Below are 48,792 nucleotides of genomic sequence, written 5' to 3'. Positions count from 1 at the left end.
GTTCAACGTTGAGCTGATCGCACCGATCGCAATGGAAGCCGGCCTGCGCTTCGCGATCCGTGAAGGCGGCCGCACCGTTGGTTCCGGTGTTGTGTCCAAAATCGTCGAATAATCAGACCTTCTGATTTTTGACACGGAAGGGGGTGCCATTTGGCGCCCCCTTTTGCTTTGGCGCGTGCATGACCGGCCTGATTTTGCCCGCTGCCTCCTGTTTGCGCGCCTGCGCGGATTGCGGGTTTTTCTCGATTTAACAAGTTCATAAATTTCGCTGCCCTCTTGCTTTCACCCCCCCTCTGGGGTGAGACTTCCAAACAGGCTCGCTGGTGTAAGGCGAGAGGAAAAACAGGGGACTATTATGAAACGCGTCTTTTCAGCGGCTTTGGCTGCGGCGGTCTGCGCTGCGCCTGCTATGGCCGAGACTTTTAAATGGGCGGGCACAACCGACCCGCAGACCATGGACCCGCATGCGGTGAACTCCGCGCCGGTTCTGGGCTTTCTGAACAACGTTTATGAAGGGCTAGTGCGACGCGACAAAGATATGTCCGTGCAACCTGCGCTGGCCACCAGCTGGGAGCCGATTGGCGAGGGCGCAGGCTGGCGCTTCCATCTGCGTGAAGGGGTGACCTTCCATGATGGTGCAAGCTTTGACGCTGAGGATGTGCTGTTCTCCTATCAGCGCGCCTCCAATGAGGCGTCTGACACCCGCAGCTGGTTTGCACCGGTGTCCGAAGTCAAAGTGGTGGATGACTACACCGTCGACATCCTCACCAGCGCGCCCAATCCGATCTTCCCGGACAGCATCGCCAACTGGATGATCATGGACAAAGGCTGGGCGGAGGCCAACAGCGCCGCGCTGCCTGATAAGGAAAACGGCAACTACGCCACGCTCAACGCCAATGGCACCGGGGCCTTCAAGGTCACCGCGCGTGAGCCCGGTCTGCGCACCGAGCTGGCGCCGCATGACGGCTGGTGGGACGAAGCCACCCACAACATCACCAAAGCGGAATTCACCCCGATCCAGAACGCCGCCACCGCTGTGGCTGCGCTGCTGTCTGGCGAGGTCGACATGATCAACCCTGTGCCAATCCAAGACGCCGCGCGTCTGCAGGGCCAGGACGGCGTTCAGATCATTCAGGGCATCGAAGCCCGCGTGATCATGCTGGGCTTTGCGCAGGATGCGGACGAGCTGAAATACGGTGCGGATGCGGGCAAGCCTAACCCGTTCAAAGATGCGCGCGTGCGCGAAGCCGTGGCCAAGGCGGTGAATGTGGACGCGATCCTGCAAACCATCATGCGCGGCAATGCCGAGCCTGCCAGCCAGTTGGTGAGCCCGGCCATGCGCGGCTTCTCCGGCGCCAACTCGGAACGTCCGGCCTTTGACGTGGACGGTGCCAAGGCGCTGCTCGCGGAAGCCGGCTATGCAGACGGCTTTGAGTTTGGCCTGAAATGCCCCAACAACCGCTATCTGAACGATGAGGCGGTCTGTCAGGCGGTGACCTCGATGCTGGCCAAAGTTGGCGTGACGGCGCAACTTGACGCCATGCCGGTGCAGAACTACTGGCCGGAGCTGCGCGCCGATAACTTTGACATGTACCTGCTGGGCTGGTCCCCGGGCACCTTTGACGCAGAGCACCCGATCCGCTTCCTGGCCTCCACGCCAAATGCGGAGAAGAAGCTCGGCAGCTGGAACTTCGGCGGCTACTCCAATGCCCGCATTGATGAGCTTCTGCCGATGATCCAATCGGAGATTGATGACGGCAAACGCCAGATGATGCTCGATGAATCAGCCAAGATTCTGCAGGATGAAACCGCCTATGTGCCGATGTATGTGCAACCTCTGGTTTGGGGCGCAGGCGACAACGTCACGCTGACCCAACGGCCGGATAACTTCTTTATTCTGCGCTGGGTAAACGTGCAATAAAACTGCTGAAAAATGAGGCGTCGGGCAACACTCCGACGCCTCATTTGCTCTGCTTGACCCCATCTGAAGAAGGGCGCAAGGAACCCCCATAAAAACAAAGGGACGCAGTGATGCTGACGTATGTCATTAAACGAGTGTTACAGTCCGCGCTTGTGCTTCTGATCGTGGGGCTTGTTGCTTTCAGCATGTTCCGATTTGTCGGTGATCCCATCGACAACATGCTGGGTCAGGAACGCACGGACGCCGACATCTCCCGCCTGCGGGCGGAACTGGGGTTGGATGAGCCATTCCCCGTGCAATATTACAAATTCCTCGAAGGGGCCGTGCAGGGCGATTTTGGCGTGAGCTATCGTCAGGGCCGTCCGGTGGGGGAGATCCTGTTGGAGCGCGCGCCTGCCACGCTGGAGCTGGCGGCTGTGAGCGGCTTTCTGGCGATCTCCATCGGCATTGGGTTGGGCGTGTTCACCGCCATCCGGCGCGACGGGTTCATGGCCAATGCGATCATGTCGGTCTCGCTGATCGGGGTTTCTCTGCCCACCTTCTTGATCGGTATTCTGCTGATCTATCTGTTCTCGGTGGAGCTCGGCTGGCTGCCGTCCTTCGGGCGTGGGGATGTGGTGAAGATAGGGTTGTGGAGCACCGGCCTTTTGACCGCCACAGGCCTGAAAGCCATCATTCTGCCCGCGATCACGCTGGGGCTTTACCAGATGACGCTGATCATGCGTCTGGTGCGCTCTGAGATGCTTGAGGTGCTGCGTCAGGACTATGTGCGCTTTGCCCGTGCCCGTGGGCTTAAGGCCCGCACGGTGAATTTCCGCCATGCGCTGAAAAACACGCTGGTGCCGGTGATCACCGTCACAGGTCTGCAGCTTGGCTCGATCATCGCCTTTGCGATCATCACCGAAACGGTCTTCCAGTGGCCCGGTGTTGGCCTGCTGTTCATCAACGCGATCCAGTTTGTCGACATCCCTGTGATGGCGGCCTACCTCATGCTGATCTCGGTGATGTTTGTGGCCATCAACCTGATCGTTGACCTTCTTTATTTTGCAATTGATCCGCGCCTGCGCACGGATGGTAAGGGGGCGCACTGATGTCTGACCAAACCTCAACCGCGCCGCAGTCCCGTCTGGCCAAAGCCTGGGACAGCGACTTCGCTTACAACTTCCGCCGCTCGCCGGTGGCTGTGGTGTCTTTCCTTGTGGTGCTGCTCTTGGTGCTGAGCGCCATCTTTGCCCCGCTGATTGCGCCTTATGACCCGTTTGATCCGGCCTCGCTGGATCTGATGAACGGTTTCACCGCGCCGATGGCGCCCAATGATTTCACCGGGGACACCTTCTGGTTGGGCACCGACGATCAGGGCCGCGATGTGTTCTCAACCATCCTCTACGGCATGCGGATTTCGCTGTTTGTGGGCTTCTCTGCTGTGCTCTTTGCCATGGTGCTGGGCATCACGCTGGGGCTGATTGCCGGCTATGTTGGCGGCTGGGTGGAAACCATCATCATGCGCGCCGCTGACGTGCAGCTCACTTTCCCCGCCATTCTGGTGGCTATGCTGATCTTTGGCATCGCCAAGGGCATTACTCCGATTGAGCATCAGGACACGATGGCGATCTGGGTGCTGATCCTCGCGATTGGCCTGTCAGATTGGGTGCAGTTTGCCCGTGTTGTGCGCGGCGCAACGCTGGTGGAGAAAGACAAGGAATATGTGCAGGCCGCACGTATGATTGGCCGGGGCCGTGGCATCATCATGCTGCGTCACATCCTGCCAAACGTGCTGTCTCCTGTGTTGGTGATCGCAACCATCTCTCTGGCATTGGCCATCATCGCAGAAGCGACGCTGTCGTTCCTGGGGGTGGGCGCACCGCCGACCCAACCGTCGCTGGGTACGCTGATCCGCATCGGGCAACAGTTCCTGTTCTCCGGCGAATGGTGGATCATCCTCTTCCCCTCCGCCACGCTTCTGGCGCTGGCGCTGTCTGTAAACCTGCTGGGCGACTGGCTGCGTGATGCATTGAACCCGAGGCTGCAGTGATGAGCGAGACACTTCTAGATATCGAGGGCCTGTCGGTCCACTTCCCGACCCGCCGCAAGCTTTTTGTGGCGGTAAACAAAGCCAATCTCGCGGTGGAGCCCGGCGAAATCCACGGTCTTGTGGGCGAATCCGGTGCTGGTAAATCCACCATCGGTGCGGCTGTGATGGGCCTGCTGGAACGTCCCGGTCATATCGCGGGCGGCACGGTCAGCTTCAAAGGGGAAGCGATCAGCGGGCGGGATGCCGAAGGCATGCGTGCGCTGCGCGGGGCCAAGATCTCCATGATCTTCCAGGATCCGCTGACCTCGCTGAACCCGCTTCTGACCGTTGGCCAGCAATTGGTGGAAACCATCCAGTTCCACCTCAAGCTTTCCGACGCCGACAGCAAGGCGCGTGCGATTGAGCTCTTGGATCGGGTGGGCATCCCCAACCCGAGCGAGCGCATCAATCAATATCCGCACCAGTTCTCCGGCGGCATGCGCCAGCGGGTGGTGATTGCGCTTGCACTGTGTTCAGAGCCGGATGTGATCATCGCGGATGAGCCGACCACGGCGCTCGACGTTTCCATTCAGGCGCAGATCCTTGAGCTGATCAAGGAACTCGCGCGGGAACGTCAAACCGGCGTGATTCTGATCACCCACGACATGGGTGTGATCGCGGACACCACCGACAAGGTGACCGTGATGTATCAGGGTGAGGTTGTGGAAAGCGGCACCACCGAGCAGGTGCTGGGTGCGCCCCAGCATGCGTACACCAAGTCGCTCATTGCCGCCGTGCCACGCCCGACACTCAAGGTGCATCGCTTCCCGCAGCTCTCGTACGGGGGCCGTCAGATCACCTTTGAGATCGAAGATCTGGCGCGCAACTGGAAGCGCCCGGAGCCGACCAAATCCGGCACGCTGCTGAAGGTCGAAGGGCTGACCAAGACCTTCCTGCAAAGCGGGTCGATCATCCCATCTCGTCGCAAATACTTCACCGCCGTGGACAAGGTCAGCTTTGACATCCGCGAAGGGGAGGTCTTTGGCATCGTGGGCGAAAGCGGCTCGGGCAAATCCACCGTCGCGCGGATGATTGCCACGCTCTATCAGACCAATGGCGGCAAGATCTTCTTTGACGATCAGGAGGTCACCAGCCTCAAGACCGCCAAGGATCTGGAGAGCTATCGCCGTCAGATCCAGATGATCTTTCAGGATCCCTTCTCAAGCCTCAACCCGCGCATGCGGGTGGATGAGATCATTGCGGAGCCGGTGCGTCACCACAAGCTGCTGGAAGGCGACGCCATTCAGCACCGCGTGGATGAGCTGCTGGAGCGTGTCGGGCTTGGCTCTGAGGCGGGGCGCAAATACCCGCATGAGTTCTCCGGCGGTCAGCGCCAGCGGATTTCGATTGCGCGTGCGCTGGCTACCCAGCCACGCTTCCTGATCTGTGACGAGCCGACCTCGGCGCTCGATGTCTCCATTCAGGCGCAGATTCTGAACATCCTCAAGGATCTTCAAGAGCATCTGGGCCTGACCATGCTCTTCATCAGCCACGACCTGCCGGTGGTGCGTCAGATGTGTGACCGTGTGGGCGTGATGCGTCAGGGGCAGATGGTTGAGGTGGCTGACACCGAAACCCTCTTTGCCAGCCCAAAGCAGGCCTACACGCAGGAGCTTCTGAGCCTCATGCCAAGGCTTGAGGGGCTCTCCACCGAAGGGCTTGAAGGCGAGATCGTCTAAACGCCAGAAAGAACCGCAGAAAGCGCCGCCATCGAGCGGCGCTTTTTTATGGCACCTCTCTGAGGTCTTGGGCAGGATGAGCGCCAAGATCCAAGGAGAGCGTCATGTCTGAAACCCTGCCTGAACTGCGTGATGGAGAAAGCCAGCTGGGATTCGATCCGCTGGAGCGCGTGGATGTAGAGCTGCGCTTCATTGGGCGCATCCACACCCCTTGGCAGCGCGGCAATTGCCCCAAGAATGTCACCCGCGCTCGTGAGAGTGGGCAGGGGGCGTCGCTCACGCTGGAGCCGGGATTTGCCGAAGGTCTCACAGGGCTGTCTGTGGGGGATGGGATTTTGCTGTTTTACTGGATGCATCAGGCGCGGCGCGATCTGATCACCCAGCGGCCCCGTCACAAAACCGAAGCACAAGGCACTTTTGCGCTGCGCTCTCCCAATCGCCCGAATCCCATATCGTTGGCGGCGGTGCGGATCACATCACTGGATCTCGCGGCGGGCAGGATTGGTATTGATGCCATCGACTGTTTTGACGGCACACCGCTGTTGGACATCAAACCCAGCGCACCAGCGGTGGATGTGCCGCCAGCGCTGCCCTAGGGCGCACAGAAGCGTAGGGGAGGCGCACGGGGTGTCGAGAGAGCAGCTGAGGCTCTCTGCGGCGCTGTCAGGCGCGGATCTTCAGGGTTGGGCCGTTGGGCGACGTATGCGGCCAGATACGGCGGTTCAGATTGCCGGACGGCGGCGGGATCAACGCGAGGTCCGCATCTTTGCAGGAGGCGAGGATGAAGGCCCCGGCACGCGCCTTGATACGCTCGGACCGCGAGGTGGCCGGGCGTGCGCTTCTGGGAAGCACCCAAACTGACAGATGTGTCTTACTCATTTTACCCCCACATGTGGTTTTCGGAGACGAGCCATGGCTGCGGCGAATCCGATTCCGTTAAAAGACCTTCGTTGAGACCCAGATTTAGCGGGGATTGGTTAACGAAGAGTCTGCGCCCGAAAGATGTGGGGATGAATAGTTCACATCTTAAGCGTGCGCTGGGTGCGCAGAAAGGCGCACAGGCAAAGCGGCTTGCGGTGTGGGACTTATCTAATTTTCGGAAGGAAGTGGCAGCCCGTAGGGGAATCGAACCCCTCTTTCCAGGTTGAAAACCTGGCGTCCTAACCGATAGACGAACGGGCCACTGTGGCGATTTTCATGAAGATGTCTTCTCAAAAATCTCGCTTCGACTGGCAGCCCGTAGGGGAATCGAACCCCTCTTTCCAGGTTGAAAACCTGGCGTCCTAACCGATAGACGAACGGGCCGTGCCGAAGCGTGAGGCGTATCTAGTGAATGGCGCGGGTGGGCGCAAGCGGAAATTTGAGCCTTTGTGACGATTTTTTTCAGAAAGCTGTTTTGGCGGGTTTGGGGCGTGATGCGGGGGCTTTGCCCCCATCGCGTCAGAGCCGCGATTCCCCCAGGATATTGAGGGAATGAGAAGGCTCTGGTGCGGCTCAGGCGGCTTTGGCCGCATCCTCCAGACGCAGCTGCACAGATTGGCGGCCGCCCCAGGTGTTGATCTCCAGGCGGCCCGCCAGATGGAATCGCGCACCGCCATGCGATTCCAAGGCCGTCCCCAGCGCGGTGTCATAGGCGCCAAAGGCAATCGCATCGATGCGCGCTCCGAATCCATCGCCAAAGGTGAGTTTGAGGTGGCTTTCACCGACCCGTTTGGTGAAGCGAATCTCCACATCCGGAAAGGCAAAGCGCGGGGCAGGGGCGCCTGCTCCAAAGGGGCCAGCCTTTTCGATGTCGGTGATCAGCTCAACGGTGGCCGCAGTGGGCATCAGCAGGCTGTCTAGTTTCAGATCCGCCGGCCCCATGTCGCCCGCGCCCTGTTTGGCCATCAGCTCGGTGAGCCGCGCCATCGCAGGCTCCAGCTGATCACGGGCCACGGTCAGGCCAGCGGCCATCTTATGCCCGCCCCCTTTGATCAGCAGCTCTTCTGCGGCGAGTTTCTGGATCGAGGCCCCCAGATCCACGCCAGAGACAGAGCGGCCGGAGCCTTTGCCCTCGTCGCCGTCAAGGCCGATCACAATGGCGGGGCGGTTGGTGGCCTCTTTCAGGCGCGAGGCGACAATGCCGACCACACCCGGGTGCCAGCCTTCGCCAGCGGCCCAGACCAGCGGTGCATCCAGCCCGCGCTCTTCGGCCTGTGCCATGGCGGCGGCGCGCACCGCCGATTCAATGTCGCGCCGTTCGGTGTTGAGCTCATCCAGTCGCTCCGCAAGCGCCTTAGCTTCTTGTTCGTTGTCGGTCGAGAGCAGGCGCGCGCCAAGGTCTGCCTGTCCGATGCGCCCGCCTGCGTTCACACGTGGGCCCAGCAGAAAGCCGAGGTGATAGCTGTTGGGGGCGCTGTCCATGCGGCTCACATCCGAGAGCGCCACAATCCCGGTGCGGTCCCGCCGCGCCATGACCTTGAGCCCCTGACGTACCAATGCGCGGTTCACCCCCACCAGCGGGGCGACATCGGCCACCGTGCCAAGCGCCACCAGATCAAGCATCGCCATCAGATCGGGCCCGCGCGTGCCATCGGCCTCGCGCATCTGGCGGTTGGCCTCCACCAGCATGAGAAACACCACCGCAGCCGCACAGAGATGCGCCAGATCGCCGCTTTCATCCTGTCGGTTTGGGTTCACCACGGCCACGCAGTTGGGCAGGGTTTCGCCGCCCAGGTGGTGGTCGAGCACAATCACATCTGCTGCCTTGGCGGCGGCAATCGGGCCATGGCTGAGCGTGCCGCAATCCACACAGATGATCAGGTCATGGTTGGCGGCCAGCTGCGCCATGGCGGCCTCATTGGGGCCATAGCCCTCATCAATGCGGTCGGGCACATAAAGCGTCGCCTTCAGCCCCATATGGCGCAGCCATGTGATCAGCAGCGCCGCAGAGGTGCCGCCATCCACGTCATAATCGGCAAACACCGCGATGCGCTCACGTTTGCGCACGGCCTGCAGAAACCGCGCGGCGGCGGTCTGCATGTCTTTGACGGTGCGGGGATCGGGCAGCAGCTCGGCGAGCCGCGGCTCAAGGAAACTCTCCGCCTCCGCCGCATTCACCCCGCGCCGCGCCAGCACCGCACAGAGTGCGGGGGGCAAGGTGGTCTCCTGCGCCAGCAGTTCGGCGGCGCGGGTGGCCTCCACATCCGGCCCCAGCCAGCGTCGTCCGGTCAGGCTTTCGGATACACCAAGGAAGTCGGTCATGGGCAGGGCTTTCATCTTATCAAAAGGCCCGCCAAAGAGGCGGGCCGTAAGGGGCGCATTGGCCCAGTCAATCAGTGCAGCGTGCCGCGATCAAGAGGTCTGATCAACAGGCGCGCGGTAGGTCATGCGACGCACGGAACCGGACTTGGAGCGCATCAGCAGGGTCTCGGTTTCGATCCAGCCCGGGGTACGCTTGATGCGCGGCAACAGAGAGCCGCCGGTCACGCCGGTTGCGGCAAAGATCACATCCTGTGTGACCATCTCGTCGCGGGAGTAGATGCGGTCCAGATCGGTGATGCCGGTCTTGGCAGCACGGGCGCGCTCGTCATCATTGCGGAACACCAGACGGCCCCACATCTGACCACCCATGCATTTCAGCGCTGCTGCTGCCAGAACACCCTCAGGTGCGCCGCCGCGGCCCATATACATGTCGATGCCGGTTTCTTCGGCTTCGGCGCAGTGCATCACGCCAGCCACGTCACCATCGGTGATCAGACGGATGGAGGCGCCGGTGGCGCGCACTTCGGCGATCATGTCTTCGTGGCGCGGACGCTCCAGAATGCAGACGGTGATGTCAGAGGTGTCACAGCCTTTGGCTTTGGCCAGCGCTTCCACACGCTCTTTCGGGCTCATTTCCAGTGAGACGACGTTTTCCGCGTAGCCCGGGCCGATGGCCAGCTTGTCCATATAGGTGTCCGGCGCGTGCAGCATGGAGCCGCGTGGGCCCATGGCGATCACGGTCAGCGCGTTTGGCATGTCTTTTGCGGTCAGCGTGGTGCCTTCCAGCGGGTCCAGCGCGATGTCCACGCCGGGGCCGTTGCCGGTGCCCACTTCTTCGCCGATGAACAGCATGGGCGCCTCGTCGCGCTCTCCTTCGCCAATCACCACAACACCGGCGATGTCCAGAAGGTTGAGCTGCTCGCGCATGGCGTTCACAGCGGCTTGGTCTGCGGCTTTCTCATCGCCGTTGCCAATCAGCGCTGCGGAGGCAATCGCTGCCTGTTCGGCCACACGGGCCAAACCGAGAGACAGCATACGGTCGTGAAATTCCGGCGTTTGGGACATGGGGTGATCCTTATGTGCTTGCTTAAATATCGGTTATCGCAGCGGCGGCGCGCTCACAAGAGGGGCGCGCCATTGAAATCTCAAACCTGCTCTATGCGCAACGCCACAGGGGCGCTTGCGACCACGCCGGTGCTCTGCATGGCGGCAATGGCTTCATCCAGAGCGGCGCGCTGGGTTTTGTGGGTCACGATCAACACAGGGGCGAGCTCATCATTGTGGCGGGTCTGTCGCATGCGGTCGATGCTGATCCCGTTGTCGCCAAGCGCGGTGGCAATCTTGGCCATGGCACCGGGGCGGTCTTCCAGCGTCAGGCGAAGATAGTAGGGCGCCGGAGAGTTGGAGCGCGCCGCCTTGGCAGCGGTCAGCTGCTCGGCGGGCATGCCGAAGGTGGCAAGGCGGAAGCCGCGCGCGATGTCACAGACATCGCCCATCACCGCGCTGGCGGTCGGGCCTTCACCGGCACCGGGGCCGCGCAGCACAACCTGCTCCACCGCGTCGCCTTCGATCACCACCATATTGGTGCCGCCCTTGAGCTGGCCCAGCGGGCTGTCAGCAGGCACAAGGCAGGGCGACATGCGCTGCTCCAGCCCTCGGCCGGTCATCTGGGTCACGCCCAGCAGCTTGATCTTGAAGCCAAGCTCGGCAGCCTGATGAATGTCTTCAATGGAGATGCGCTGAATGCCTTCCAGCTCCACTCCTGCGAAATCCACCTTGGTGCCAAAGGCGATGGAGGAGAGCAGCGACAGCTTGTGGCCTGCGTCAATCCCGCCCACGTCCAGATTTGGGTCCGCTTCCAGATAGCCAAGCGCGTCGGCTTCGGCAAAAACCTCTTCATAAGGCAGGCCCGCGTCCTGCATCCGGGTGAGGATATAGTTACAGGTGCCGTTCATCACCCCCATGATGCGGGTGATCTCATTGCCCGCCAGCCCCTCGGTGAGGGATTTGATCACCGGAATGCCGCCTGCCACAGCCGCTTCAAAGCGGATCACCGCGCCTTTAGCCTCTGCGGTCTCGGCCAGCGCCTGACCGTGATGGGCCAGCAGCGCCTTGTTGGCGGTGACCACATCTTTGCCTAGCGCCAATGCAGCCTCGATTGCGTCTTTGGCGGGGCCGTCTTCGCCGCCCATCAGCTCGACAAACACATCCACGTCGTCGCGCTTGGCCAGGGCCACCGGATCCTCTTCCCAGGCGTAATTCGCCAGCGACACGCCGCGATCCTTATCCTTGGAGCGCGCGCTCACGGCGGTGATCACCACCGGACGCCCGGTGCGGGCCGCCAGCAGGTTGGCCTTCTGGCGCACGATCTTCACCACACCCACGCCCACGGTGCCCAAGCCGGCAATCCCAAGACGGAGCGGTGTTGTGTTGGGGTTGCTCATCTGCGCATCGGTCATGAAGCACTACCTCGAATATGTGTTGGTATGGTCTGCTGTGTTGCTTTGCCGTGTAGCGGCTCTTGCAGGGGGGTGCAACGCGTCTGCATGGTGCAGGGCTTACTGCAGCTCACGCGCACGGCGGTTGAGGCGGGCGCCACGGGCGGCAAGCTCTTCTTCGCTGCTCTCCGTCAGGCGCTGCTCCGGCGCGGCAGGCAGCGCGTGCGCAGGCAGAAGCTCAGGGTAGGGCGCAGCCTCCACCTCTTTGGAAACAGCGGCATCCAGTCCCGGCACATCGCCACAGCTGGCCAGCACGCCCGTGCATAAGATCATCAAGAGGCTTGCTTTGGTCTGTCGTGTCACGCGAATGGCCCTTTTGTTGCCCGGCTTTCTTATGGCCCAGTCGGGGCTGGCGACACAAGCCAACTTGCACGCCTCAGCCCTGCTTATGCGGGGTTTTAAAGGAACATACGTTCAGTTAAATTGCGCCTATGGCACGAACTCAAGGCTCACATTCCGGCATCACCGGCCCGCGCGTGCGCGCCGCCGCGCTCTCGCTCTTTGCCCAACACGGCTATGCCGCTGTTTCCATGCGCCAAATTGCGCGTGAGGTCGGCGTGCAGGCAGGGGCGCTTTATAACTACACGCCGGACAAGCAGTCGCTGCTGTTTGATCTGATGAAAACCCATATGGACGAGCTTCTGGCCACCCGCGCCTCGCTTGAGACCCCTACCTCGCCGGTGGCGGCACTGGAGACCTTCACCCGTCTGCACCTGCGCTTTCACTCAGAGCGCCCCGATGAGGTGTTCATCGCCTATATGGAGCTGCGCAATCTCAGCCCGGACAATTTCTCCGAAGTCGAAGCTTTGCGCCGCGCTTATGAAGACCAGCTCGAAGCGATCCTGCGCGCTGGCGTTGAAAGCGGTGATTTCACCGTGGCGGACCCCAAGATCACCACCATGGCCGTGATTGCCATGCTGACCGGCGTGAACACATGGTTCCGCGAAGGCGGCCGCCTGTCGCTTTCCGAGGTGGAGCAGATCTACTGGGATATGGTGCGCCAAGCCGTAGGCATCGCCGCCTAACAGCTCTGCCTTCCTCCCCCCCTAAGCGCTTCTCATTCAAAAAGTATCCCGGGGGTGAGCCGCGTCTCGGAATGTGTCCAGTGGACACATTCAGCGGCGAACGGGCGGAGCCCTTACACCGCTTGCGGTGACAGGGGCAGCGCCCCTAAAAAACGGAGGGGTCTCCCCCTCCGCTTACTTGTTCGGGCGTATTGATCAATGCGCCGGTTTGATAAATGTGCCGTTGCGCAGCTCGGCAAAGGCCTGCTGCAGCTCTGCCTGCGTGTTCATCACAATCGGCCCATGCCAGGCCACCGGCTCCTGAATGGGCTGACCTGAAATCAGCAGAAAGCGCACGCCTTGTTCGCCAGCCTGCACCGTGACCTCATCGCCATTGCCAAAGCGCACCAGCGTGCGGTCGCCGCTCATATCGCGGATATTGACCTCTTCTCCGGCCACCTCTTTCTCCAGCAGAATGCCGGTGGGCTGGCTGGCATCGGCAAAGGCCGCATCCCCTTCAAACACATAGGCAAAAGCGCGCCGCCGTGTGTCGATCGGGAAGGTCTTTTTTACGCCCGCAGGCACGGTCACATCCAGAAACATCGGATCAGCGGCAATGCCATCCACCGGGCCGGTCTGGCCCCAAAAGCTGCCGATGATCACCCGCACTTTGGTGCCGTCATCCTCAAAGATCTCCGGGATCTCCTTGGCAGTCACATCCTGATAGCGCGGATCGGTCATCTTCAGATCGCGGGGCAGATTGGCCCAGAGCTGAAAGCCGTGGTTCACCCCATTGGCACCGGGGGTGGGCATCTCCTGATGCAAAATTCCGCGCCCTGCCGTCATCCACTGCACATCCCCCGCGCCCAGATTGCCGGTGTTGCCAAGGCTGTCCTGATGTTCCACCGCGCCGTCAATCACATAGGTGATGGTCTCAATGCCGCGATGCGGATGCCACGGAAAGCCCGCCTCATAAAGCCGGGGATCATCGTTGCGGAAGTGATCCATCATCAGGAAGGGATCAAGCTCCTCAGGATCCTGAAACCCAAAGGCGCGGTGCAGATGCACGCCAGCCCCTTCCCGGACAGGAATGGCTTTGCGCGTTTCCAAAACAGGTCTGATCGACATGATGTCTCTCCTTTCCTCCCCAAGGTAGGGCAGGCGGTGTGCCCTGAAAATCGCCAGCACCGCGCGCTCATTGTGCGGATCTGCACAGAAATAAACTTAACAAGTGCAACAGCTTAGGTTGAGCGACGTAGCGGCATATTTCAACCGCCCTTTCCTCTACCTTGGCCTTGCGCGTATGGTCGCGCGCGACAATACATTCACAGGCAGGGAGGCCTAAATGCTAGGGTCTATGATGATGCGTCCGCTCAACATCGCGGATATTCTCAAATTTGCAGCCGAAATCCACCCAACCGGAGAAGTCGTCTCTGTGCGCACCGAGGGGGATATCCACCGCCAGACATATGCTGAGATGGCCCCCCGTGTGGCGCGTCTTGCCAATGCGCTCACAACACAGGGCCTGAAGGTCGGTGACCGCATCGCAACGCTGGCGTGGAACGGCTACCGCCACCTTGAGCTCTACTACGCGATCTCCGGTGCTGGCGGCGTCTGTCACACCATCAACCCGCGCCTGTCTGCCGAGCAGATGAGCTACATCGTGAACCACGCCAAGGACACGATGCTGTTTGTGGACACCACCTTTGTGCCGCTGGTCAACGCCCTGCGCGCGCAATGGCCAGAAGGTCTCAAAGTGGTGGTCATGACCGACCGCGCACATATGCCAGAGGGCGATTTCCTCTGCTATGAAGAGCTGCTTGAGGCGGAATCTGAGGAATTTGACTGGCCAGAGCTGCCCGAGGACACCGCCGCAGGTCTCTGCTACACCTCCGGCACCACCGGCAACCCCAAAGGCACGCTTTATACCCACCGCTCCACGGTGCTGCATGCCATGACTGTGGGCCTGTCGCTGCCCAAAGTCTGCCAGCCGGGCCGCCGCATCCTGCCGGTAGTGCCGCTCTTCCACGTCAACGCCTGGGGCCTGCCCTATATCGCGCTGCTCACCGGCGCCTCGCTGGTCTTCCCGGGCGGCGCGCTTGACGGGGAAAGCCTGTTTAAGCTGATGGAAGGCGAAAACGTTTACTCCGCATGGGGCGTGCCCACCGTATGGCTCGGCCTGCAGGGTGAGATGGAGAAACAGGGCCGCATGCCCAAAGGTCTCGAAGATCTGGTGATCGGCGGCTCCGCCGCACCGGCCAGCATGATCACCTATTTTGAGGAAAACAACGTCAACGTCTGCCACGCCTGGGGCATGACCGAGATGAGCCCGGTCGGGACCATGGGCAACCTGCCTGTGCATCTGGAAGACCACATCCTCGAAGAGCGCGTGGCGATCAAATCCAAGCAGGGCCGCCGCATCTTTGGCGTGGATCTGAAAATCGTGGACGAAGACGGCAAGCGTCTGCCCCATGACGGCGAAGCCGCAGGCGAACTGTTTGTGCGCGGCAACAACATCACCGCTGGCTACTTTGAAAACGAAGAGGCCAACGCAGGCGCCTTTGATGCGGATGGCTGGTTTGGCACCGGCGATGTGGCCACGATTGACGGCCACGGCTACCTCACCATCACCGACCGCGCCAAAGACCTGATCAAATCCGGCGGCGAATGGATCAGCTCGCTTGATCTGGAAAACACCGTGATGGCGCACCCAAATGTGGCCAACTGCGCGGTGATCGCCGTGGCCCACCCCAAATGGGACGAGCGCCCGCTGATGGTTGTGGTGCCCTCTGCCGAAGGCAAGCCCGAGATCAGCGAGCTGATGGCCCTGTTAGAGGAGCACTTCGCCAAGTGGCAGCTGCCCGATGATGTGGTCTTTGTGGACGAGCTGCCAATGACCGCCACCGGCAAAGTCTCCAAGCTCACCCTGCGCAAGCAGTTTGCCGATTACAAACTGCCCGACATGGTGTGATTTGGCGCAAAGCCAGTTCATAACACTCAACGGTCACGCGTATCATGTGCGCGTGGCCGGCGACCCTCAGGCCCCCGTGCTCCTGTGCCTGCACGGCTTTCCCGAATATTCCGGCGCCTTTGACGATCTGATCCCCCATCTGGAGGAGCATTTCTTCCTCGTCGCCCCGGATCAGCGCGGTTACGCCCAAAGCTGGCGACCGGCAGAGGTGGAACACTACGCGCCTGCTGCGCTTGTCGCCGATGCAGCGGCCATCCTGAAGCACTACTGTTCTGACCGGCCTGCCGTCGCGGTGCTCGGCCATGACTGGGGCGCGGCCATCGCCTATGGTCTGGCCTTCCGCCATGGCGATCTGTTTGAGCGCCTGATCATCGCCAATGGGGTGCATCCGATCCCGTTTCAGCGCGCTTTGGCGGCGGGCGGCGCACAATCTGCGGCCAGCCAATACATCAACTGGCTGCGCGCCGAAGGCTCCGAGGACCGGCTCGCAGAAAACGATCACGCCCGCATGATGGGCATCTTTTCCAAACATATGGACATGTCCTGGATGGACGAGAGCAAACTGGCCGCCTACCGCGCCGCCTGGGGCACAGCCGAAGAGGTGCGCGGCATGGTCAACTGGTATCGCGCCTCAAACCTTCAGGTCGCAGACCCCGGCGCGCCGCTGCCAACCGAAGCGCTGCCCAAACTGCCGCCCCAAGCCCTGCGCGTGCCCATGCCGCATCTGCTCTTGTGGGGGGAAGAGGACACCGCGCTCCTGCCGGAATGCCATGCGGGCCTTGAGGATCTCTGCGACGATCTCACCCGCGTCACCCTGCCGGGGGCAGATCATTGGCTCCTGCATCAAAAGCCCACTGAGGTGGCCCGCCACATCCTGCAGTTTCTGTGTTAAGCCCCGGCTTCTCATTCCCCAAATATCCCCGCCGGAGGCATCCGGACATGGCCGCGCATCCCCGCCTTCCGCGAAGGCAAGCCCATTGTGACGTCATGTTACTTTGCCATCCTCTTGTTTGAGCCGCCCGCACGCGGCCTTATCCTGCCACCAAGGCGTCGTGCAGTTTTGCGCGGCATCCGGAGGAGAGGGAGTGGCACACAGCCCGCATAGGCTGCTTTGCCTCGCGTCGTGCTCCGGTGTCCGCAGAGATTGGCAAGGCGCTGAGAAAACAGGAGTTTTTTATGTCTGGTGACCGCCACCTTCCCAAAGCGCTTCAGGGCCTGCGCATCCCCGCAGTGGCCTCTCCGCTTTTCATCATTTCCGTACCCGCACTGGTCATTGCCCAGTGTAAGGCAGGCATCATAGGCAGTTTCCCCGCACTCAACGCCCGTGAGGCGGCGGGAGACCACCCCCTTCTGGACACCTGGCTCACGCAGATCCGCGAAGAGCTGGACCGTCACAATCAGGAAAATCCCGATCAACCGGCCGCGCCTTTTGCGGTCAATCAGATCGTGCACCGCTCCAACGAACGTCTGGAGCGCGACATTGCGCTTTGCCACAAACATGAGGTGCCGGTCTGGATCACCTCGCTGGGCGCGCGCAAAGAGGTCAATGACGCCGCCCATGATTGCGGCGGCATCGCGCTGCACGACATCATCAACAACAAATTCGCCAAGAAGGCGATCGAGAAAGGCGCGGACGGCCTCATCGCTGTGGCCGCCGGTGCCGGTGGCCATGCAGGTTCCCAATCCCCGCTCGCGCTAATCAGTGAAATCCGTGAGTGGTTTGACGGCCCGGTGCTGCTTTCCGGTGCCATTGCCACCGGCTCTTCGCTGCTGGCCGCACAGGCCATGGGCGCAGACCTTGGCTATATCGGATCGCCTTTCATCGCCACCAAAGAGGCCAATGCGGAGCAGGGCTACAAAGACATGATTGTCGAGAGCGGCGCGGATGACATTGTCTATTCCTCGCTCTTCACCGGCGTCTGGGGCAACTACCTCAAAGGCTCCGTTGAGGCGGCGGGCATGGATCCGGATCGCCTGCCGGTGGGCGATGTCTCCACCATGGATTTTGGCACCGACCGCGACAAACCCAAAGCGTGGAAAACCATCTGGGGCTCCGGTCAGGGCATTGGCGCGGTGAAAGAGGTGGGCACTGTGGCCAGCCTCGTGGACCGGCTGGAGCGCGAATATAAAACCGCCTACCAGCGTCTGCAGGACCGCATGGCATGAGCCAGATGTTCCACCTGATCCGCCACGCCCAGGCCAGCTTTGGCGCGGCGGATTACGACAATCTCTCGGAGCTGGGCCACCGCCAGTCCGCCGCCCTTGGCGCGGCGCTCAAACGTCAGGGTGTGGTGCCGGATGCGGTGTTCATCGGCGGGCAGAAACGCCACCGCCAGACCTGGGAAGGCATCGAAAGCGCGCTGGGCACGGGGCTGACCCCGATTGTTGTGCCGGGCTGGAACGAATTTGATTTCGCAGGGCTTCTGGAGGCGCGCTTTGCAGGGCGCGCCGACAAGCCTGCGGATCTGCACACAGACCGCAAAACCCACTTCCGCATCCTCCGCGACACGGTGCTGGAGTGGCAGCGCGACGAGATCGCAAACCCGCCCGAAAGTTTTGCCGCTTTCACGAGCCGCGTGCGCGAAGCCCGCGCCATTGTGGCCGCCTCCGGGGCCAAGACCCCGCTGGCGGTCAGCTCCGGTGGTGCCATCGGGCGCACGGTGGCCGATGTGCTCGATGCCCCTGCCGAACAGATGATTCTGCTGCAACTGCAGGTCAAAAATTGCGCCGTGGCGCGCATCGTGATGGCCAAGGGGCAGGAGTGGCTCAACGGATTTAACGAAACCCCGCATATTGACGGGTGCAACGAGAAAGAGATGCTGACCTACAGCTGAGAGAGAACATGGGGGAGGTCGGGCGCGGCCGGTTTGCTGCGCACCCCGGCCATTCTGAAGCGCCGCCGCGCGTTTCGAGATCGGGCACCGCGCCGTGTCTGATGCAAAGGGAGGAAACTATGGACGCAACCCAACTGGACACCGCCGCCGTTGCGCGCTGGTTGTCTGACAATCTGGATGGCTTTGCGGGGCCCATTGAGGCCACCAAATTCAACATCGGCCAGTCCAATCCGACCTTCCGGCTGGATGCGCCATCAGGCCAATATGTGCTGCGCCGCAAACCGCCCGGGGTGCTTTTGAAATCCGCCCATGCGGTGGACCGCGAATTCCGCGTGCAAAAGGCCTTGGCCGACACCGATGTGCCGGTCGCCAAAATGCATCTGCTTTGCGAAGACGATGATGTGATCGGCTCAGCCTTTTACGTGATGGACTATGTGGAGGGGCGCAATTTTGACGATCCCCGCCTCAAAGACCTCAGCAACGCAGACCGCGCCGCCGTGATCGACGAAATGGGCCGTGTGCTGGCCGCCATCCATTCGGTCGATATCACCGCTGTGGGCCTGTCGGACTATGGCCCAGAAGGCAATTATTTTGAGCGTCAGGTGGGCCGCTGGACCAAGCAGTACCGCGCCTCAGAAACTGAAACCCTTCCGCAAATGGATGAGTTGATCGACTGGCTTGCGGCCAATATACCAGCCGATGACGGCAAGCGCACGTTGGTGCATGGCGACTACCGGATCGACAATATGCTCTTTGCTAAGGACCGCCCCGAAGTGGTGGCCGTACTGGATTGGGAACTCTCCACCATTGGCCATCCCTACGCCGATCTGGCGGCGGTGATCATGCAGTGGCAGATGCCGCCGGGCCATGAGGGTCGCGGGCTCGCCGGTGTGGACCGCGCAGCCCTTGGTCTGCCCAGCGATGAAGAGTTCATCGCCCAGTATTGCGCCCGCATGGGCCTGCCGGGGATTGAGAAATTCGGCTTCTACCTGGCGTTTTGTTTCTTCCGCATGGGCGCGATCATCCAAGGCGTGAAGAAGCGCGCGCTCGATGGCAACGCCTCTGATCCCGAACGCGCGGCCAAGCTTGGCAGCTTTGTGCCGATGTTCGCCATGGCAGGGCTGGAGGCCGCAAAACGTGGATAAGATGTTTCAGGACAAAGTGGTGATGATCACCGGCGCGGCCAGCGGCTTTGGGGCCATGGCGGCAGAACGCTTCGCCGCACAGGGCGCAAAACTCGGCCTGTCTGACATCCACGGTGATCAACTGGCCAATGTCGCAGAAACCCTGCGCGCAAAAGGGGTTGAGCTGGTCTCTGCCGCGGTGGATGTGTCAGATGAGGCGCAGGTGGCCGCCCATGTCAGCCATATTGCAGAGACCTTTGGCACCATCGACGTGGGGCTCAACAACGCCGGGATCGGCCATGATGTGCGCCCGCTTCAGTTCCTCACCACCGAGGATTTTGATCTGATGATGAATGTGAATGCCAAAGGGGTGTTCCTCTGCATGAAGCATCAGATCCCGCTGATGCAGAAGGCCGGTAGCGGCGCGATCCTGAATGTGGCCTCGGCAGCTGGTCTGGTGGGTTCGGGCCATCTGTCGCTTTATGCGGCGGCCAAACATGCTGTGGTGGGGCTGACCAAGGCGGCGGCAGATGAGAACGCCACCCGCGGCATTCGCGTGAATGCGCTTTGCCCCTCGTTTTCAGCCACGCCGATGGTGGATGAAATGGCCGGCATCGTGGGGGAGCGCGCGGGCCTGTCCCGTGAGGACGCCATGACACATATTGCCAGCCGCGTGCCCATGCGGCGCGTCTCCAAGCCTGAGGAGGTGGTGCAGGCCATGCTCTGGATCAATGCGCCCGAAAACAGCTTCATGACCGGACAGGCGATCGCCATTGATGGCGGTCTGACAGCGGTCTGACTTAAGCCCCGGAGCAAGGCGCTTGCGCCGCCGGGGCAGCGCACGTCCGCCCCCTTGGGCGTGTGCTTTTGCAACGTCGCGGCAATTTCTGGCAGTTGCGTTGAAGTCGCGGGATAAACTGCCAGACTGACATCTGATTTTGCGCCCACCCGCGGCCGCGCGCTGCCCCTCGTTTGAAAGCTTCACCATGACCCACAAACCCCTCGATCCTGCTCTGGAAGAAACCCCCTATGAGCTGCAAAAGCACCTCGGGTTTCGCATCACCCATTGGGATGTGAATTACGCCCGTCTGGAGCTGCCCATTGCACCGCATCTGATGAACCGCGCGGGTATTCCGCACGGCGGGATCTACGCCACGCTGCTCGACACGGTGATGGGCTTTGCGGGCTGCTACACCGGTGATCCGGCGCACAAACGTCTGGCGCTCACGCTGTCGATGACCACCAATTTCCTCAGCCGCCCCAAGGGGCAGGGGCTGATTGCCGAAGGTTGGCGCACAGGGGGCGGCGCCAAAACCTTCTTTGCCGAAAGCACGATTTCCGATGAAACCGGAGAGATCATTGCGCGCGGCTCCGGCGCCTTCAAATACCGCGCCACCACGTTGTGACCTGAGAGATCAACCCGCCAGAGCCTGCGGGGTTTCCGCACCCCAACCCTGCGCCAGCTCCGCGACCGACTGAAGGATGAAATCCACGGTCTCATCAGACATCAGCACGCTCAGGTTCAGGCGCACAAACCCCGGTTTGCTTGCGCCCGGACCTTGCAGAATGTCATCTCGGATATGCGCGGATTGCCCGTCGTCAATATCCAGCAGCGCATGCACATACGGCCCCGCGCAAGAGCAACCGCCCCGGGCCTGAATGCCATAGCGCTCTGACAGCGCGCGGGTGAAGGCGTTGTGGTCAATGCGCGTGCCAGCGCTATCGAGCGGCACAAAGGAGAGAATGGGCAACCGTTCGCTCCGATCCGCTGCCAGCAGGTGCAGATTGGGATTTGCCGCCCAGGCCGCAAAGGCCTTGGCGGTGAGGGCCGCATTGCGGCTCTGCATCTCTTTACCAATCACCTCTTTCACGATCAACGCCAGCGCCACGCGGATGTCACCCACCACATTGGGGGTGCCGCCTTCCTCGCGCTGGGCCAGCCCCGCCACATAGTCATGCTGATGCGCGTTCACAAAAGCCACGGTGCCACCGCCGGGCCGATAGGGCACCGCTGCGCGCACCGCATCTTCGCGCACCACCAGCACGCCACTCGCGCCGGGGCCGCCAATGCATTTATGGGCTGAGAACACCAGCGCATCGACCTCCGCGCCCTCCGCTGGTGTCAATTGCATCGGCAGATAGGGTCCGCCGCCCGCATAGTCCCAGACCATCAGCGCGTCATAGGTTTTCACCAGCCGCGTCACGGCCGCCACATCTGTGCAGACGCCGGTGACATTGGCCGCCGCGCTCATCGCCACGATGACACGCCCGTTCAAGCTGTGCTCCGCCAGTGCCTGTGTGAGCGCCGCGCGATCCGGGCCGGGCAGGGCACCTTCAGGGATTTCAATGACCTGCGCCCCGCTTTCGCGCCAGGGCAACAGGTTGGAGTGATGCTCATAAGGCCCCACCAGCACCGTGTCGCCCGCGCCCACCTGCAGCATATGCACCAACTGGTTCAGCCCTGTGGTTGCGCCCGATCCGGCAAAGATCACCGCATGTTCGTCTTCGCGCGCCCCGCAGTGCCGCGCCACCACAGCCCGCGCCCCTTCGCGCAGCTGCCCCATCCGCGCCCCACAGAAAGAGGCATCCGTGTGGGTGTTGGCATAGTAAGGCAGTACGTTTTCCAGAACGAAGCTCTCCACCTGTCGCAGCGCCCGACCAGAGGCGACATAATCCGCATAGATCAGCTTGCGCGGACCATAAGGCGTGTCGATCTGCAAATCCGCCCCAACCAGCCCGTCGCGCAAGCTGTCCATCGGCGCTGCGACGGAGGAGAGCTGTGCAGCAAAGTGATCAAAGGGGGCGGTGAGCTTGGACATTTTGAGCCTCTTATCCATGTGTTTGAGATGTTTTACCTCGTTGCTCCGGTGGAAATTGCCCCTTGTTTTGCGAAATGGATCGTATTTTGTTGTCATATGATCTAACCAGGGAGCCACATGGACCAAATTGATCGAAATATCCTTGATGTGCTGCAACGCGATGCCTCTTTGTCTCAGCGTGAGGTGGCCGAGCGGGTGGGCCTCTCTCAAAACGCGCTCTGGCGTCGCCTCAAACGGCTGGAAGAGGAGGGCGTGTTGCAGGGCGCGCGCATGCGTATTGATCCTGCCGCGCTGGGCCTTGATCTGACGGTTTTTGTGATGGTGCGCACCCGCAACCATTCCGTGGAGTGGGCAGAGAGCTTCAAGCGCCATGTGTCGCTGATCCCGCAAGTGCTGGAAATGCATCGGATTGGCGGAGACTGGGATTATATGCTCAAGATCGTGACCTCGGGCATGGCGGGCTATGATCAGGTCTACCGCCGCCTCACAACCGGCTTTGAGCTTGATACGGTCACCGGCTATTTCTCCATGGAAACCATGCTCGAAGACCGCCCGCTTGACGTGCGAAGCTGATCCGGCACCCATCTGTCATCAAAGTTTCACGCACTGTAGGCAGAGACTCACTTGCATCGCGCTCTATATTTCCATAATTCGTGATATATGGATAAATTGTCAGCCCTCACGGCCTTTGCCGCCCTGTCTCAATCCACGCGCCTGGATGCGTTCCGCCTGTTGATCAAGGCGGGCGAGGCCGGTCTGACCGCCGGAGAAATCGCCGATGCGCTGGATGTGCGCCAGAACACCCTCTCGGCAAATCTCTCCGTGCTGTTGCAGGCCAACCTGCTGCGCAATCAGCGTGAAGGGCGCAGCATTCGCTATTTTGCCAACACAGACGGCGTCCGGGGGCTTTTGGGCTTCCTGCTGGAGGACTGCTGCGGCGGACAGCCCGAGTTGTGCCAGCCGTTGATCGAAGACCTCACCTGTGGATGCTAAAGGAGCCGGTCCCATGTCGGATAAACGCTACAACGTCCTCTTCCTCTGCACGGGCAATTCCGCCCGCTCCCTTCTTGCCGAAGCGATTTTACAGCGCGAGGCCATGGGCCGCTTTCGCGGCTTCAGCGCGGGCTCCCACCCCAAAGGCGCGCCGCACCCATACGCCATAGACCTGCTGCAAGGCCTCAACCACGACACAGGGTTTGCCCGCTCCAAAAGCTGGGACGAATTTGCAGGCAAAGACGCGCCGGAGATGGATTTTGTGTTCACCGTCTGTGACCGCGCCGCCAAAGAAGACTGCCCGGTCTGGCCCGGGCAACCCGTGACCGCCCATTGGGGCATCCCGGATCCCAGCAATTTTGAAGGCTCTGAGGCCGAAAAACGTGTCGCATTCGCCGAAGCCTACCGGATGCTCTACAACCGCATTTCGATCTTTGTGAACCTGCCGATGGGGCGTCTTGATGCCGTGTCCCTCAGGCAGCAACTGGACGATCTGGGCACATCGGAGCCGGTCGATATTCTCAGCGCGATGCGCCGCTACAGGGAGCAGAAGGATGTCTGATCACGCCGCAGAACTGGACGCAGGCCTAGGTACTTTTGAGCGGCTTCTGTCGCTTTGGGTCGCCCTCGCCATCGCCGCAGGTCTTGCCTTGGGCCTCCTCATGCCGGCTCTCTTTGGTGCCCTTGCCAGCCTTGAGGTTGCGTCGGTCAACCTGCCTGTGGCCGTGCTGATCTGGGCCATGGTTTACCCGATGATGGTGGGCATTGATTTTGGCGCGCTTGCCGATGTGGGGCGCAAACCCAAAGGGCTGGTGATCACGCTGGTTGTCAACTGGTTGATCAAACCCTTCTCCATGGCGGCGCTGGGCGTTTTGTTCTTTGAATATATCTTTGCTGCCTGGATCGACCCGCAAACCGCAAGTGAATACCTCGCAGGGGTTATCCTTCTCGGCGCGGCGCCCTGTACGGCGATGGTCTTTGTTTGGTCAAATCTCGTGCGCGGTGATGCCAACTACACGCTGGTGCAGGTGAGCGTGAACGACGTGATCATGGTCTTTGCCTTTGCCCCCATCGTGGCCTTCTTGCTTGGCGTGACCAATATCACCGTGCCATGGGAAACCCTGATCCTGTCTGCCGTGCTCTACATCCTGCTGCCGCTGGTGGCTGGCTACATCACCCGCAAACGCCTCATGGGGCAGGGCGGTGAGGCAGCCGTTGAGGCCTTCCGCAACCGCCTGCGCCCCACCTCTGTGGGTGGCCTCTTGCTGACGGTTGTGCTGCTCTTTGGCTTTCAGGCGCAGACCATCCTGAGCCAGCCCTTCAACATCCTGCTGATCGCCATCCCGCTGCTGATCCAGACCTACGGCATCTTCTTTGTCGCCTATGGTGCGGCCCGGCTCTGGAAAGTGCCGTTTGAGGTCGCCGCCCCCTGCGCGCTGATCGGCACGTCCAATTTCTTTGAGCTCGCGGTGGCCGTGGCCATCTCGCTCTTCGGCCTTGGCTCCGGCGCAGCGCTTGCCACCGTTGTGGGCGTGCTGGTGGAGGTGCCCGTGATGCTCAGCCTTGTCGCTTTCGCCAACCGCACCCGCGGCTGGTTTCCCAATTCACCGTAACCTTGGTTCGGGCTGCAAGCCCGGACCGCGCCCGACCCTCCCCACGGGAGGGCGCCTTTGGCACCCACCCAGGGTCTGGCGCGCTCCTCTGTTAAAGGAATGATCCGAATGACCAAAATCGCAATCAATGGCCTTGGCCGCATGGGCAAGCTGGTGATCCGCAGCTTCTTTGACCTCGGTCTGGATGCCGAAATCGTCCTGCTCAACGATCCCTCCGGCGACGCCGAGCTGCACGCACATCTCTTGGAGTTTGACACAGTGCACGGCCGCTGGCGCGCCGACTTCGCTTATGACGAAAACAGCATCACCATCGACGGCCAGAAGATGCGCAAAACCGAAGCCTGGTCGATCGAGGAGCTGCCGCTCAAAGAGCTGGGGGTTGATCTGGTGGTGGATTGCACAGGGGTGTTCAAAACCAACGCCAAACTGCAGCCTTACTTTGATGCAGGTGTGAAAAAGGTCGTGGTCTCCGCCCCTGTGAAAGAAGACGATGTGGCCAATATCGTCTACGGCGTGAACGAGGCCACCTATGATGCGGCCACCCACAAGGTGATCACCGCCGCCTCCTGCACCACCAACTGCATCGCGCCGGTGGTCAAGGTGATCCGCGAGAAACTTGGCATCGAGCAGGCCAGTTTCACCACCATCCACGACGTGACCAACACGCAGACCATCGTGGACCGCGCCCACAAAGACCCGCGCCGCGCGCGCTCTGCCCTCAACTCCCTGATCCCGACCACCACCGGCTCCGCCAAGGCGATCATCCAGATCTTCCCCGATATGGACGGTAAGATCGACGGCCACGCCGTGCGCGTGCCGCTCCTGAATGCTTCGCTGACAGACATCGTCTTTGACGTGAGCCGTGACACCACCGCCGAGGAGGTCAACGCCTTCTTTGCCGAGGCCGCCGCAGGGGAGCTGGACGGTATTCTGGGCTATGAAACCCGCCCGCTGGTGAGCTGTGATTTCACCAATGATGACCGCTCCACCATCGTCGATGCGCTCTCCACCCGTGTGGTCAACAACCGCCATGTGAAAGTCTATGCGTGGTATGACAACGAGTGGGGCTATGCCTTCCGTCTGGCCGATGTCACCCGCATGGTTTTGGCCAGCCTCTAACTCTATTGGCTCGTGCCGCAGGCACGGGCCGCGCCAGACTCTCCCCGTCGCGCCGAAGGCGCGCCACAACCAAACTGTAGGGCGCTTCGCTTCCTCCCGAGGTCAGACGCGCCCCTGAGTGATCTTGATGACCAACGCACAGCCCCAGAAACCAGACGGCCTCGCCGCCTATATCACCGTCACCGCCGCCTATTGGGCCTTTATGCTGACCGACGGCGCGCTGCGGATGCTGGTGCTTTTGCATTTCAACGGGCTGGGCTTCTCCCCGATCCAGCTGGCCTATCTCTTCCTGCTCTATGAGGTCATGGGCATCGTCACCAACCTCTCCGCCGGCTGGATTGCCGCGCGCTTTGGTCTGACCTCCACGCTTTATGTGGGGCTCACCATCCAGATCGCCGCCCTGATCGCTCTGGCACAGCTTGACCCGGCCTGGGGTGTCACCGCCTCCGTGATCTTTGTGATGTGTGTGCAGGGGGCGTCCGGCGTGGCCAAAGACCTCTCCAAGATGTCGTCTAAGTCGGCGGTCAAACTGCTCGCCCCCAAAGAGGGCGGCGGCCTCTTCCGCTGGGTGGCGCTGCTCACGGGCTCCAAGAATGCGGTCAAAGGCTGCGGCTTCTTTCTGGGCGCTGCGCTGCTGGCGCTCTGGGGCTTTCAGGCCTCGGTCTGGGGCATGGCCATCATCCTCGCGATGATCCTCGCAGGGGTGGTGACCTTCATGCCCTCAGGCCTGCCGCAGGGCTCCAAAAAGGCCAAGTTCTCGCAGGTCTTTTCCAAAGACCCCAATGTGAACCGGCTGTCACTCGCCCGCATGTTCCTGTTCGGGGCGCGCGACGTGTGGTTTGTGGTCGGCATCCCGGTCTACTTCAACGCGGTGCTCTCTGATGGCACCGCCGAAGGCCGCCGCGAAGCCTTCTTCATCATCGGCATCTTCATGGCGGTCTGGATCATCCTTTACGGGGCAGTGCAGGGCAACGCCCCGCGCATCCTGAAAGCCGCCAATGCCAGCACCGATGAGGTGGTCGGCAAAGCGATCAACTGGGTTGGTTATCTCACCCTGATCCCACTGGTGCTCACCGGCGGCGTGCTGCTGCTTGACACCTCCACCACGCTCACCGTCCTTCTGATTGCAGGGCTTCTGGTGTTTGGCTTTGTCTTTGCGGTGAACTCCTCGGTCCACAGCTACCTGATCCTCGCCTTCACCTCAGATGAGCGTGTCACCATGGATGTGGGGTTCTACTACATGTCCAACGCCGCCGGGCGGCTGCTCGGCACCTTGCTCTCAGGTCTCAGCTATCAGATCGGCGGCTTGTGGCTCTGCCTGTTCACCGCCGCGGTGATGTCTGCGCTCAGCTGGTGGGCTGCGAAGCGGCTGCGGAGCGTCTCCTAAGCTTCCTCTTGCCAAAAAATATCCCCGCCGGAGGCATCCGGCGTGTGCCACACCGCGCTGCGCTTAAGCGGGGTCAGCCTGCGGATGCAGCGCGTCGTTGATCCAGCCCATCTCTTCAGGCAGGGTCAGCTGGTTGATCGCGATGGAGGGTTTTTTCGGCAGATTGGCCGCCGCCGCGCGCGCCTCTTCCAACCCGCGCGTGTCTCCGGCCTTCTGGCAGGCCAGCGCCTTGAGCAGCTGCAAGCCGCGATCCATCGGCCGCAGGTCCGCCGCCTCGCGTGCAGTCACGCGGGCCATCGCAAAATCTCCGGCCGCCAGATAGACCCGCGCGGTGAACGCCATCCGCGTCACGCGGAAGGGATCACTGCTGGTCATCTGCACAAAGCTTGAAAGCGCCTCAATGGCTTTTTCCGGTTTGCCTTCCAGCAGCGCAAGCTGCGTGATCAGGTCGACAAAACCAAGGAATGTCGGGTTGATCCGGCGCGAATGCTCGATATCCGCCGCCGCACCTTTCAGGTCGCGCAGCACCCGCAGCCGATAGGCGCCCCGCGCCCAGAACACAAAATCGCTGTTGGGGGATTCCGCAATCGCCACATCCAGATCACGCCCAAGCGAGGCGAGCTCCGCGTCACTCAGGGTTTCATATTTGATATTGCTGAGGTTGAGGCGGCTTTGTGCGCGCATCGCCAGCGACATGCCGTCCGTCGGGCTCAGCAGCACCGCACGGTCGAGCGCCGCATAGCCTTCCTCCCAGGATTCCAGCGTCTGTTTGAAGAACAGCCCCGCCGCCCGCGCGCGCAGCTCAGAGACGCTCAGCTGGGTGTTTTTCAGATGCGCCAGGCGGTTGCCGTCGTATTGAATGGTCTGCAAGCGCAGATCCGAGCTCACCACCGGCAGGATCTCATCGACAAAGGCAAAGGGGTCGGTCAGATCGCCGTCATAGCTCTGGGTCCAGAGCGTGGTCATATCCCGCCGCAAGATCAGCGATACGGTGAAGCGCGCGCGTGTGCCAGACACCCGCAGCCGCCCATGGGTCAGAAACAGGGTTGGCGTGGTCTCCACACTGCCCGCATCCACCGTGGTGATGCCGGTGCGTTTCATCGACATCTGCACCATGCCGTCGTGCAGATCCTGCGCCAGCGCCGCGCTGTCCGGTGTCTCCGGCGCGGCCACAAAATTCTCAAACCCGATCGAGGGCAGGGAGCCTTTGTTGGGCGCAGTGGTCAGGTTGGCCGGGCGCCACTGATAAAGACGGATCGGTGTTGCAATGTTTTTGAGGTTGAACATCCCCACATCGCTCAGCTCTTTCTGGCGTGCCTCAGACAGCTGGCGGAACAGATCTTCGGAGAACATCGCCCCACCGGGAGGCGCTTCGGTCTCGATCCGCTGGGCAATGTTCACACCATTGCCATAAAAATCCGCCTCATCCTCGACAATCTCGCCCACGTGACAGCCGATGCGCAGCTTGATGACCTCATGCTCCACAAGGTTGCTCTGCACCTCTTCGGCGCAATCCAGCGCCGCTTCCACGCCGGGGAAGGACAGGATCCAGCCATCGCCCATACGTTTGAGCACCTCGCCGCCATAGGTCTTGGCCACAGGCTCCAAATGCTCGTTGCGCAGCTCCTGAACAGAGGCCACGGCAAGCGCTTCGTCTTCGCCCATGAGGGTGGAATAGCCCACCAAATCTGCACACATCAATGTGGTCAAGCGACGGCGCATCTGCGAGTTCCCTGAAGTATACCTGCCCGTACACGCGTGTATTGGGGGTATGAATTTCGTCTTTAGATTGGTCCTGAATCTTGGGTTTGCAGGCAGCAGGTTCAAGAGCAAGAGTTTGTATTTTCTTTTGCCTCAAAAAACAAGGGTGCCTGTGCCTTCTCTCTTGCGAGATCACCGCGATTTGAGGCTATCTGGCATTTGAAACGGTTTCGCTGCGTCGGGCACTGGCATTTGTCACATCTGAAATGTAGATCGCCTGTGCGCCTTGTGTTTTAAATCATTGGGGCCGCTTTGGGCTTGGGTAATAGGGGAACATGACTGTGACGGCTTTCACCGCTCAAAACCTCGGGCGCGCGCTGATGTGCATCTTTGTCGCAGCCTCAGCCCTGCAGGCCCATGCCGCGCAGCGCTCTGTGCAAGCCCTTCCGGCCGCGCCGGTGCTGTCTCCGCTGCCTGTGGCGGGCGGGGATGCGGTCAAGCTCAGCAAACAGCGCGCCCAAAAGGGCGATTTTGATGCGGAAATCCTCATTCCCTGCGCGCAGGAGCTTGGCCAGAACCTCGGCAGCTGCAACGCGGCTGTGGCACGGGCGGGGCAGGGCGCGGCCACGGTTGTTGTGACCTTCCCCAACGGCTTTGCCCGCAAGCTTTACTTCACCGAAGGCGCCTTCACCTCGGCCAGCGCTACCATGTCGGGCGCCGGGCGCGACACCGACTGGTCACTTCAGGGCGATCTGTTTCAGATCCGGGTCGACGATCAGCGCTATGAAATCCCTGAGAGTTTTGTTCTCGGCAATTGACCCCCCCCCTCAAAAAAGACTGCGCCGCAGAGCGCCGCGCAGCCTCAAATGTTTTACCTGAAGTCGTAGTGCAGGCTTACGGCGTGATCTTATAGATCATGCCCTCATCAACTGCCGCATAAAGGCTGCCATCCGGCCCAGACACCAGCGAGCGGAACCGCCCCGGCTCCATCGGCAGGGTCATCTCCGTGACATCCATCACCTCGGTGCCATCCTCTGTGAGCTGGATCACGTCAATCCGCTGCCCCAGAGGGGTGCCGCCAAAGCCGATGCCCATCAGCCCGACAACCATCGCGCCTTCCCAGTCGCCCCAGGCGCTGCCTTCCAGAAAGGCCGCAGACGAGGTGCCCTGTGACCAGCCGTTGTTGGTCCAGATCGGGGGCATGGCGTTGGGGTAGGTGGCAAAATCCGTCATCGGCATCCACGAGGCCCGCGCAAAGCGGTTGTCACCCACCATCTGGTTCGGGCTGTAGCCGCAATAGTCATCCGGACAGGCGTCCCGGCCCGCCATATTGGGGCGCGGATCCCATCCGGCGTTGCCGCCATTGCGCAGCACGGTGATTTCATCAGAGTGCCATGGCCCATGCTCTGCGGTGATCGCCGCCCCGGTGGTGGGGTGGAAGGCGATGCCCTGCACATTGCGGTGCCCATAGGTATAGGTGCGCTTGTCAAAGCCCACAGGCGGGGTGTTTCCCGCCGCAGGGGTGCCGTCCGTGTCGATCCGGATCACCTTGCTGCCCATCAGCGAGGGGCTTTGCGGCACCGCGCTGTTGTGGGTGTCTCCGGTGGTCAGATAAAGATAGCCATCCGCCGGATTGAACCGCACGCGCCCGCCATTATGCGCGCCCGGCCCGCCAAAGGGGTGATCCGTGGCGGTCATTTTATAAGGCACATCCTCCACAATATCGATGCGCTCTGACACGGTTGAGAAATCCTCACTCACCACCATCCGCATCAGACGGTTGGTGTGCGGCGTCACCATATTGGAGGTGGAATAGACATAGATCCGCCGGTTGTTGGCAAAATCCGGGTCCACGGCCACGCCCATCATCCCCGCCTGACCCTCACAGAACAGATCCTCTGCGGTGGCGGCATAGCCGTCCACGCCGCCCATCCCTAAAAGTGCGGTTATGTCACCTGAGGGCATCAAGACCGACAGGCCTTTGCATTTCTCGGTGTAAAACATGGTGCCATCGTCCAGAAACGCCATGTCCCACGGGTTTTCCAGATCCTCCAGCACCACAGTGTGGCTCAGGCTGGTGGTGTTCTGCGCCCAAGCAGGCACAGCCATCGTCACAGCGCCCACCGCGAAAGCCGCGGCGCTCATCTGATATCGCATGTTCATTACGTCCTCCCAACGTGATTGCAGTCATCGCTGCACGAGAGGCTCAAATCTGCGGTGTCACCTGCCAAATTGATGCCGGGCCTATCAATAAACCGTCCGTGCCCGGCTTGCGTCGTTCAAAAAAGTCCGTGCCAAAACCCGTTGTCCTGCGCCGGAGACACCAAGTCACTCCAGCGAGGTGATGAAGTGGCTGATATTGGTGATGTCTTCGTCAGAGAGTTTCTTGGCATTGGGGGCCATCAAAGGTGTGTTGGGCCCGAATTTCTCCCCCGCGCGGTAGCGCGTGAGCCTGTCTGCCAGATACTCCGCAGACTGATCGCGCAGCGATGGATAGCTCGAAAGTCCTTTGGCCGTCGGTCCATGACAGCTGCGGCAGGTCTTTTTGTAGAGCTTTTCTCCGGCGGTGATATCAGCCTCCGCCGCCCAGCCCGCCCCGCTCAGCGCCGGGGCAAAAATCATCGCAACAACGATGGGTACATATCTCACGTCAGCATCCTCACTGATGGCATTCAGGCTTCAGTCAAAGTGCAATTGAGGCAGCTAACACTGATTTTGAAGATCGGGCAAGGGGAACCACGCGCAGCGGTGGCGGCATGGTGAGGGGGGAGGGGGCGGCGGTATGGCCTTGGGTGTGGTTGCTGTTGGGGGTGTTTTTTGGTGTTCGCCCGCAACCCTAACCCTTCCCCGGATCACCTGTGATCCGGATCGCACCCCGCTGACGGCAGGGCTTTGCAACGCAAAGTCCCGAGAGTGGCCCCGCCCCCCAGGGCGGGTGCGATTTTGCCATGGTTGAGTTAGACGAGACGTAGAGATTTGCGGATGTGGATATGCCAAACCGAAAGCCGCCCTCGGTGCCGGGTGCGATCCTCTGTTGCTACTCACCAACAGACGCCCCAACCAGCTCGGCCCCGCCGAGCCGCGCCCCACTGCCCGACAGGGCTTTGCCTCGCAAAGTCCCGAAAGGGACCCTCCCGTCAAACCGGAGGTTTGCCGCCGACAAAGTGTGAGGGCGCTTTCGCTTCCTCCCAGGGGCAGGCGCGGCTCTTAATTTTAGATGACACCCAGCACACGTAGACCAATTTCCACAATGCTATCTAAGTGCTTGAGAACGAAATGATGAACCGCAGCGCCACCCGCGCCGACAAATCCGATCAGTCTAAGCGTTTTTATTGTATCGCTATCAAAGACTTGAGCGCCCTTCTTCGTCAGTTCTGAAGTCGCCCCTAGCTTCACTCGCATTTTGGCAGAGCGCCCGAAAACTCTTGTGCTGGCGTCTGCGCCCGGAAGTCTTGGTGCACCAGATGGGAGGGGCAGCAATGCGTCGTTGATCAGCTCCGGAATGTCCTCGGCAAAATCCTCTGCCAGAGCGCCTTCGCTGATGGCTGACAGAACCGGCGCAGCATTTTCAAGAGTTTCGCGATCTTCAGCGCTCAGTTCCTGAATGGCGAGCTGCGCCAGTTGTTCGCGATTTGCCGCGACTTCAGGGTGGTTCGCCCGAATGCCGCGAACACCTTCCTCGACTGAGTTGAGGAGGGCGAGATTATCCCCGCTGTCCGGCAGTTCGCCCGTTTCGTACAGTTGTCGGCGAAGGCCCTTCGCCACAGATGTCAGCGTTAGCTCTGCTTGCTGAGGATCATTGCCATATCGCGTGACAACCCGCCGAATTTTTCGTGCTTCGCTTGAAGTTTCGGTGACGCCGTTGTGCCCAGCCATGGCGTCTTCCAAATCGTCAGAAATTTGCGTCAGTAAGGCTGACATCAAAGGCGCATTTTCGATCGGAGTAGGGATGGCGCGAAATTTGCCTGTGTCAGGGTTTAGGTCGATGGTTTCTGCAAGAGGAAGATGATCTGCGAGATAGCGGACTTGGATGCGTTCGATTTCATCAGCAACCGCCTCAGGGCCAGCTTCCCAGATGTCATCTGCGATCAAAGCAACGCGGCGTTGGAGCTCCCAGTTGAGTGGTTTGCCGTCGAGGAAACCTTGATACCACCGGCGCCAGAAAGAGAAAGCCGCAGACTTATTGTAGGCTCCATATGCTCGCAGGTTTTCTGAACTCTCAAATGGTCTCCCGAGGTCGTGCCAAAGTTTGGCTTCCAATGCATTTGTCTTACTTTGATTGCAATCTCGTAGTGCAACTTTGGCAATATGTTGAGCAGCCATGTCGTATTCGTCATTGGCACGATCTGCCAGTGTCCAGGCGCTTTGAAGTTCTTGCTCACGCGCGAAGCTCGCGAAACCAACGCCCATATCGTGAATTGCTTCCAGCTCTTCGGTTAAGTTTGGAAACAGCACCAGGCGTGCAACCTTAACGGGCGTGGCGTGTTCGAAAGGCATCATATCGTCGGAGAGAAGTATGTTTTCGCGCGTGAGTTTCAAAAGCTGTTTGAAGCCGCGAGGCGCTGCCTGGCGCAAGCAAAGACTCTGAATAAGAACGCGACATTGTGGCAGTAGATAGCGGGCGCTGATGTCTAGGCTTGAACTAGAGCTAGGGTTAAAAAGGTCTCGAAGCGCACAACGTAGCAGAACGGCTTCGCGCGTTTTTTGGTCTAGCGTGGCATATTGGGCATCAAATTCCCGGAAAATTTCATCAATGACGTCGATTGCAGCGTTGTCGTCCACTCAAATAGCCCTTTCCGCCAAATATCCCGCCCCGCACCCTACAGCGCTGCTTGACCAACACAAGATTCCGCATCATATCCCGCATCATGAGCACCGATCTGTCCAAAATCCGCAATTTCTCCATCGTGGCCCACATCGACCACGGTAAATCCACCCTTGCTGACCGCCTCATTCAGGAGACGGGCACGGTGGAAGACCGCGATATGAAAGAACAGCTGCTGGACAGCATGGACATTGAGCGCGAGCGCGGCATCACCATCAAAGCCAACACCGTGCGCATCGATTACAAGGCTGATGACGGCGAGACCTATGTTCTCAACCTCATCGACACCCCCGGCCACGTCGACTTCGCCTATGAGGTCTCCCGCTCCATGAAAGCGGTCGAAGGCTCGCTCTTGGTTGTGGACAGCACCCAGGGCGTGGAAGCGCAGACCCTGGCCAACGTCTACCAAGCCATTGAGGCCGATCACGAGCTGGTGCCTGTGCTCAACAAGATCGACCTGCCGGCCTCTGATTGTGACCGTGTGGCCGAACAGATCGAAGACGTGATCGGCATCGACGCAACCGGAGCGATTCAGGTCTCCGCCAAGACCGGCGTCGGCATCCACGAGACCCTTGAGGCCATCGTCAAAGACCTGCCCGCGCCAACCGGCAATCTGGATGCCCCGCTCAAAGCCATGCTGGTGGACAGCTGGTATGACGCCTACCTCGGCGTGATCGTTCTCGTGCGGATCATGGATGGCACCCTGAAAAAGGGCCAGCGCGTCAAATTCATGTCCAACGGCACCCTGCATTCGGTGGACCGCGTCGGCGTCTTCCGCCCGGAAATGCAGATGGTCGACAGCCTCGGCCCCGGCGAGATCGGCTTCCTGACCGCCTCGATCAAACAGGTGCGCGACACCCGCGTGGGCGACACAATCACCAATGACCGCCACGGCACCGAAGAGGCCCTGCCGGGCTTTAAGCCTGCGCAGCCGGTGGTCTTCTGTGGTCTCTTCCCGGTGGATTCAGCTGAGTTCGAAGACCTGCGCGACGCCATCGACAAGCTGGCGCTGAATGACGCGTCTTTCTCCTTTGAAATGGAAACCTCCGCCGCGCTGGGCTTTGGCTTCCGCTGCGGCTTCCTCGGCCTCCTGCACCTCGAAGTGATCCGCGACCGGATCGAGCGCGAATACAACATCGAGCTCATCACCACGGCGCCTTCCGTGATCTATCACGTCTACATGAAAGACGGCGAGAAGATCGAGCTGCACAACCCCGCCGACATGCCCGACATGTCCAAGGTCGACCACCTTGAGGAGCCGCGCATCAAGGCCACCATCCTGGTGCCGGACGAATACCTCGGCGACGTGCTCAAGCTCTGCCAGGACCGCCGCGGCATCCAGCTCGATCTCACCTACGCCGGCTCCCGCGCCATGTGCGTCTATGACCTGCCGCTCAACGAGGTGGTGTTTGACTTCTACGACCGTTTGAAATCGGTGACCAAAGGCTATGCGTCTTTTGACTACCAGATGGAGGACTACCGCGAAGACAACCTCGTGAAGATGTCCGTGCTGGTGAACGACGAGCCGGTGGACGCGCTCTCCATGATGGTGCACCGCGACAGGGCAGAGATGCGCGGACGGGCGATGTGTGAAAAACTCAAAACCCTGATCCCGCGCCACATGTTCAAGATCCCGATCCAAGCGGCCATCGGCGGCAAGGTCATCGCCCGTGAGACTTTGAGCGCGCTGCGCAAAGACGTGACCGCCAAATGTTACGGCGGCGACGCCACCCGGAAGCGCAAACTTCTGGACAAGCAGAAAGCCGGTAAGAAAAAGATGCGTCAGTTTGGTAAAGTGGATATCCCGCAGGAGGCGTTTATCTCAGCCTTGAAGATGGACGACTAGTCCATCTTTAAGCAGTGCGCGAAAGCGAACGGCGCAGCCTTCGCGTGCGCACCTCGGAATTTAAGGCACGCAACGCCGGCCAAGAACACAAAGGCCGCTCAACTGAGCGGCCTTTTCATTGTACCGTCCCGGCATCGCGTGCATCCTTCCCACGGTTCTCGCATGCAATAGAGCATACTTCTGCGATCTCATTCGCCTGAGTGTGTATTATTTCGGTCTGGTATTCATCTTCGATGGGATGGTTTTAGCGACGTGTTTAGACCCGATGCGCACAACACACTCAGTTATCGCCGATTGGGAAGTGAGTATTGTGCAGAGCGTTCGGTTGGACCATTCCATCTAAGAGCGTAATTAGGCTTGCGAGCTTTGATGAGGAACTGGAGTACCATTGGTTCATCGGACTTTCTGCTGCAAGGATCTTTTGCGCCGTTTGCAATTCTTGTGTTGCCAGCTGAATATCGCCGGCGAACCCCCGCCGCATGTAACTTTCAGATAAAAGGACATGTATGTAGGAAATTGGAGGTTCCTCTTCCGTTTCTCTCTTGGAAGCCGCCAAATGCAAGGCCTCTATGAAATCCGAATACCGTCTGTAGGTTTCAGTGGCATTCCACGCTTCTGCGAGCACGATATGCGGTGAGCGAGCGTCGACGTCCACTACCAAGTTGAGCAAGTTCTGATAAGTTGCTTCTCTTGCCTCATCCGTCTCACTAACAATACGGATTGAGTGTTTGACAGCGATAACGTCAGGCCGCGCAGGGTCGTTCGGCAAAGCGGCAGCTAACTCAAGCAAGGGGGCTTGCATGTGAACGCTCCGCATATCTTGAATAAAGTTAAACCAGACGTCTGGAGAAACTTCCGCGATTTTGTCGGGAGATCTCGCGAAATCTCTAACTCGAGAAACAACGCCTATGCGCCAGTTTTTGTCCAAAAGCGAGCCAGCAAAAACTTCGTCCGCATGAAGACTGTTTGCGGTGAGCTTGTTGAATGCTGAAGCTTCGTGCAATTGAAAAAACTGGTCTCGAAGCTGGATCTCCTGTGAAATGCGTTTCACTTCGCCTTCAATGTCTTCCAATTCGCTGACTTGAAGTACGTTGTCGATATCGCCCATTCTTTCCTTGTACCCCTCAAGAAGGGCGTTGTATTCGGCAATATTTTCTTCGCTTTGTCGCACAAACTCATAGAAACTTGCCAGTTCTTGGCTTGTGACCAGCGTTTCATCCAATATGTGTTGTTTAAGCTTCTGGTCCATGCTGGTTGAAAGTCGCGTTTCAATATCCTTTATGGACGAGTATCCAAAAAAAGATAGTGCGGCACCTATAGCAAAGAAGGCTGCCGCGCCATACTTGACCATTTCCTCAAGTGGGCGCCGGCTTGCCGCTTCGATTTGCAGCTCCTTAAGATCTGCTTCGATTTCAGAGATTTTGAATTTTTGTTCAATGACATTGGGGGTAGGTCCAGGCATTTGGCTCACCATTTACTTGTAAACATACTAATAATGAGTGGTAGGCTATCCCTACGCCGTGACTCTAGCGTGAGCGCGCCGTGATTTTTGTGAACTGGACCTTTTGATTGGAGAATATGGTTCGCACTTGTCGCGGTGAGCGGGACATATAGATTTTGTCATTGGCCGCTCACCCCACAAAATAATTCCATCCTCCCCCAAAACCCCCGCATCGCTGACCTTTCCAAACCCATCCCCAACCTATCCACAGGAAACCCACAGGCTTGCCCCGCGCCTTACCCCCAGCGCGCGCCTCTCAAACGCCCGTTTTTCCTTGCCAAACCGCCCCCTCAGGGCGCAGCATCCTTCTCAACGCAAGGGGTCGCAACGATCCGGCGCGGGACGCTGAGGTCTTCCGGGGCCCGGTAGGGGAAGGGGCCGAGACATCGGCGTTTCAACTGCCACCACTCGGCCCGGATCGCCTGCCACACTGGCTGAGACTCTTTGCGTATGGCTCCTCTCACGACCCCACGGGGATCACGGGGCGGAGCATTGTGACGAGGGACGCAGGCAGGACGGCGGCAAACGCCTGAGCGTAGGCTGGCAGTGGGGTGCTTTTTATCAGAAAAGCACAGCCTCTGTTGGTAGGGGGGAGCGGATCTCTGCTTTGGGCCTCGGCCCGCGTGCCGATATCCGTATCCCGCAGCACCGATCATTTGCCATGGGGCTCAGCTCTATGAGCCGTTTCGGCGAACCCCTTCTGGGGCCATGCTTGGTTGGCGCGCACCGAATGGCGGTGCTGGGATCTGGGGCGCTCTTTTTCGGGCGGCCTGCTGTCTCATCAGCGCGCGTTCAAGGAAGGCGTCAGAGACGCGAGGGGCGGGGCGTTGTGTCCATTTCCCTCCTGTGTCTGGCGCCTTTTTCTTGGCTGCACCCCGCTGTGCCGCGTCACCAAAACGCGCCAGCATTCTCTCTTCGCTATGCCTCTCCCATAGGCACGTGAGACCCACGCGATACAGACAGCGGATTTGCGCCCTTTTGCGGCGATCTTCGGCTGGATGTTTTGCGGCAGGCCACCTAAAGTCTCTCTCAAGGCCCTGCGGGTAGCGGGGGAATTGACCAAAAGACTTTACGACTGGAAGGACGCTGATGAGCACCGATCGCGAGACGCTGACGCGGGAACTACTGGAGATGGTGGCTGAAGAGGGCATGGTGGATGCCTCCGAAATCACACCGGAGCGCCCGCTGGAAGAGCTGGACATCCAGTCTGCGGATTTTGTGATGATCCTCATGGCGATCGAAGAGAAATACGGCGCTTATGTCTCGGTCGACAATGAGTTGACCGATGTTGTGACCGTGCAGGATCTGCTGGATCTGGCGATCTCCAAAATCGAAGCGCACCAAGCTGAGGAGGCGTGAGCCACCCCATGGCGCGACCTGCTTCTACCCGAGTTGTCGTCACCGGCCTCGGCGCCGTTTCCGCATGTGGCATCGGTGCGGATGCACTGATTGAGGCCACGCAATCCGGCACCTCCGGTGTCAAACCGATCAGCTTTGAGGCGCTCGACATTCAGCGCGTCAAAACCGCAGGCAAGATTGCCGACAGTGATCTGGCCGAAATCCTCGGCGAAACGCCCCACCGCATGCGTGAGCCCGTCGCCGAATATGCGCTGGCCGCCGCGCGTGAGGCGGTGGCGCAGGCGGGCCTCACAGAGGCGCATTTCGGGGAGAATTGCGGCGTCTCCATCGGCTCAGGCTTTGGCGGCGCGCAAACTTTGGACCGCAACTATCTGAAATTTGGCGCAGAAGGCTCCATGCGGCTTGATCCCATGGCGGTGCCCAAGATCATGAACAACGCCGCCGCCAGCTGGGTTTCCATGGAGTTTGGCGCCACCGGCCCGGCGCTCTGTCTGGCAACCGCCTGTTCCTCAGCCAGCCAGTCCATCGGCATGGGCATGCAGATGATTGCCTCCGGCCAAGTGGAGCGCTGCCTTGTGGGCGGCTCAGAAGCCTGTCTTGAGGCCGGCGTGTTCCGCGTCTGGGAGCTTTTGCGGGTGATGACCGCAGATCTCAACCGCCCCTTCAGCAAAGACCGCAATGGCATGATCCTGGGCGAAGGCGCGGGTGTGCTGGTGCTGGAAAGCCTTGAGGCCGCAGAGGCGCGTGGCGCGACCATTCTCTGCGAACTCAGCGGTTTTGGCACTAACTCAGACGCCGGTGACCTGTTGCGCCCCAATCCCGAGCGCGCCTCGGCCTGCATGCGCATGGCGCTGCGTCAGGCCGGGCTGGATGCGCGCGACATCGGCTATGTGAACGCCCATGGCACGGGCACGGTGGCCAATGACGTGAACGAGGTCTCTGCCCTGCGCGCGGTGTTTGGCGACACGCTTGAGGGTGTTGAGATCTCCTCGACCAAACCGGTGCATGGCCACGCGCTTGGCGCGGCCGGTGCGCTGGAGCTGATCGTCGCCATCGGCGCGCTTTTGCGCCAATCGGCCCCGCCGACGCTGAACTTCACCGAGGTTGATCCCAAAATCGGGCTGGAGCCTGTGCCCAACGCGGCCAAGGCGACACCGCTGAAGGCGGTCATGTCCAACTCGCTCGCCTTTGGCGGCATCAACGCAACGCTGATTGCCGAGGCCTTTGCAGCCGATGTCTAAGGACACAGCGGTGACAACCCTGACGCTGGAGCGCGGTGTGGACGCGACGCAGGAGGCGGCGCTGGCCGCGCTTCTGGCGGAACTCGCAGGCGCGCCGCAGTCGCTGCCAGCTCCGATCACCGGCAAAGTCCTACTGCTTGGAGATCCGGCGCTTTGGGAGGTGAAAGCTGCCCTGCGCGCGCCCACCGGCACCTATGCGGTGCAGGAAAGCCAGAGCTTTCTGGGCTGTCAGACCGCCCGTGTTGAGGCCGGTCACAAGATTGTCCTACATCAGGAGCGCAGCGAAGCCGCCGCAAGCTTCCGCTTTGGCCTCAATGACAGCGGCGCGCAGATGGAAACCCGGGTGAAGTTTCTCACCGCACCCCAGATCCGCGAGATGCGCCCGCCAAGCTTTGCTGAACGCATGGCCCCGCCACAGGCAGAGACAACGTCTCTGGCCCCTTTGAGCCCGCAGGCCGTTTCGCGCTATCTCGCACTGGCCCATGACGACAACCCGATCCACACCGATGATGTGATGGCCAAAGTGGCCGGATTTGACGGCGCCATTGTGCCGGGCATGTTGTTCTGCGCCATGGCCGAAGCGCTCTGTCTGCGTGCGGCAACCGGCCTGCATGTATCTGATGTGCGCGCGCGTTTCCTCTCAGCCGCACGTGTGGGCGCATCAGTGCGCTGTATCCTGTCGCCCTTTGCCGGGGCTGCGACACAAAAGGCGCGGGTGTTTGTGGTGGGAGAGGCCGATCAGATGCACGCCATCATCGACGTGTTTGCCGCCAAAGCCTGATCCTTACGCGCATTTTTACGCTCTGCGCTTTCGAGCAGCGATTTGTAGAAAGAAGTGTGTCGCGCACAGGTGGACTTGAGACGGGCGTTCCGACTCACGGGGCAGTCTTAGGGGCAGTCTCAGGCGGTGAGGCAGGCGAAATAGGCCCAGCTCATCACAAGATAGGTCAGCTGGTGCAGCGCCTGATCAAACCCCATGGCATACCAATACATCGGTTGCTCAGGGGTCAGCCCGCGATCCACAGAGAATCGCGCCTTGCCCCAATCAATGTGAAAATGGACGATGAACTCGGCCAGAACCATCCAGAAAATCACCATCGGGCTGGAGCCAAACAGAGCCAGCACCACAACCGAGAAAACAGCGTGAATGCCCGCGTGCTGCGCCCGGCCCATATGCCAGTAACGCTCGCGCCCCATGATCATCTTGGCGTTCTGCAAAAAGAAGTCCGCCACCAGATGTTTGATCTGAAACGCAGCGACCAGCAAAAGTATGGTCGTGATTTGGTCCATAGACCTAAGCCCCATGATGTATTTGACTTTCTGAGACTAGACTCAGAATTCAGCTACCGCAAACCCATGTTTTGTGCCTATATCATTTCCCGACCAAAGTGGTCCGCCAAAAACGTGGATCTCAGCCTTTGCCGGCGCATGGCGTGACCTGTTGAGGTTTCGCGCGCGCTGCCTTGTCTGATGCTTCAAGTTAAAGGCAGATGCATTAAGAAACCGTTTGAACACAGGGTGGATGCATTGATAGCATCTGCTGAAAGTCCGGGTTTCGGCCCGTTGCCTAAGACCGGGAGTTGAGGTCATAGAACGCTCGCTATTTTCGTTCATCTGGAAATTCTCAAAGCGCGACCAGATGGTGCTTCTGGCGCTGACGGCCTGTTTGTTTCCTCTGCAGTTCCTGACGCTGGAGCTGCCCAAGCGGATCATCAACGACGCGATTGACGCGGATCAGGATTTCATCGACGTGCTCGATTTTGAGATGACACAGGAAAACTTCCTGATCATGCTCAGCCTCCTGTTCCTGCTCTCGGTGCTGTTTCACGGCCTGATGAAAATGCGCATCAACACCATGAAAGGTGTGCTCTCTGAGCGGATGCTGCGCCGCTACCGCTTCACGCTGATCTCGCGCATCACGCGCTTTCCGCAGCCCTACCTGCGGCGCACCTCGCAGGGTGAGCTGGTGTCGATGATCACCGCAGAATCCGAGCCGCTGGGCGGCATGATGGGCGATGCCATCAGCCTGCCGGTGATGCAGGCGGGGCAGATGATCACCATTCTGACCTTCCTGTTCTTGCAAAACATCTGGTTCGGCTTTGCCGCGATTGCGCTCATTCCCGTGCAGGCCTGGCTCATTCCCAAGCTGCAGCGCCAGATCAACCTGCTGAACAAGGACCGCATCCAACAGGTGCGCAAGCTTGCAGCAGAGATCGGCGAAACGGCGGCGGGTGCGCCGGAGCTGCGCGTGAACGGTGGCTGGCGCTTCCGCATGGCACAGACCACACGCCGTCTGGGCACGCTCTTCCTGATCCGCCTGTCGATCTACAAGAAGAAATTCTTCATGAAGTTCCTCAACAACTTCATCACCCAGCTGACGCCGTTTTTCTTCTACCTCGTTGGGGGGCTTCTGGTGATCCGGGGGCAGGTGACCCTTGGCGCACTTGTGGCTGCCTTGGCCGCCTACAAAGACCTGTCTTCTCCTTGGAAAGAGCTGCTGAACTACTACAACCGCGTGGCGGATCTGTCGCTGCGCTGGCATCTGATCGGTGACCGCTTTGATCCAAGCGGCATGGTGGATGAAGCGCTGATTGAGGGCGAGCCTGAAGAGATCCCACGCCTGACCGGCGCAATCGCGCTGGATAAGGTCTATGTGCGCGATCACGATGGCGGCACCGTGCTGGAAAACATCACCGCAACCGTGCCGCAGGGCACGGTGATGGGCATTCGCTCACAAGACGCCGAAGAACGCCGCGCACTGGCGGAGCTCTTCACCCGAGAAATCCTGCCGATGAGCGGCAGCCTCTCTATTGGCGGGCAAAAGCTCAGCGATCTGCACCAGCGCGTGATCGCCTCCCGCATCGGCTATGCCGATCCGTCGCCCTATGTCTTTGAAGGCACCTTTGGCGACAACGTGATGATGCCGCTCAAACGCGCACCGCTTTCGGAACGTCCCGATCCGCAGGGCGAAGGCGAAGACCGCAAGCGCGCCTATGAAAGCCGCCGCACCGGCAACAGCACGGACCGCCTCTTTGCCGATTGGGTGGATCCAAATCTGGCCGATCTTGCGGATGAGGACGCGGTGCACGGCTTCTGGGTCCAGCTGATGGACGCAACAGGCGCGGGCAACGCGCTGTTCCGGCGCGGTCTGGATCAGGTCTTCAACGAAGAGGATCACGCGGAACTGGCGCAAACACTGGTCAGCCTGCGCCCCAAAATTCAGGAGGCGCTGGCCAAGGCCGGGCTTGAGAAAGCCTACTACCGCTTTGATCCGGACGCCTATAACCCCGCCATGCCTGTGGCGGCGAACCTGTTCTTTGCCACACCGCTGCGCGAAGTTCAGGAGCCCGACCCCGAAGAGGTCATGGGCTTCCTTGATCTGCTGCATGAGCTGGGCATCGAGGAGGGCATCCTGCGCATGTCGCAGGAAGTGATCGAGATGCTGAACCAGACCTTTGGTGTGGACGGCACGGATCACCCGCTGTTCCAGCAGCTTGGCCTGAACGCTGAGGTCTTCACCCGCAATGTAGAGCTGGTCGGCAAAAGCCGCGAGGTGGGGCTTTCGGAAATGGCACGTGAGGAACTGGGCCAGATGCTCAACCTGCCGTTCTCCGTGTCAGCAGAGCGCATTGGACCGGGCTTTGGCGACGAGCTGAAGCAGACCATTCTGGAGCTGCGCCACAATGAGGCGGAGAAGCTCGCGGAATGGATGACCGCTTTCCTCGCGCCCCTGGATGAAACCCGCTACGCGCCGGGTCTGACGGTTCTGGAGAATGCGATCTACGGCAAACTCTCGGCCTCCGCCGGTGGCCGCGGCGAGCAGCTGCGCGATATCGTGTCCCAGATCCTCAGCGATGCGGGCGTGAAAGACGAGGTGGCCGAGCTGCTCTTTGCGGTGCCAACCGGTATCGGCGGCACCAATCTGCCCGGCGCCTTTGCCGAGCCGCTGGCGATCAGCCGCGCCGCGATCAAAAAGCCCGACCTGCTGATCCTCAACCGCTGTCTGGCGTCTTATGAGGAAGGGCAGGCGGCCAAGATCATCGAAAGCCTGCGCAGCCTTCTGCCCACCACCACCATGGTGTTTCTGGAAGAAGAGTTTGAGGATCAGGACAGCTTTGACATGCTGCTCGAGCTGGAGCACGGCCGCCTGAAAGACGGCGAGGCGGTGGACATTGAAGACACCGAAAACGCCGCCAGCGCCGACCTGCGTCGCAAGATGCGTGCGCTCACCTCTGCCGACATGTTTGCCGGCCTGTCCCGCCGCCAGATGCGCCTTCTGGCCTTTGGTGCGCAGTGGCATCAGGAAAAGGCGGGCGATTATGTCTTCCATCAGGGTGACGATCCGGCCGATGGCGCCTATCTGATCCTTGAAGGCACCGCCGGGCTTGGCTTTCACACACCGGACGGGGAGTCCCATGAGGTCGCCGAGGCCGGTGCGGGCACACTGGTGGGCGAGTTGGCGCTGTTGCGCAAAGAAAAGCGCGCGCTGGATATGTACGCCAAGACCGATATGGAAATGCTGCGCCTTGGGGAAACCGAGTTTATGGCCGTGGTCGAAAACGACGCCTCAACCGCCTTCCGCATCCTGCAGACTGTGTCCGGCTATGTCGGCGCGCTGAGCCGCCGTCAGGAACAATCTGAGACGCAGGATCAGGACGAGAGCTAAGAAACAGCGGTCGCAGGCCCGCGCCTGTGACCGACCCCGCGCTCAGGCGCGGGCATGGGACACCACCCGCACCTGCTTTGCCTCGCTGTCCCACCAAAGCCGCCAGCTGCCCTGCGCGCCGGATTTGTTTTTGACCAGATCCCATTGGTGCATCACCGCGATATGGGGATCAAACACCGGCCTGCACCGCCATCGGGTCTCCGCCGCATTGCTGCCCATCCCCTCAGAGATCAGCGCCAGCCCCGTGCATTTGCCCTCCCGCGCGGCGAGTTGCAGCCGCCGCCCCTGCGTCAGGGTCACCTCCTTGCTGAGCTCCACCACCACCAGCGCAACCGCGCCGGAGCGCAGCGCATCCTCCGCCACGCCAAGGGCCTGCGCATGATCCTTGGTCTTGCAGAGATACAGCTCCGCCGGATCGATAAACGCCTTAAACCCGTTGGGATCGAGCCGGTCCCGCCGCCAGCGGTCGCGCACCCAGATGATGGTCCCGCGACAGTGATGACCCAACACAAAGGCAAACACCGGCCCGCCAGGGCCGAAGGCTTCATGCACACGGCCTTTGGCCAGAGGGGGAGGGGGCGGCAAAGAATCTGTCATGCCGCCAATATAAGACAATGAGAACAAAAATAGAACATTTGAGGTGGCAGGAAATGTAATGGCCTGCCCGAAACCCGCCCCACAGTGCGCCCCAGAGCGAGATTGGAAGCCCTTAGCCCGACAACACAGCCACAATCTCCGCCGTTTCCGCCCGCCGCCGCGCGGGATGCGGTTGCGCGATCAACAGCGACCGACCGGTGGGGCAGGGCGTTTCCTCAACCGCCACCAACGCGCCGGATGCCACAGCCTCCTCGATCAGACAGAGATGCCCCATCAGCACACCGGCCCCCGCCTTGGCCTCTTCCATCGCCAGACTGTAGAGGGAAAACCGCGGCCCGCCTTTGCTTTGGGACACCTCGGCTCCGCTATGCGCGGCCCAAAGCGCCCAATCCTCCTCCCATGTCTGGTCATGCAGATGGGTCACCGCAGTCAGATCCTCTTTGGCCTCAGGCAACAGCGTCGGCGCACAGACCGGCAGGATCGCATCGGCGCAAACCGCAATCTGATCTGCGGCCCCATCCGGCACCCCGAAAAAGATCGACAGGTCAAACATCTCCCGCGCAAGGCTTGGCGGGGTTTCCATGGCCGTGACCGAAAAGGTGATTTCCGGAAACTGCGCCCGCACCTGCCGCAACCGCTTGGGCAGCCAGAGCTGCGCGACCGCAGGCAATGCGGCAATATGAAAATCGGGATTGGGCGTGAGATTGCGCAGCGCCCGCGCCGCATCGGCAAGCTGGTCAAAGGCGGCGGTGAAATCTGCCACCAGCGCTTGCCCCTCTGCCGTCAGCGCCACACCTTGGGCATTGCGTAAAAACAGCGGCGTGCCCGCCCAGCCTTCCAATGTCTTGATGTGCTGCGAAATCGCCCCGGGCGTCACATTCAGCTCTTCTGCGGCAGCGACAAAACTCACATGCCGCGCCGCCGCCTCAAAGGCGCGCATGGCATTTAACGGAGGGCCCTTGGGCCGTTTGGGCGCAACACTCATCTTATAGCCTTAGTTTTTCTACGCCAAGAAATATCAATTCTGTTTTGCGAAGTCACCTGCGCACGGCCAGACTGCCCAAAACAGGAGAGCGATCAATGACCCTCGCACAAAGAGACTGGGTGCCCGCCACCAGCGAAACCTTGGTACAGCGTATTGCGCAGCAGACCACGGCAGCCACGTCTGACACACTTCTGGCGCGCATCGAACAACTGGCCGAGCAAAACCGCCAGATCCATGAGCAGGAGTGTTTCAATCTCAATCCGGCCACCAATGTCATGAACCCCAAGGCCGAGGCGCTTCTCTCCTCCGGCATCGGTTCGCGCCCCTCGCTGGGCTATCCGGGGGACAAATATGAAATGGGGCTGGAAGCAATCGAGGAAATCGAGGTGATTGCGGCCACCCTCTGTGCCGAGGTGTTTGATGCGCGCTTTGCCGAGGTGCGGGTGGCGTCAGGAGCCATGGCCAATCTCTATGGCTTCATGGCGATCTGCCAGCCCGGCGACACCATCATTGCGCCGCCTGCCTCCATCGGCGGGCATGTGACCCACCATATGGCGGGCTGCGCCGGGCTGTTTGGCCTGCGCATCATAGAGGCGCCGGTCAATGCCGATGGCTATACCGTCGATCTGGACGGGCTGCGCGCGCTGGCCTTGGCCGAGCGGCCCCGGCTGATCACCCTCGGGGGCAGCCTCAACCTCTTTGAACACCCCGTGGCCGAAGTGCGCAGCATCGCAGATGAGGTGGGGGCCAAGCTGCTGTTTGACGCGGCCCATCAATGCGGCATCATCGCTGGGCGGGCGTGGTCCAATCCGCTGAAGGCCGGCGCGCATCTCATGACCATGAGCACCTACAAAAGCCTTGGTGGCCCGGCCGGTGGTCTGATCGTGAGTGATGATGCCGAGATCGCTCAACGTCTGGACGCCATCGCCTTTCCCGGCATGACCGCCAATTTTGACGCCGCCAAAACCGCCGCGCTGGCGGTGACCATGCTGGATTGGAAAGACTGCGGTGCCGCCTATGCCGCAGAGATGATCGCCATGGCGCAGGCTTTGGCGGATGAGCTGGCAGGGCTGGGGCTGCCGGTGTTCTCAGGTCCGGCCGCCGATGGCCCTGCAAAGTTCACCCAGTCGCACCAGTTCGCCATAGAGGCTGCAGCCTTTGGCGGAGGGCAGGCCGCCTCCAAACAACTGCGCAAGGCGGGGTTCCTCGCCTGCGGCATCGGCCTGCCGATTGCCGAGGTTGCGGGAGACATGAACGGCCTGCGCATCGGCACCCCCGAGCTTGTCCGCTGGGGCATGACCTCGGCCGACGCCCCCCGCCTCGCCTCTCTGATCACACAAGGCCTACAGGGAGCACCAGTCGCCGCCGAAGTCGCAGACTGGCGCCACAGCTTTGACACCGTGCATTTTGTGACGGGCGGGTAGGGGGCCTCCGGGGGGGCTATCCTCTCTATAGGCGAGCTGCCCATCAAGGTTGCTGTAAGGAGATATTGGCTTGCGCTTATGATCAAATCTCAGCGCAAGCGGTATCACGTGGCTTGACGTCACTAGTTGGTCAAGTCGTGACTTCCTCGAAGTAGCCTTCATCAATCTGTTTGATGTGCAAAACTTCTTTTTCACGGCACCCAACATTGTACTTGATCATCAACTTGGCGAGCTGCGCGCCGTTGATCAACACAATCCGTGTTCCCAAATCCTTCGCGGTTTGCTGAGCCGCGTTGCTGAATTGCGAGGTTGTAACAAAGATTCCTTTGGAGGCTTTCTTGAGGCTGAGTGCTCCGAAGAAATCGCGTATTTCCGCCGGGCCAACACTGTTCGTCGCGCCATAGCGTTTGGCCTGTAAATAGATCTGGTCAACGCCTAGAGGGTCCTGATCAATGACGCCGTCTACACCGTTGTCACCGGATTGGCCTAAGGCGCGCCCCGCGTCCTCTGACGTGCCGCCGTATCCCATGGCAATGAACAGATCTACAATCAGTTGCTCAAAGAATGCTGGAGACGAAGATCGGACGGCTTCCAATAGGGATGCCGCAAGAGCGTTGTCCAATTTTTGATGTGCCGCCTGCAGGTCTTCGTCAGGTGTATAGGCGAGCGTATCGTTTTCGGTTTCTGCTTGTGTGATTTCGTCATTCTCTTTGGTGCGTGACCTAAAGTCTTGGAACTCGGTGAACTGCATTAGATATTTTACGTCCAAGGAAATCGAAGGATCTTCGAGTGCCAACTTGCCGCGCTCAGTCAGTTCGTACCATCCACGTCGGATGTTCCTAACCAATCCGGCCTGTTTCAGGTAAGAGCGTGCCCAATGCACCCTGTTTGCGATGGTTGTCTGCTTGCCACTCGGTAGAAGTTGTCGCCGCTCGTCGCCGCTCAGATCAAAGTGATCTGAGATATCGTCGACGACGTCCGAGATCATTCTGGGTTCATTGCGGGCACACTCTAGCACGGGGCGCATCAGGGTTTGGTAGTCAGGTATCATTTAGTTTCACCGGTTCGCAGCGATCCAAAGATCTGAAATTTACACCGAAAACTTTTAGCGGGAGTCCTGGAGAAGGAAACATCTTTTGCGGCAGTGGGCGCGGTGCCAGCCCCCCCGTTGCGGATTCTGCGTCTTTGCGTTCGTTGGCTCTTACAGTCCGATTATTCCACCTCTGCGAAACGTATGCGTTACTGACGCGATACCGACGTTTGTGTTTGGCGTTGCGTGGTGTGTTTCGGGAGATCGTCCTCATTTTGTGGCGAGTCTTTGACTGACTCTCTGCCGAGTCCCTCACGAGTCTGTGGGTTATTCTGTGGATA

The 48,792-nt window shown here is 60.4% G+C and carries 43 protein-coding genes and 2 tRNA genes; 27 read left to right on the top strand and 18 right to left on the bottom strand.

Features of this window, described 5'->3' with window-relative positions; translation table 11 throughout:
* The 6 genes from J7400_RS21370 to J7400_RS20365 all read left to right on the top strand — a co-directional run.
* Positions 1-112: hypothetical protein (locus J7400_RS21370; RefSeq protein WP_209064502.1), on the top strand; the 112-nt coding region annotated here is incomplete at its 5' end.
* A 243-nt stretch (positions 113-355) separates the two neighbouring features.
* Positions 356-1,921: an ABC transporter substrate-binding protein gene (locus J7400_RS20385; protein ID WP_209065953.1), complete on the top strand. Its 1,566-nt coding sequence runs from the start codon at positions 356-358 to the stop codon at positions 1,919-1,921.
* 110 nt (positions 1,922-2,031) lie between these two features.
* The gene (locus J7400_RS20380) at positions 2,032-3,012 is read left to right on the top strand and encodes an ABC transporter permease (RefSeq protein WP_209065951.1); all 981 of its coding nucleotides are present in this window, start codon (positions 2,032-2,034) and stop codon (positions 3,010-3,012) included.
* Positions 3,012-3,953 carry an ABC transporter permease gene (locus tag J7400_RS20375; RefSeq protein ID WP_209065950.1) on the top strand — a complete coding sequence of 314 codons (942 nt, stop codon included), beginning with the start codon at positions 3,012-3,014 and terminating at the stop codon, positions 3,951-3,953. Before J7400_RS20380 ends, J7400_RS20375 begins: the two co-directional genes overlap by 1 nt.
* Entirely contained in the window at positions 3,953-5,671 is a 1,719-nt protein-coding gene (locus J7400_RS20370; RefSeq protein WP_209065949.1) for an ABC transporter ATP-binding protein, read from the top strand. Before J7400_RS20375 ends, J7400_RS20370 begins: the two co-directional genes overlap by 1 nt.
* A 104-nt stretch (positions 5,672-5,775) precedes the next feature.
* Positions 5,776-6,267, top strand: coding sequence for an SAM-dependent methyltransferase (locus J7400_RS20365; RefSeq protein WP_209065948.1), 492 nt, complete (start codon positions 5,776-5,778; stop codon positions 6,265-6,267).
* A 67-nt stretch (positions 6,268-6,334) separates the two neighbouring features.
* On the opposite strand, the gene J7400_RS20360 is transcribed toward J7400_RS20365, so the two are convergent.
* The 7 genes from J7400_RS20360 to J7400_RS20330 all read right to left on the bottom strand — a co-directional run bounded on the left by J7400_RS20360 (position 6,335) and on the right by J7400_RS20330 (position 11,715).
* Positions 6,335-6,550: a hypothetical protein gene (locus J7400_RS20360; RefSeq protein ID WP_209065947.1), complete on the bottom strand. Its 216-nt coding sequence runs from the start codon at positions 6,548-6,550 to the stop codon at positions 6,335-6,337.
* 228 nt (positions 6,551-6,778) lie between these two features.
* Positions 6,779-6,853, bottom strand: a tRNA-Glu gene (locus tag J7400_RS20355).
* Positions 6,854-6,901: 48 nt separating this feature from the next.
* Positions 6,902-6,976, bottom strand: a tRNA-Glu gene (locus J7400_RS20350).
* A gap of 189 nt (positions 6,977-7,165) precedes the next feature.
* The gene (recJ, locus tag J7400_RS20345; RefSeq protein ID WP_209065946.1) at positions 7,166-8,914 is read right to left on the bottom strand and encodes a single-stranded-DNA-specific exonuclease RecJ; all 1,749 of its coding nucleotides are present in this window, start codon (positions 8,912-8,914) and stop codon (positions 7,166-7,168) included.
* Between the two features lie 90 nt (positions 8,915-9,004).
* Positions 9,005-9,979 carry a class II fructose-bisphosphatase gene (gene glpX / locus J7400_RS20340; protein WP_209065945.1) on the bottom strand — a complete coding sequence of 325 codons (975 nt, stop codon included), beginning with the start codon at positions 9,977-9,979 and terminating at the stop codon, positions 9,005-9,007.
* Positions 9,980-10,059: 80 nt separating this feature from the next.
* Positions 10,060-11,373 carry a homoserine dehydrogenase gene (locus tag J7400_RS20335; protein WP_247738952.1) on the bottom strand — a complete coding sequence of 438 codons (1,314 nt, stop codon included), beginning with the start codon at positions 11,371-11,373 and terminating at the stop codon, positions 10,060-10,062.
* 99 nt (positions 11,374-11,472) lie between these two features.
* Positions 11,473-11,715 carry a hypothetical protein gene (locus tag J7400_RS20330; protein ID WP_209065944.1) on the bottom strand — a complete coding sequence of 81 codons (243 nt, stop codon included), beginning with the start codon at positions 11,713-11,715 and terminating at the stop codon, positions 11,473-11,475.
* Positions 11,716-11,843: 128 nt separating this feature from the next.
* On the opposite strand from J7400_RS20330, the gene J7400_RS20325 reads away from it, so the two are divergent.
* On the top strand, positions 11,844-12,437 hold the full coding sequence (locus J7400_RS20325; RefSeq protein ID WP_209065943.1) for a TetR family transcriptional regulator: 594 nt from the start codon (positions 11,844-11,846) through the stop codon (positions 12,435-12,437).
* A 195-nt stretch (positions 12,438-12,632) separates the two neighbouring features.
* Here J7400_RS20325 and J7400_RS20320 read toward each other — a convergent pair whose 3' ends face one another.
* Entirely contained in the window at positions 12,633-13,544 is a 912-nt protein-coding gene (locus J7400_RS20320; RefSeq protein ID WP_209065942.1) for a pirin family protein, read from the bottom strand.
* A 217-nt stretch (positions 13,545-13,761) separates the two neighbouring features.
* On the opposite strand from J7400_RS20320, the gene J7400_RS20315 reads away from it, so the two are divergent.
* The 7 genes from J7400_RS20315 (at position 13,762) to J7400_RS20285 (ending at position 20,751) form a co-directional block, all read left to right on the top strand.
* Positions 13,762-15,387 carry a long-chain-fatty-acid--CoA ligase gene (locus J7400_RS20315; protein WP_209065941.1) on the top strand — a complete coding sequence of 542 codons (1,626 nt, stop codon included), beginning with the start codon at positions 13,762-13,764 and terminating at the stop codon, positions 15,385-15,387.
* A 52-nt stretch (positions 15,388-15,439) separates the two neighbouring features.
* Entirely contained in the window at positions 15,440-16,279 is an 840-nt protein-coding gene (locus tag J7400_RS20310) for an alpha/beta hydrolase (protein WP_348540219.1), read from the top strand.
* Between the two features lie 284 nt (positions 16,280-16,563).
* Entirely contained in the window at positions 16,564-17,553 is a 990-nt protein-coding gene (locus J7400_RS20305; RefSeq protein WP_209065940.1) for a nitronate monooxygenase family protein, read from the top strand.
* Entirely contained in the window at positions 17,550-18,221 is a 672-nt protein-coding gene (locus tag J7400_RS20300; protein WP_247738951.1) for a histidine phosphatase family protein, read from the top strand. Before J7400_RS20305 ends, J7400_RS20300 begins: the two co-directional genes overlap by 4 nt.
* A 119-nt stretch (positions 18,222-18,340) precedes the next feature.
* Positions 18,341-19,366: a phosphotransferase family protein gene (locus J7400_RS20295; RefSeq protein ID WP_209065938.1), complete on the top strand. Its 1,026-nt coding sequence runs from the start codon at positions 18,341-18,343 to the stop codon at positions 19,364-19,366.
* 1 nt (position 19,367) lies between these two features.
* Positions 19,368-20,144 carry an SDR family NAD(P)-dependent oxidoreductase gene (locus J7400_RS20290; RefSeq protein WP_209065961.1) on the top strand — a complete coding sequence of 259 codons (777 nt, stop codon included), beginning with the start codon at positions 19,368-19,370 and terminating at the stop codon, positions 20,142-20,144.
* Positions 20,145-20,331: 187 nt separating this feature from the next.
* Positions 20,332-20,751, top strand: coding sequence for a PaaI family thioesterase (locus J7400_RS20285; protein ID WP_209065936.1), 420 nt, complete (start codon positions 20,332-20,334; stop codon positions 20,749-20,751).
* 9 nt (positions 20,752-20,760) lie between these two features.
* Here J7400_RS20285 and J7400_RS20280 read toward each other — a convergent pair whose 3' ends face one another.
* Positions 20,761-22,164 (bottom strand): aminotransferase class V-fold PLP-dependent enzyme, encoded by a 1,404-nt coding sequence (locus J7400_RS20280; protein WP_209065934.1) that lies wholly within the window; start codon positions 22,162-22,164, stop codon positions 20,761-20,763.
* 117 nt (positions 22,165-22,281) lie between these two features.
* On the opposite strand from J7400_RS20280, the gene J7400_RS20275 reads away from it, so the two are divergent.
* The 6 genes from J7400_RS20275 (at position 22,282) to arsJ (ending at position 27,276) form a co-directional block, all read left to right on the top strand.
* The gene (locus tag J7400_RS20275) at positions 22,282-22,737 is read left to right on the top strand and encodes an Lrp/AsnC family transcriptional regulator (protein ID WP_209065933.1); all 456 of its coding nucleotides are present in this window, start codon (positions 22,282-22,284) and stop codon (positions 22,735-22,737) included.
* Between the two features lie 87 nt (positions 22,738-22,824).
* Positions 22,825-23,157: a metalloregulator ArsR/SmtB family transcription factor gene (locus J7400_RS20270; RefSeq protein WP_209065932.1), complete on the top strand. Its 333-nt coding sequence runs from the start codon at positions 22,825-22,827 to the stop codon at positions 23,155-23,157.
* 13 nt (positions 23,158-23,170) lie between these two features.
* Positions 23,171-23,719 carry an arsenate reductase ArsC gene (locus tag J7400_RS20265; protein ID WP_209065931.1) on the top strand — a complete coding sequence of 183 codons (549 nt, stop codon included), beginning with the start codon at positions 23,171-23,173 and terminating at the stop codon, positions 23,717-23,719.
* The gene (gene arsB, locus J7400_RS20260; protein ID WP_209065930.1) at positions 23,712-24,770 is read left to right on the top strand and encodes an ACR3 family arsenite efflux transporter; all 1,059 of its coding nucleotides are present in this window, start codon (positions 23,712-23,714) and stop codon (positions 24,768-24,770) included. The genes J7400_RS20265 and arsB overlap by 8 nt, the downstream gene beginning before the upstream one ends.
* A 108-nt stretch (positions 24,771-24,878) precedes the next feature.
* Positions 24,879-25,889 (top strand): ArsJ-associated glyceraldehyde-3-phosphate dehydrogenase, encoded by a 1,011-nt coding sequence (locus J7400_RS20255; RefSeq protein ID WP_209065929.1) that lies wholly within the window; start codon positions 24,879-24,881, stop codon positions 25,887-25,889.
* 127 nt (positions 25,890-26,016) lie between these two features.
* Entirely contained in the window at positions 26,017-27,276 is a 1,260-nt protein-coding gene (gene arsJ / locus J7400_RS20250) for an organoarsenical effux MFS transporter ArsJ (RefSeq protein ID WP_209065927.1), read from the top strand.
* Between the two features lie 63 nt (positions 27,277-27,339).
* On the opposite strand, the gene J7400_RS20245 is transcribed toward arsJ, so the two are convergent.
* Positions 27,340-28,998 carry an adenylate/guanylate cyclase domain-containing protein gene (locus J7400_RS20245; RefSeq protein ID WP_209065926.1) on the bottom strand — a complete coding sequence of 553 codons (1,659 nt, stop codon included), beginning with the start codon at positions 28,996-28,998 and terminating at the stop codon, positions 27,340-27,342.
* A gap of 314 nt (positions 28,999-29,312) precedes the next feature.
* Here J7400_RS20245 and J7400_RS20240 point away from each other — a divergent pair, with 314 nt between their 5' ends.
* Positions 29,313-29,795: a hypothetical protein gene (locus J7400_RS20240; RefSeq protein ID WP_209065925.1), complete on the top strand. Its 483-nt coding sequence runs from the start codon at positions 29,313-29,315 to the stop codon at positions 29,793-29,795.
* Positions 29,796-29,871: 76 nt separating this feature from the next.
* Here J7400_RS20240 and J7400_RS20235 read toward each other — a convergent pair whose 3' ends face one another.
* The 3 genes from J7400_RS20235 to J7400_RS21290 form a co-directional block, all read right to left on the bottom strand.
* Entirely contained in the window at positions 29,872-31,140 is a 1,269-nt protein-coding gene (locus tag J7400_RS20235) for a PQQ-dependent sugar dehydrogenase (RefSeq protein ID WP_247738950.1), read from the bottom strand.
* Between the two features lie 165 nt (positions 31,141-31,305).
* Positions 31,306-31,626, bottom strand: coding sequence for a c-type cytochrome (locus J7400_RS20230; protein WP_209065924.1), 321 nt, complete (start codon positions 31,624-31,626; stop codon positions 31,306-31,308).
* A 564-nt stretch (positions 31,627-32,190) separates the two neighbouring features.
* Positions 32,191-33,759: a hypothetical protein gene (locus tag J7400_RS21290; RefSeq protein WP_247738949.1), complete on the bottom strand. Its 1,569-nt coding sequence runs from the start codon at positions 33,757-33,759 to the stop codon at positions 32,191-32,193.
* 86 nt (positions 33,760-33,845) lie between these two features.
* Between J7400_RS21290 and lepA the strand changes: the two genes are divergently transcribed.
* Positions 33,846-35,648 carry a translation elongation factor 4 gene (gene lepA / locus J7400_RS20220; RefSeq protein ID WP_209065955.1) on the top strand — a complete coding sequence of 601 codons (1,803 nt, stop codon included), beginning with the start codon at positions 33,846-33,848 and terminating at the stop codon, positions 35,646-35,648.
* A 280-nt stretch (positions 35,649-35,928) separates the two neighbouring features.
* Here lepA and J7400_RS20215 read toward each other — a convergent pair whose 3' ends face one another.
* The gene (locus tag J7400_RS20215; protein WP_209065923.1) at positions 35,929-37,110 is read right to left on the bottom strand and encodes a hypothetical protein; all 1,182 of its coding nucleotides are present in this window, start codon (positions 37,108-37,110) and stop codon (positions 35,929-35,931) included.
* Positions 37,111-38,238: 1,128 nt separating this feature from the next.
* Between J7400_RS20215 and J7400_RS20210 the strand changes: the two genes are divergently transcribed.
* Genes J7400_RS20210 through J7400_RS20200 form a run of 3 tightly spaced genes read left to right on the top strand, consistent with a single transcriptional unit; the run spans position 38,239 to position 40,530 of the window.
* A complete protein-coding gene (locus tag J7400_RS20210) occupies positions 38,239-38,508 on the top strand; it encodes a phosphopantetheine-binding protein (RefSeq protein ID WP_209065922.1) in 270 nt (89 codons plus the stop codon).
* An 8-nt stretch (positions 38,509-38,516) separates the two neighbouring features.
* Positions 38,517-39,749 (top strand): beta-ketoacyl-[acyl-carrier-protein] synthase family protein, encoded by a 1,233-nt coding sequence (locus J7400_RS20205; protein WP_209065921.1) that lies wholly within the window; start codon positions 38,517-38,519, stop codon positions 39,747-39,749.
* Positions 39,750-39,759: 10 nt separating this feature from the next.
* A complete protein-coding gene (locus J7400_RS20200; RefSeq protein ID WP_209065919.1) occupies positions 39,760-40,530 on the top strand; it encodes a MaoC family dehydratase in 771 nt (256 codons plus the stop codon).
* A gap of 119 nt (positions 40,531-40,649) precedes the next feature.
* Here the strand turns inward: J7400_RS20200 and J7400_RS20195 are convergent, their stop codons facing one another.
* The gene (locus tag J7400_RS20195; protein WP_209065917.1) at positions 40,650-41,039 is read right to left on the bottom strand and encodes a DUF3307 domain-containing protein; all 390 of its coding nucleotides are present in this window, start codon (positions 41,037-41,039) and stop codon (positions 40,650-40,652) included.
* 349 nt (positions 41,040-41,388) lie between these two features.
* On the opposite strand from J7400_RS20195, the gene J7400_RS20190 reads away from it, so the two are divergent.
* Positions 41,389-44,415, top strand: a complete 3,027-nt coding sequence (locus tag J7400_RS20190; RefSeq protein ID WP_209065915.1) for a cyclic nucleotide-binding domain-containing protein — start codon at positions 41,389-41,391, stop codon at positions 44,413-44,415.
* A gap of 42 nt (positions 44,416-44,457) precedes the next feature.
* Here the strand turns inward: J7400_RS20190 and J7400_RS20185 are convergent, their stop codons facing one another.
* Together J7400_RS20185 and J7400_RS20180 are read right to left on the bottom strand one after the other, a co-directional pair.
* Complete coding sequence (locus J7400_RS20185) at positions 44,458-45,012, bottom strand: hypothetical protein (protein ID WP_209065913.1); 555 nt, start codon at positions 45,010-45,012, stop codon at positions 44,458-44,460.
* Between the two features lie 112 nt (positions 45,013-45,124).
* Positions 45,125-45,997: a LysR family transcriptional regulator gene (locus tag J7400_RS20180; RefSeq protein WP_209065912.1), complete on the bottom strand. Its 873-nt coding sequence runs from the start codon at positions 45,995-45,997 to the stop codon at positions 45,125-45,127.
* Positions 45,998-46,092: 95 nt separating this feature from the next.
* On the opposite strand from J7400_RS20180, the gene J7400_RS20175 reads away from it, so the two are divergent.
* On the top strand, positions 46,093-47,421 hold the full coding sequence (locus tag J7400_RS20175) for an aminotransferase class I/II-fold pyridoxal phosphate-dependent enzyme (protein ID WP_209065911.1): 1,329 nt from the start codon (positions 46,093-46,095) through the stop codon (positions 47,419-47,421).
* A 130-nt stretch (positions 47,422-47,551) separates the two neighbouring features.
* Here the strand turns inward: J7400_RS20175 and J7400_RS20170 are convergent, their stop codons facing one another.
* Entirely contained in the window at positions 47,552-48,448 is an 897-nt protein-coding gene (locus J7400_RS20170) for a restriction endonuclease (RefSeq protein WP_280638036.1), read from the bottom strand.
* Between the last annotated feature and the right edge of the window lie 344 nt (positions 48,449-48,792).

The organism is Shimia sp. R9_2 (assembly GCF_017743735.1).
In the GTDB taxonomy this organism is placed as follows: domain Bacteria; phylum Pseudomonadota; class Alphaproteobacteria; order Rhodobacterales; family Rhodobacteraceae; genus Shimia.
Note: the sequence above shows the minus strand (reverse complement) of the source record. Positions and strands in the feature narration are given on the sequence as shown.

What these genes read in the sequence shown, in the direction of transcription:
- J7400_RS20385 (WP_209065953.1), top strand. Translation starts at nt 356, where the DNA reads ATGAAACGCGTCTTTTCAGCGGCTTTGGCTGCGGCGGTCTGCGCTGCG.
- J7400_RS20380 (WP_209065951.1), top strand. Translation starts at nt 2,032, where the DNA reads ATGCTGACGTATGTCATTAAACGAGTGTTACAGTCCGCGCTTGTGCTT.
- J7400_RS20375 (WP_209065950.1), top strand. Translation starts at nt 3,012, where the DNA reads ATGTCTGACCAAACCTCAACCGCGCCGCAGTCCCGTCTGGCCAAAGCC.
- J7400_RS20370 (WP_209065949.1), top strand. Translation starts at nt 3,953, where the DNA reads ATGAGCGAGACACTTCTAGATATCGAGGGCCTGTCGGTCCACTTCCCG.
- J7400_RS20365 (WP_209065948.1), top strand. Translation starts at nt 5,776, where the DNA reads ATGTCTGAAACCCTGCCTGAACTGCGTGATGGAGAAAGCCAGCTGGGA.
- J7400_RS20360 (WP_209065947.1), bottom strand. Translation starts at nt 6,550, where the DNA reads ATGAGTAAGACACATCTGTCAGTTTGGGTGCTTCCCAGAAGCGCACGC.
- recJ (WP_209065946.1), bottom strand. Translation starts at nt 8,914, where the DNA reads ATGACCGACTTCCTTGGTGTATCCGAAAGCCTGACCGGACGACGCTGG.
- glpX (WP_209065945.1), bottom strand. Translation starts at nt 9,979, where the DNA reads ATGTCCCAAACGCCGGAATTTCACGACCGTATGCTGTCTCTCGGTTTG.
- J7400_RS20335 (WP_247738952.1), bottom strand. Translation starts at nt 11,373, where the DNA reads ATGACCGATGCGCAGATGAGCAACCCCAACACAACACCGCTCCGTCTT.
- J7400_RS20325 (WP_209065943.1), top strand. Translation starts at nt 11,844, where the DNA reads ATGGCACGAACTCAAGGCTCACATTCCGGCATCACCGGCCCGCGCGTG.
- J7400_RS20320 (WP_209065942.1), bottom strand. Translation starts at nt 13,544, where the DNA reads ATGTCGATCAGACCTGTTTTGGAAACGCGCAAAGCCATTCCTGTCCGG.
- J7400_RS20315 (WP_209065941.1), top strand. Translation starts at nt 13,762, where the DNA reads ATGCTAGGGTCTATGATGATGCGTCCGCTCAACATCGCGGATATTCTC.
- J7400_RS20305 (WP_209065940.1), top strand. Translation starts at nt 16,564, where the DNA reads ATGTCTGGTGACCGCCACCTTCCCAAAGCGCTTCAGGGCCTGCGCATC.
- J7400_RS20300 (WP_247738951.1), top strand. Translation starts at nt 17,550, where the DNA reads ATGAGCCAGATGTTCCACCTGATCCGCCACGCCCAGGCCAGCTTTGGC.
- J7400_RS20295 (WP_209065938.1), top strand. Translation starts at nt 18,341, where the DNA reads ATGGACGCAACCCAACTGGACACCGCCGCCGTTGCGCGCTGGTTGTCT.
- J7400_RS20290 (WP_209065961.1), top strand. Translation starts at nt 19,368, where the DNA reads ATGTTTCAGGACAAAGTGGTGATGATCACCGGCGCGGCCAGCGGCTTT.
- J7400_RS20285 (WP_209065936.1), top strand. Translation starts at nt 20,332, where the DNA reads ATGACCCACAAACCCCTCGATCCTGCTCTGGAAGAAACCCCCTATGAG.
- J7400_RS20280 (WP_209065934.1), bottom strand. Translation starts at nt 22,164, where the DNA reads ATGTCCAAGCTCACCGCCCCCTTTGATCACTTTGCTGCACAGCTCTCC.
- J7400_RS20275 (WP_209065933.1), top strand. Translation starts at nt 22,282, where the DNA reads ATGGACCAAATTGATCGAAATATCCTTGATGTGCTGCAACGCGATGCC.
- J7400_RS20270 (WP_209065932.1), top strand. Translation starts at nt 22,825, where the DNA reads ATGGATAAATTGTCAGCCCTCACGGCCTTTGCCGCCCTGTCTCAATCC.
- J7400_RS20265 (WP_209065931.1), top strand. Translation starts at nt 23,171, where the DNA reads ATGTCGGATAAACGCTACAACGTCCTCTTCCTCTGCACGGGCAATTCC.
- arsB (WP_209065930.1), top strand. Translation starts at nt 23,712, where the DNA reads ATGTCTGATCACGCCGCAGAACTGGACGCAGGCCTAGGTACTTTTGAG.
- J7400_RS20255 (WP_209065929.1), top strand. Translation starts at nt 24,879, where the DNA reads ATGACCAAAATCGCAATCAATGGCCTTGGCCGCATGGGCAAGCTGGTG.
- arsJ (WP_209065927.1), top strand. Translation starts at nt 26,017, where the DNA reads ATGACCAACGCACAGCCCCAGAAACCAGACGGCCTCGCCGCCTATATC.
- J7400_RS20245 (WP_209065926.1), bottom strand. Translation starts at nt 28,998, where the DNA reads ATGCGCCGTCGCTTGACCACATTGATGTGTGCAGATTTGGTGGGCTAT.
- J7400_RS20240 (WP_209065925.1), top strand. Translation starts at nt 29,313, where the DNA reads ATGACTGTGACGGCTTTCACCGCTCAAAACCTCGGGCGCGCGCTGATG.
- J7400_RS20235 (WP_247738950.1), bottom strand. Translation starts at nt 31,140, where the DNA reads ATGAACATGCGATATCAGATGAGCGCCGCGGCTTTCGCGGTGGGCGCT.
- lepA (WP_209065955.1), top strand. Translation starts at nt 33,846, where the DNA reads ATGAGCACCGATCTGTCCAAAATCCGCAATTTCTCCATCGTGGCCCAC.
- J7400_RS20215 (WP_209065923.1), bottom strand. Translation starts at nt 37,110, where the DNA reads ATGCCTGGACCTACCCCCAATGTCATTGAACAAAAATTCAAAATCTCT.
- J7400_RS20210 (WP_209065922.1), top strand. Translation starts at nt 38,239, where the DNA reads ATGAGCACCGATCGCGAGACGCTGACGCGGGAACTACTGGAGATGGTG.
- J7400_RS20205 (WP_209065921.1), top strand. Translation starts at nt 38,517, where the DNA reads ATGGCGCGACCTGCTTCTACCCGAGTTGTCGTCACCGGCCTCGGCGCC.
- J7400_RS20195 (WP_209065917.1), bottom strand. Translation starts at nt 41,039, where the DNA reads ATGGACCAAATCACGACCATACTTTTGCTGGTCGCTGCGTTTCAGATC.
- J7400_RS20190 (WP_209065915.1), top strand. Translation starts at nt 41,389, where the DNA reads ATGGTGCTTCTGGCGCTGACGGCCTGTTTGTTTCCTCTGCAGTTCCTG.
- J7400_RS20185 (WP_209065913.1), bottom strand. Translation starts at nt 45,012, where the DNA reads ATGACAGATTCTTTGCCGCCCCCTCCCCCTCTGGCCAAAGGCCGTGTG.
- J7400_RS20180 (WP_209065912.1), bottom strand. Translation starts at nt 45,997, where the DNA reads ATGAGTGTTGCGCCCAAACGGCCCAAGGGCCCTCCGTTAAATGCCATG.
- J7400_RS20175 (WP_209065911.1), top strand. Translation starts at nt 46,093, where the DNA reads ATGACCCTCGCACAAAGAGACTGGGTGCCCGCCACCAGCGAAACCTTG.
- J7400_RS20170 (WP_280638036.1), bottom strand. Translation starts at nt 48,448, where the DNA reads ATGCGCCCCGTGCTAGAGTGTGCCCGCAATGAACCCAGAATGATCTCG.